Origin of the sequence: Planosporangium spinosum (assembly GCF_049999945.1) — a bacterium.
Classification (GTDB): Bacteria; Actinomycetota; Actinomycetes; order Mycobacteriales; family Micromonosporaceae; genus Planosporangium; species Planosporangium spinosum.
Genome location: NZ_JBLYUB010000022.1, coordinates 1 through 57058, shown reverse-complemented (window position 1 = coordinate 57058; position 57058 = coordinate 1). Strand labels below are relative to the sequence as shown.

At 71.2% G+C, this 57058-nt stretch carries 51 protein-coding genes and 2 pseudogenes (1 of these 53 cut by a window edge); 22 read left to right on the top strand and 31 right to left on the bottom strand.

What is annotated here, in order from left to right; translation table 11 throughout:
* Window positions 1–753, bottom strand: the 5' portion of a protein-coding gene (locus ACNTMW_RS25365; RefSeq protein ID WP_426636303.1) for a pectate lyase. It extends 69 nt beyond the left edge of the window; only the first 753 of its 822 coding nucleotides appear in the window; the start codon lies at window positions 751–753; its stop codon lies beyond the left edge, outside the window.
* 168 nt (window positions 754–921) lie between these two features.
* Window positions 922–2040: a glycosyltransferase family 9 protein gene (locus ACNTMW_RS25360; protein WP_426636302.1), complete on the bottom strand. Its 1119-nt coding sequence runs from the start codon at window positions 2038–2040 to the stop codon at window positions 922–924.
* Between the two features lie 119 nt (window positions 2041–2159).
* On the opposite strand from ACNTMW_RS25360, the gene ACNTMW_RS25355 reads away from it, so the two are divergent.
* On the top strand, window positions 2160–2393 hold the full coding sequence (locus tag ACNTMW_RS25355) for a hypothetical protein (RefSeq protein WP_426636301.1): 234 nt from the start codon (window positions 2160–2162) through the stop codon (window positions 2391–2393).
* A 53-nt stretch (window positions 2394–2446) separates the two neighbouring features.
* Here the strand turns inward: ACNTMW_RS25355 and ACNTMW_RS25350 are convergent, their stop codons facing one another.
* From ACNTMW_RS25350 to ACNTMW_RS25335, 4 genes are all read right to left on the bottom strand, one after another.
* Window positions 2447–3625 (bottom strand): zinc-dependent alcohol dehydrogenase, encoded by a 1179-nt coding sequence (locus ACNTMW_RS25350; protein WP_426636299.1) that lies wholly within the window; start codon window positions 3623–3625, stop codon window positions 2447–2449.
* Complete coding sequence (locus tag ACNTMW_RS25345) at window positions 3622–4314, bottom strand: SRPBCC family protein (RefSeq protein WP_426636298.1); 693 nt, start codon at window positions 4312–4314, stop codon at window positions 3622–3624. The genes ACNTMW_RS25350 and ACNTMW_RS25345 overlap by 4 nt, the downstream gene beginning before the upstream one ends.
* A gap of 155 nt (window positions 4315–4469) precedes the next feature.
* Entirely contained in the window at window positions 4470–5039 is a 570-nt protein-coding gene (locus ACNTMW_RS25340) for a hypothetical protein (RefSeq protein ID WP_426636297.1), read from the bottom strand.
* Between the two features lie 71 nt (window positions 5040–5110).
* Entirely contained in the window at window positions 5111–6451 is a 1341-nt protein-coding gene (locus tag ACNTMW_RS25335) for an amidohydrolase (protein WP_426636296.1), read from the bottom strand.
* Window positions 6452–6532: 81 nt separating this feature from the next.
* Between ACNTMW_RS25335 and ACNTMW_RS25330 the strand changes: the two genes are divergently transcribed.
* Together ACNTMW_RS25330 and ACNTMW_RS25325 are read left to right on the top strand one after the other, a co-directional pair.
* Window positions 6533–8029, top strand: a complete 1497-nt coding sequence (locus tag ACNTMW_RS25330) for a pyridoxal-dependent decarboxylase (RefSeq protein ID WP_426636295.1) — start codon at window positions 6533–6535, stop codon at window positions 8027–8029.
* A 99-nt stretch (window positions 8030–8128) separates the two neighbouring features.
* The gene (locus tag ACNTMW_RS25325; RefSeq protein ID WP_426636294.1) at window positions 8129–9733 is read left to right on the top strand and encodes a methyl-accepting chemotaxis protein; all 1605 of its coding nucleotides are present in this window, start codon (window positions 8129–8131) and stop codon (window positions 9731–9733) included.
* Between the two features lie 60 nt (window positions 9734–9793).
* On the opposite strand, the gene ACNTMW_RS25320 is transcribed toward ACNTMW_RS25325, so the two are convergent.
* The 3 genes from ACNTMW_RS25320 to ACNTMW_RS25310 are packed head-to-tail and all read right to left on the bottom strand — an operon-like array spanning window position 9794 to window position 12481.
* Window positions 9794–10657, bottom strand: coding sequence for an ABC transporter permease (locus tag ACNTMW_RS25320; protein WP_426636293.1), 864 nt, complete (start codon window positions 10655–10657; stop codon window positions 9794–9796).
* Window positions 10647–11441: an ABC transporter ATP-binding protein gene (locus ACNTMW_RS25315; protein ID WP_426636292.1), complete on the bottom strand. Its 795-nt coding sequence runs from the start codon at window positions 11439–11441 to the stop codon at window positions 10647–10649. Before ACNTMW_RS25315 ends, ACNTMW_RS25320 begins: the two co-directional genes overlap by 11 nt.
* Entirely contained in the window at window positions 11438–12481 is a 1044-nt protein-coding gene (locus ACNTMW_RS25310; RefSeq protein WP_426636356.1) for an ABC transporter substrate-binding protein, read from the bottom strand. Before ACNTMW_RS25310 ends, ACNTMW_RS25315 begins: the two co-directional genes overlap by 4 nt.
* 138 nt (window positions 12482–12619) lie before the next feature.
* Between ACNTMW_RS25310 and ACNTMW_RS25305 the strand changes: the two genes are divergently transcribed.
* Window positions 12620–13426, top strand: coding sequence for an alpha/beta fold hydrolase (locus ACNTMW_RS25305; RefSeq protein ID WP_426636290.1), 807 nt, complete (start codon window positions 12620–12622; stop codon window positions 13424–13426).
* A 147-nt stretch (window positions 13427–13573) separates the two neighbouring features.
* Here ACNTMW_RS25305 and ACNTMW_RS25300 read toward each other — a convergent pair whose 3' ends face one another.
* The 3 genes from ACNTMW_RS25300 to pyk form a co-directional block, all read right to left on the bottom strand.
* Entirely contained in the window at window positions 13574–14041 is a 468-nt protein-coding gene (locus ACNTMW_RS25300) for an RrF2 family transcriptional regulator (protein WP_426636289.1), read from the bottom strand.
* A gap of 61 nt (window positions 14042–14102) precedes the next feature.
* A complete protein-coding gene (locus ACNTMW_RS25295; RefSeq protein WP_426636288.1) occupies window positions 14103–14984 on the bottom strand; it encodes an acyl-CoA thioesterase in 882 nt (293 codons plus the stop codon).
* On the bottom strand, window positions 14981–16411 hold the full coding sequence (gene pyk, locus ACNTMW_RS25290) for a pyruvate kinase (RefSeq protein WP_426636287.1): 1431 nt from the start codon (window positions 16409–16411) through the stop codon (window positions 14981–14983). The genes ACNTMW_RS25295 and pyk overlap by 4 nt, the downstream gene beginning before the upstream one ends.
* 135 nt (window positions 16412–16546) lie before the next feature.
* On the opposite strand from pyk, the gene ACNTMW_RS25285 reads away from it, so the two are divergent.
* Window positions 16547–17473, top strand: a complete 927-nt coding sequence (locus ACNTMW_RS25285; protein ID WP_426636286.1) for a serine hydrolase — start codon at window positions 16547–16549, stop codon at window positions 17471–17473.
* 391 nt (window positions 17474–17864) lie between these two features.
* On the opposite strand, the gene ACNTMW_RS25280 is transcribed toward ACNTMW_RS25285, so the two are convergent.
* Window positions 17865–18089, bottom strand: coding sequence for a GntR family transcriptional regulator (locus ACNTMW_RS25280; RefSeq protein ID WP_426636285.1), 225 nt, complete (start codon window positions 18087–18089; stop codon window positions 17865–17867).
* A 172-nt stretch (window positions 18090–18261) separates the two neighbouring features.
* Between ACNTMW_RS25280 and ACNTMW_RS25275 the strand changes: the two genes are divergently transcribed.
* Both ACNTMW_RS25275 and ACNTMW_RS25270 read left to right on the top strand, forming a co-directional pair.
* Window positions 18262–18546: a hypothetical protein gene (locus ACNTMW_RS25275; RefSeq protein ID WP_426636284.1), complete on the top strand. Its 285-nt coding sequence runs from the start codon at window positions 18262–18264 to the stop codon at window positions 18544–18546.
* Window positions 18543–18770 carry a hypothetical protein gene (locus ACNTMW_RS25270; RefSeq protein ID WP_426636282.1) on the top strand — a complete coding sequence of 76 codons (228 nt, stop codon included), beginning with the start codon at window positions 18543–18545 and terminating at the stop codon, window positions 18768–18770. The genes ACNTMW_RS25275 and ACNTMW_RS25270 overlap by 4 nt, the downstream gene beginning before the upstream one ends.
* Before the next feature lie 177 nt (window positions 18771–18947).
* Here ACNTMW_RS25270 and ACNTMW_RS25265 read toward each other — a convergent pair whose 3' ends face one another.
* Window positions 18948–19280 (bottom strand): hypothetical protein, encoded by a 333-nt coding sequence (locus ACNTMW_RS25265; protein WP_426636281.1) that lies wholly within the window; start codon window positions 19278–19280, stop codon window positions 18948–18950.
* On the opposite strand from ACNTMW_RS25265, the gene ACNTMW_RS25260 reads away from it, so the two are divergent.
* Window positions 19279–20055, top strand: a complete 777-nt coding sequence (locus ACNTMW_RS25260) for a dioxygenase family protein (protein WP_426636280.1) — start codon at window positions 19279–19281, stop codon at window positions 20053–20055. The genes ACNTMW_RS25265 and ACNTMW_RS25260 overlap by 2 nt on opposite strands.
* A gap of 44 nt (window positions 20056–20099) precedes the next feature.
* Here the strand turns inward: ACNTMW_RS25260 and ACNTMW_RS25255 are convergent, their stop codons facing one another.
* From ACNTMW_RS25255 to gltB, 3 genes are all read right to left on the bottom strand, one after another.
* Window positions 20100–20543, bottom strand: a complete 444-nt coding sequence (locus ACNTMW_RS25255) for a GNAT family N-acetyltransferase (RefSeq protein WP_426636279.1) — start codon at window positions 20541–20543, stop codon at window positions 20100–20102.
* A 61-nt stretch (window positions 20544–20604) separates the two neighbouring features.
* The gene (locus tag ACNTMW_RS25250; RefSeq protein WP_426636278.1) at window positions 20605–22074 is read right to left on the bottom strand and encodes a glutamate synthase subunit beta; all 1470 of its coding nucleotides are present in this window, start codon (window positions 22072–22074) and stop codon (window positions 20605–20607) included.
* A complete protein-coding gene (gltB, locus tag ACNTMW_RS25245) occupies window positions 22067–26707 on the bottom strand; it encodes a glutamate synthase large subunit (protein ID WP_426636277.1) in 4641 nt (1546 codons plus the stop codon). Before gltB ends, ACNTMW_RS25250 begins: the two co-directional genes overlap by 8 nt.
* Window positions 26708–27246: 539 nt before the next feature.
* Between gltB and ACNTMW_RS25240 the strand changes: the two genes are divergently transcribed.
* Complete coding sequence (locus ACNTMW_RS25240) at window positions 27247–28788, top strand: aldehyde dehydrogenase family protein (RefSeq protein ID WP_426636276.1); 1542 nt, start codon at window positions 27247–27249, stop codon at window positions 28786–28788.
* A gap of 102 nt (window positions 28789–28890) precedes the next feature.
* Window positions 28891–29220 (top strand): PadR family transcriptional regulator, encoded by a 330-nt coding sequence (locus ACNTMW_RS25235; RefSeq protein ID WP_426636275.1) that lies wholly within the window; start codon window positions 28891–28893, stop codon window positions 29218–29220.
* Between the two features lie 55 nt (window positions 29221–29275).
* Here ACNTMW_RS25235 and ACNTMW_RS25230 read toward each other — a convergent pair whose 3' ends face one another.
* From ACNTMW_RS25230 to ACNTMW_RS25205, 6 genes are all read right to left on the bottom strand, one after another.
* Complete coding sequence (locus ACNTMW_RS25230) at window positions 29276–30007, bottom strand: permease prefix domain 1-containing protein (protein ID WP_426636274.1); 732 nt, start codon at window positions 30005–30007, stop codon at window positions 29276–29278.
* A gap of 34 nt (window positions 30008–30041) precedes the next feature.
* On the bottom strand, window positions 30042–31028 hold the full coding sequence (locus ACNTMW_RS25225) for a cytochrome d ubiquinol oxidase subunit II (RefSeq protein ID WP_426636273.1): 987 nt from the start codon (window positions 31026–31028) through the stop codon (window positions 30042–30044).
* Window positions 31028–32299, bottom strand: a complete 1272-nt coding sequence (locus ACNTMW_RS25220; protein ID WP_426636272.1) for a cytochrome ubiquinol oxidase subunit I — start codon at window positions 32297–32299, stop codon at window positions 31028–31030. Before ACNTMW_RS25220 ends, ACNTMW_RS25225 begins: the two co-directional genes overlap by 1 nt.
* 71 nt (window positions 32300–32370) lie before the next feature.
* Entirely contained in the window at window positions 32371–32904 is a 534-nt protein-coding gene (locus tag ACNTMW_RS25215; protein WP_426636271.1) for a hypothetical protein, read from the bottom strand.
* 94 nt (window positions 32905–32998) lie between these two features.
* Window positions 32999–33697, bottom strand: a complete 699-nt coding sequence (locus ACNTMW_RS25210; protein WP_426636269.1) for an ACT domain-containing protein — start codon at window positions 33695–33697, stop codon at window positions 32999–33001.
* 202 nt (window positions 33698–33899) lie between these two features.
* Window positions 33900–34445 carry a plasmid pRiA4b ORF-3 family protein gene (locus tag ACNTMW_RS25205; RefSeq protein ID WP_426636267.1) on the bottom strand — a complete coding sequence of 182 codons (546 nt, stop codon included), beginning with the start codon at window positions 34443–34445 and terminating at the stop codon, window positions 33900–33902.
* 525 nt (window positions 34446–34970) lie between these two features.
* Between ACNTMW_RS25205 and ACNTMW_RS25200 the strand changes: the two genes are divergently transcribed.
* The 5 genes from ACNTMW_RS25200 to ACNTMW_RS25180 all read left to right on the top strand — a co-directional run bounded on the left by ACNTMW_RS25200 (window position 34971) and on the right by ACNTMW_RS25180 (window position 42547).
* Window positions 34971–36707, top strand: a complete 1737-nt coding sequence (locus tag ACNTMW_RS25200) for an ATP-binding protein (RefSeq protein WP_426636266.1) — start codon at window positions 34971–34973, stop codon at window positions 36705–36707.
* A gap of 246 nt (window positions 36708–36953) precedes the next feature.
* A complete protein-coding gene (locus tag ACNTMW_RS25195; RefSeq protein WP_426636265.1) occupies window positions 36954–38114 on the top strand; it encodes an exonuclease SbcCD subunit D in 1161 nt (386 codons plus the stop codon).
* Window positions 38111–40588 carry an AAA family ATPase gene (locus tag ACNTMW_RS25190; protein ID WP_426636264.1) on the top strand — a complete coding sequence of 826 codons (2478 nt, stop codon included), beginning with the start codon at window positions 38111–38113 and terminating at the stop codon, window positions 40586–40588. Before ACNTMW_RS25195 ends, ACNTMW_RS25190 begins: the two co-directional genes overlap by 4 nt.
* A gap of 94 nt (window positions 40589–40682) precedes the next feature.
* On the top strand, window positions 40683–41639 hold the full coding sequence (locus ACNTMW_RS25185) for a hypothetical protein (RefSeq protein ID WP_426636263.1): 957 nt from the start codon (window positions 40683–40685) through the stop codon (window positions 41637–41639).
* Window positions 41636–42547, top strand: a complete 912-nt coding sequence (locus ACNTMW_RS25180; protein ID WP_426636262.1) for a DNA-3-methyladenine glycosylase family protein — start codon at window positions 41636–41638, stop codon at window positions 42545–42547. Before ACNTMW_RS25185 ends, ACNTMW_RS25180 begins: the two co-directional genes overlap by 4 nt.
* A 294-nt stretch (window positions 42548–42841) precedes the next feature.
* Here ACNTMW_RS25180 and ACNTMW_RS25175 read toward each other — a convergent pair whose 3' ends face one another.
* Together ACNTMW_RS25175 and ACNTMW_RS25170 are read right to left on the bottom strand one after the other, a co-directional pair.
* Window positions 42842–43099: a hypothetical protein gene (locus ACNTMW_RS25175; RefSeq protein ID WP_426636261.1), complete on the bottom strand. Its 258-nt coding sequence runs from the start codon at window positions 43097–43099 to the stop codon at window positions 42842–42844.
* A gap of 2 nt (window positions 43100–43101) precedes the next feature.
* Complete coding sequence (locus ACNTMW_RS25170) at window positions 43102–43350, bottom strand: hypothetical protein (RefSeq protein ID WP_426636260.1); 249 nt, start codon at window positions 43348–43350, stop codon at window positions 43102–43104.
* A gap of 184 nt (window positions 43351–43534) precedes the next feature.
* On the opposite strand from ACNTMW_RS25170, the gene ACNTMW_RS25165 reads away from it, so the two are divergent.
* Window positions 43535–43771: a winged helix-turn-helix domain-containing protein gene (locus ACNTMW_RS25165; RefSeq protein WP_426636355.1), complete on the top strand. Its 237-nt coding sequence runs from the start codon at window positions 43535–43537 to the stop codon at window positions 43769–43771.
* A 209-nt stretch (window positions 43772–43980) separates the two neighbouring features.
* On the opposite strand, the gene ACNTMW_RS25160 is transcribed toward ACNTMW_RS25165, so the two are convergent.
* From ACNTMW_RS25160 to ACNTMW_RS25145, 4 genes and pseudogenes are all read right to left on the bottom strand, one after another.
* Window positions 43981–47190 (bottom strand): NACHT domain-containing protein, encoded by a 3210-nt coding sequence (locus tag ACNTMW_RS25160; RefSeq protein WP_426636258.1) that lies wholly within the window; start codon window positions 47188–47190, stop codon window positions 43981–43983.
* A gap of 142 nt (window positions 47191–47332) precedes the next feature.
* Window positions 47333–48371: pseudogene (locus tag ACNTMW_RS25155) on the bottom strand (IS630 family transposase).
* 124 nt (window positions 48372–48495) lie between these two features.
* Window positions 48496–48963, bottom strand: a complete 468-nt coding sequence (locus ACNTMW_RS25150) for an NUDIX domain-containing protein (RefSeq protein WP_426636256.1) — start codon at window positions 48961–48963, stop codon at window positions 48496–48498.
* Between the two features lie 34 nt (window positions 48964–48997).
* Window positions 48998–50359 carry an NsdA family TPR-like regulatory protein gene (locus ACNTMW_RS25145; RefSeq protein WP_426636255.1) on the bottom strand — a complete coding sequence of 454 codons (1362 nt, stop codon included), beginning with the start codon at window positions 50357–50359 and terminating at the stop codon, window positions 48998–49000.
* A 278-nt stretch (window positions 50360–50637) separates the two neighbouring features.
* On the opposite strand from ACNTMW_RS25145, the gene ACNTMW_RS25140 reads away from it, so the two are divergent.
* The 6 genes from ACNTMW_RS25140 to ACNTMW_RS25115 all read left to right on the top strand — a co-directional run bounded on the left by ACNTMW_RS25140 (window position 50638) and on the right by ACNTMW_RS25115 (window position 55902).
* Window positions 50638–50895: a hypothetical protein gene (locus ACNTMW_RS25140; protein WP_426636254.1), complete on the top strand. Its 258-nt coding sequence runs from the start codon at window positions 50638–50640 to the stop codon at window positions 50893–50895.
* Window positions 50896–51190: 295 nt separating this feature from the next.
* Complete coding sequence (locus ACNTMW_RS25135; protein WP_426636253.1) at window positions 51191–52345, top strand: FAD-dependent oxidoreductase; 1155 nt, start codon at window positions 51191–51193, stop codon at window positions 52343–52345.
* Between the two features lie 13 nt (window positions 52346–52358).
* Window positions 52359–53798 (top strand): SDR family NAD(P)-dependent oxidoreductase, encoded by a 1440-nt coding sequence (locus ACNTMW_RS25130; protein WP_426636252.1) that lies wholly within the window; start codon window positions 52359–52361, stop codon window positions 53796–53798.
* Between the two features lie 153 nt (window positions 53799–53951).
* Entirely contained in the window at window positions 53952–54488 is a 537-nt protein-coding gene (locus tag ACNTMW_RS25125; RefSeq protein WP_426636251.1) for a GNAT family N-acetyltransferase, read from the top strand.
* Window positions 54485–54808, top strand: coding sequence for a divalent-cation tolerance protein CutA (gene cutA / locus ACNTMW_RS25120; protein ID WP_426636250.1), 324 nt, complete (start codon window positions 54485–54487; stop codon window positions 54806–54808). The genes ACNTMW_RS25125 and cutA overlap by 4 nt, the downstream gene beginning before the upstream one ends.
* Window positions 54809–55197: 389 nt before the next feature.
* On the top strand, window positions 55198–55902 hold the full coding sequence (locus tag ACNTMW_RS25115; RefSeq protein WP_426636249.1) for an ALF repeat-containing protein: 705 nt from the start codon (window positions 55198–55200) through the stop codon (window positions 55900–55902).
* Between the two features lie 93 nt (window positions 55903–55995).
* Here the strand turns inward: ACNTMW_RS25115 and ACNTMW_RS25110 are convergent.
* Window positions 55996–56235 (bottom strand): annotated as a pseudogene (locus ACNTMW_RS25110) (contact-dependent growth inhibition system immunity protein); the annotation flags it as partial.
* 113 nt (window positions 56236–56348) lie between these two features.
* Window positions 56349–56633, bottom strand: a complete 285-nt coding sequence (locus ACNTMW_RS25105) for a hypothetical protein (RefSeq protein ID WP_426636247.1) — start codon at window positions 56631–56633, stop codon at window positions 56349–56351.
* Window positions 56634–57058: the final 425 nt, after the last annotated feature.

The following is a 57058-nucleotide window of genomic DNA, read 5'->3' as shown; positions in this document are numbered from 1 at the left end:
CGGTTCGGCGCCGGTGTTGTTGCCGGTGTACTTCTGGCAGATCACCAGCTTGTGGTTCGGGTCGCCGTAGATCGTCACCTTCGACAGCCGCGCGGTGTCGCCGTAGTTGCTGTTGACACCCACGAGCGCGCTCTTGCCGGCCTGCGCGATGACGTTCTGCACCACCACGTCACGCCGGCCCTGGTAGTTGCTCTTGCAGTTGCCGCAGGACCGGTACAGCTTGCCGAAGTCGTCGACGAAGAAGTTCCGGATGACGTAGGTACCGGGACCGTTGTGCTGGAAGACCTTGTCGGCGGCCTTGCGCGCGCCACCCCCGTCGATCGTCATGACCGACCCCGCCGGGGCGCTGCCCTCCAGGGTGGCGGCATCCTCCCCGACGTCCTCCCACCAGACGTTCTGCAGCGTGCAGGTGCCCTTGCAGTGCACGCCGTCGGCGCCGGGGGCACCGATGATCACGTTCTTCAACGTGGCGCCGTTGTTGAGGGTGAACACCGGCTTCTGACTCTCGCTCGACGTCCCGTCGCCGAGGCCGACCGGGACGTACCGCTTCAGCCCGCCGTCGAACGTGCCGGAGACGGTACGGGTGGCGGTGACGTTCTCCTGGCCGGTGGCGGCCGGGAAGGTGACCGGGGCGGTCGCCAGGACGGTCGGGGCCGGGGCGGTCGCCGCCGAGGCGGTGCCGGCCACCGTGCCGGCCAGCGCTCCGGCTGCCGCCACGGCGACGACGAGCACCCTTGTCGCCGGTCGTCTCATCAGCATGCTCCTCTCCGCTAGGAAAACGCTTTCCTGGCCAGCGAGAGAAACATACCGCAGAATTGATAACCTTGGATATATTTTCACATGATCGTGAAGACTTTTCGGGGCCAGGGCCACGGCGTCAGGGCCACGCAGAGCCTTCACGGTCACGGAGAGCCGGCGGGCTCAGCGGCCCGGCAGGGAGACCGGCACCCGATCCCGGCGGTACGCCGCGAGCAGGTCCAGCGCCTCCGCCGCCACCTCGGCGACGGGGATGTCCGCGACGAACGACGGCGAGTGCCGGCAGCCTGTACCACCGGCGCGCTCGGGGTAGAGGTCCCGGGTACAGTCCAGGCCGCACTCGGGGCAGTGGATCGTCCACGAGATCAGCGGCCGGTGCCGCCGGCGCTCCGGCGACGCCGCGTTGATCATGTTCCCCACCCAGAACAACCCGACGGTACGGGTACCGACCGCCGCCGCCAGGTGCAGCGGCCCGGTGTCGTTGGCGATGACGAGCGCACAGTCGGCCAGCAGCCCGGCGAGGCCGGGAACGGTCAGCTCGTCGACGACCGCGCGGGCGGGCTGCCGCATCCGGCCACACACCTCGGCGACGATCGCGCGCTCGGGACCGGTACCCGTCACGACGACCTCGACGCCCGCCGCGGCGAGCGTGTCGCCGACGGCGGCGAACCGCTCCGCCGGCCAGCGCCGCCGGCGGTCGCTCGCGCCCGGGTGCAGCACGACCCGGGGCCGCTCCGGCAACCCCAGCAACGACCGGGCCTGCGCGCGGTCGTCGTCGGTCAGCTCGAACACCGGGGTGTGGGTCACCGGCGGGGCGCCGACCAGGCCCACCACCTCCAGATACCGGAACACCTCCGGCTGGTAGTACACGTACGGGATCCACCGGTCCAGCGGCGGCGCGTCCACCTCCCGAAGCCCGGCGGTCACCCGGGCGCCGAGCGCCCGCACGATCGGGTTGCTGTTCCGGCCCCCGCCGTGCAGTTGCAGCGCGATGTCGAACTCCTCCCCCATCGCCCAGCGGTAGAAGGCGTCCAGCTCGCCCGGCGGACTGTCGCCGCCGCGCACGCCGGGTACGGCCGGCACGACCGCCACATAGTCGATCGGCCCGGGGCGCCCGGACAGGACGCGGGCATGCCACGGCGCGCCCAACAGGGTGACCTCGGCCCCGGGATAGGCCGCCTTCAAGGCGTACAGGGCCGGCAGGCTGAAGATGTAGTCGCCCAGGGCGTTCGCCCGCAGGACGGCGATCTTCCGGACCGCGCGGACGGGATTGAAACCGGTCATGGCTGGCACGGCGCGTGCGCTACCCCGGCTTCGGCCCGATTAACCCGCAACCGGCGGGTTCTTGTGATCTTGCGGAGGGCCGGTCGTTTCGCGCTCTCCCGACCGGGTAGCCCGTCATCATGAGCTTGGACGCGTTTCTCGACGACGTGTATCAGTACCACGGGCAGGAACGCCTGTCGCGCGACGAGATCCATCGCGCGGCGGTCGCCGCCGAACTGCCGGCCGACCAACTCGCGATCGTCGACGGCCTCCCCGAGGGGGAGTACGCGCAGGACGAGGCGTCCGAGGCGCTACGCCAGGTACCCGACCTGCTCGGCGAGGGCGAACCCGGCGACCGGGCGGGCAGCGGCTGAGCCGGTGACGCCCCCACCCGGGCGGTTCACGCCTGCGGCCGGAAGGCCGCGGTTCACGCCTGCGGCTGGAAGACCACGCGCAGGCAGCCGTCGGCCCTGCGCCGGAACAGGTCGTAGCCGCGCCCCCCGTCGGACAGCGGTATCCGGTGCGTGGTCAGGTACCCGGCCGAGAGGTCGCCGCGGGCCATCCGGTCCAGTACCACCGGCAGGTACCGCTGCGCGGGCTGCTGCCCCGAGCGCAGCGTGAGCCCCTTGTGCATGAGCGCACCCAGCGGGAACCCGTCCGCGGTACCGGTGAAGGCGCCGACCATCGCGACCGTACCGCCCTTGCGGCACGCCTGGACCGCCGCACGTACCGCGCTGGGCCGCTCGGTGGGCCGCGCCCCCACCACCCGCCTGGCCCGGTCGTACGCGCCGGCCAAGCCGTCGCCGTCGGCCTCCATGCCGACCGCCTCGATGCAGGCGTCGGGCCCGCGGCCGGCCGTCAGCTCGCGCAGCGCCTCCTGCACGTCGGTGCTCCGGTAGTCCAGAGTGTCCGCTCCGATGGCGTCCCGGGCGGCGGCGAGCCGGTCGGGGCACCGGTCGATCACGACCACCCGCACCGCGCCGAGCACCAGGGCCGCCTGGGCGGCCAACTGTCCCACGGCGCCGGCCCCCCACACCGCCACCACGTCACCGTCGTGGACATCGCACAGTTCAGCGGCCATCCAACCGGTCGGCGCGGCGTCCGAGGCGTACACCGCGGTCTCGTCGGGCACGTCCAGCGGTATCCGGTAGATCCCGTAATCGGCGAACGGCACCCGCACGTACTCGGCGTGGCTGCCGGCGTACCCGCCGGTCAGCATCGACGACCCGAACACGGCTCCCGGCGAGTGTCCCCACAGCCCCTCGGCAACGTCGGCGTGCGGGTTGGTGTTGTCGCACAGCGCCCACTGGTCGGTATCGCAGTACCAGCAGCCGCCGCAGCCGATGGTCGCCCCGACCACGACCCGCTCCCCGACCGCCACGGTACGCACGTCCGGACCGGTCTCCACGATCTCGCCCACGAACTCGTGGCCGAGGATGTCGCCCGCACGCATCGCCGGTACGTACCCGTCGATCAGGTGCAGGTCCGAGCCGCAGACGCTGCTCGCCATCACCCGCACGAGCGCGTCCCGGGAGTCCTCGATCCGGGGGTCGGGCACGGTCTCGACGCCGACCCGGTTCACCCCCTCCCAGCAGAGCGCCTTCACGCCGGACCTCCCGACGGCCGGACCGGCGCGGCGGCCGGTGACCGCGGCGTCGCAGGTTGCCGCGCGGTGGGCTGCTGCGGCGCGGTGGACTGCTGCGGCGCGGTGGCCGGTTCGGGCGGCGCGGCCCGACCGCTGGGCCCCTCGACCGTGATGACCTCGCCGGTCTCAATGATCTGCTTGGCCCTGCGGAGGACGCCGGTCAGCGCCCGGTCGACCTGGCGGGCGGTCACCGGGCCGATCGCCGGGTCGACCGGCCGCGCGTACTCCAGGAAGAGCCGCACCTCCGTACCGCGCCGGCCGGGCGCCTCGCGGAACTCGACCCGCCCCTCGTGCGGGACAGGTGCGTCCTCGGCCCGCCAGACCAGCAGCCGCTGCGCCTCGTCGACCAGGAGTTCGACCACGAATTCCCGCGACGTACCGCCCGGCTCCGCCACGACCCACCGGGAGCGCCGGTCGTCGACCTCGTCGACCCGTACCACGTTCCCCACCGCCCGGGCGATGGTGGGCAGGTCGCGCCAGAACGCGTACACCTCGGCCGGTGACCGGTAGATGGTGGTGGCCCGCAGGTACGCGCGGCGGTCATCGCCGTGGTCCGGCCGGGCGGCCCGGCGTACGAACCGCACCCCCAGGATGCCCACCGCACCGGCGGCCGCGCCGAGCGCCAGCCGCCGCCAGAGTCGAGTGTTCACGCCGTCGCCCACCTCCGGTCGCGGATCGCGTCCGGAGGGCCTACCCACCCCCGGCCCGGCTAACCGGGGGCACCCGGGACCCGACCGCGCGGGGCGGGGCGCCCGTCGGGGTGGCGGCGCCCGTCGAGGCTCGGCGTCCGTCGGGGTGGCGGCGCTCAGCCACCGACCCAGACGCACGCCACCAGCAGCGCGACGCCCACGAGTCCCGCCGCCGCCTGGAGCAGCAGACCGGGCCCCAGATGGGTCCACACCGTCGGCCGGCGAGGGACGACGATCCGGCCGATCGTCAGGTTCTCGATGCGGTGCGCCCGCATCGGCAGGTGCGGCCGGTTCTGACGGTGGGCGGTCACCCGGACCCGGTCGCGCCGCCGCAGGGCCCGGCCCGAGAGGTAGCCGTGTACCTCCAACTCGACGAACATGCCGTCGGTGTCCCGGATCCAGATCGGCGTGACCCGGAACTCGGGCCCCTGGCGCAGAGCCTTCCAGCCGCGCCCGTCCCCGGCGCCGGCCCGGGTCCGCAGCACCGCCGCAAGGAGCGCGGTGAACAGCCGGGTCACGGTGGCGCCGCACAGCACGGCGGCGATCAGGCCCGGTCCGACGGCGACCGCTCGCGGGTACGCCTCCTCGATCTTGACAATCTCACCGCTGACCACGGCACGCCTGGGAAGGTTGGCCGGTGGCGGCAGACCGACACCGAGGTCGTCGAGGTCGTCCCGGTCACCCATGCCCCACCACCCGAATGTGACGTTCTCGTCACTAAGGGTAGAATTGACATGTTTGATTGAGCGAGTTTCACTCACGCGCCGACCGGCCCCGCACGGTCACCCTCGCCGTGGTCGGCACGGGCCCGTTCGCCCACCGGTCGACCCTCGCCGTGGTCGGTACCGACCCGTTCGCCCACCGTCCCACGCGCTTGTGGCCCGTCCCCGACCTCCAGCCACGCCAGCGCGGCCGTGACCAGCGTCTCCACCCCGGTGGACAGCGTCGGATCCAGCACCGGCGCGAAGTACGGGGAATGGTTGGACGGGATGTCGCGATCCACCCGGCCCAACTGCTCCGCCCGCGCGTACGCGTCCGGATCGGTGCCGCCCACGAACCAGAACACCGACGGGAAGCCGCCCCGGGTGGAGTACTCGCCGAAGTCTTCACCACCGGTCAGCAACGGCGCCGGCACCACGCGGTCGGCGCCGAAGTGCGCGATGAACGCGTCACTGACCCGTGCCGTGGCCGCCTCGTCGTTGACCACCGGGGCGAACGCCCGCTCCAGCTCGATCTCGGGCGGCTTCGGCGCACCCGCAGCGGCCGCCTCCCCGCGGACGATCCGCTCGATGCCGGCCAGGACCAGTTCCCGGATCCGGGGGTCGAAACTGCGCACGCTCAGCTTCAGCTCGGCATCGTCGGGGATGATGTTCTCCTTCGTACCCGAGTGCAGGGCGCCGACCGTGACCACCGCCGCCTCGGTCGCGGGCACCTCACGGGAGACGACGGTCTGCAGCCGGAGCACGGTCGACGCGGCCATCACCACCGGATCCACCGTGGACTCCGGCCGGGCGCCGTGCCCGCCGCGGCCGAACAGGCGCACCCGCAGCGAGTCGCTGGCCGCCATCATGAGGCCCGGCCGGGACAGCACCCGGCCCGCCGGGGCCGGTCCGACATGCTGGCCGAGCGCCACGTCCGGCCGGCCGAACCGGTCGAACAACCCGTCGTCGACCATCGCCTCGGCCCCGCCGCCGACCTCCTCCGCCGGCTGGAACACCACCAGGACGGTGCCCGCCCACCGGTCACCGCTGTGCGCCAGCAGCGCCGCCGCGCCCACCAACCAGGCGCAATGCAGGTCATGGCCGCAGGCGTGCATCACGCCGGCCCGGGTCGACGCGTACGGCAGGCCGGTACGTTCGGTGACCGGCAGCGCGTCCATGTCGGCCCGCAGCATCACGGTGGGGCCCGCGCCGTTCCGCAGCACGCCGACCACGCCGGTACGCCCGACGCCGACGGCCACCTCGTACCCGAGCTCGCGCAGGTGATGGCCCAGCTCGACCGCGGTGCGGGTCTCCGCGAAGGACAACTCGGGATGCCGGTGCAGATCCTGGTAGAGATCGGCCAGATCCGGCAGCAGCCCCGCGAGCGGCGAGAACATTAACCCTGCGTACCACATGTACGCGGGGGCCGCAGGGCCGCCCGGCCGGGACTCGACAGGGCCGGGACTATGGTCGCTGGCGTGGCAGCACACATGACACCCGAGGAGTTCCGCCGGTACGGGCACGAGGTGGTCGACTGGATCGCCCGGTACTGGACGGAGCTGGAACACCTGCCCGTCGCCCCGGACGTACGCCCCGGCGAGATCGCCGCGCGGCTGCCCGACCGCGCGCCGGAGAACGGCGAGGACTTCGCCGCCGTCCTCGCCGACCTCGACCGGGTGATCGTCCCCGGCCTGACCCACTGGCAGCACCCGGCGTTCTTCGGCTACTTCCCGGCCAACACCTCCGGCCCGTCGGTCCTGGGTGACCTGGTCTCCGCCGCCCTCGGCGTCCAGGGCATGCTCTGGTCGACCAGCCCGGCCGCCACCGAGGTGGAGACCGTCGTGCTGGACTGGCTGGCCGACCTGCTCGACCTGCCGGCGGCGTTCCGGTCGACGGCGGGCGGCGGCGGGGTGATCCAGGACTCGGCCTCCTCGGCCGCGCTCGTCGCGACGCTCGCCGCGCTGCACCGCGCCAGCGGTGGCGCCTGGCGGCGGTCCGGAATCCGGGAACGCTACACCGTCTACGCCTCCACCCAGGGCCACTCGTCCATCGAGAAGGCCGCCCGGCTCGCCGGCGTCGGCGACGAGAACGTCCGCGCGGTCGAGGTGGACGACCGGTACGCGATGCGCCCGGACGCCCTGCGCGCCGCCCTCGACGCCGACCTGGCCGAAGGCAGAGTTCCGGCCCTGGTCGTCGCCACGATCGGCACCACCTCGACCACGGCGGTCGACCCGCTGGGCGAGATCGGGGCGATCTGCCAGGAGTACGGCGTCTGGCTGCACGTCGACGCCGCGTACGCCGGGGCGGCCGCGGTCTGCCCCGAGCTGCGCTGGTCCCACGCCGGCCTGGAACACGCCGATTCGTACTGTTTCGACCCGCACAAGTGGCTGCTGACCGGCTTCGACTGTGACGCGTTCTGGGTCGCCGAACGCGCCGAGCTGGTGCGGGCGCTGACGGTACTGCCGGAGTACCTGCGCAACGCCGCCAGCGAGTCCGGCGAGGTGATCGACTACCGCGACTGGCAGGTGCCGCTGGGGCGGCGGTTCCGGGCCCTGAAACTGTGGTTCGTGCTGCGCTGGTACGGCGCCGAGGGGCTGCGCGCGCACATCCGGTCCGGGGTGGCGACCGCGCAGCGCTTCGCGGAGCTGGTACGCGCCGACGAGCGCTTCGAGATCGTGGCGCCGCACCCGTTCTCGCTGGTCTGCTTCCGCCTGCGCGGCGACGGCTCCACCGGCAACGACTCCCCCGGCGACGACTCCCGCGGCGACGGCTCCACCGGCGCCGGTTCGGCGGGTGACGCCGTCAACGAGGAGCTGCTGCGCCGGGTGAACGCGACCGGCCAGGCGTACCTGACCCACACCCGGGTCGGCGGCCGGTACGTGCTCCGGTTCGCCGTCGGGGCACCGGCCACCCGGGACCGGCACGCCGAGGCCGCCTGGAAACTGCTCCAGGCCGCCGTCGACGAGATGGGCTGAACGCCCCATCCACTCAGGTTCAGCCCGGTTCTGCCGAATGGTCATGTCGGGGTCTCTGCGACGTGGGGCCCGTCATGCACGAAGGAGCACATGATGGGTTTGAACCGACTGAAAATCGGCGTGCGTCTCGGGACGGCATTCGCAGTGGTGACGGCGTTGCTGGTCGCCAACGCCCTGCTCGCGGCGGTCGCGCTGGGACGGCAGGAGAAGGCCGTCCAGCAGGTTGAGCAGCTACGGGTGCTCACCAGTGACCTCGAACAGATCAAGTTCTACGACGGCAGCGTGAGCGCCTGGCAGAACGGCTACCTCATCGAGGCCTACCGGTTCAGCCCGAGCCAGGCCATCGCCAACGACGGGCTCAACCGCGCCGGCTTCCTGGCCGAGTCCGAGGGCCTACGCAAGGCGCTGGCCGCCGTGCACTCCCAGTACATGACGAACGGAGAGCAGGCCCAACTGGCCAAGCTGCGGGACGCGTGGACGGAGTACTTCCGCATCGACGAACACATGGTCGGCCTGCTGCGGGCGGACACGAAGGCGGGTGCCGACGCCGCCGTCGACTACGTCAACACGGTCCAGCTCGACACGTACAACGCCATCATCGACAGCACCCTGGCGCTGATCAAGTCGGTCACGGCGCGGAGCGCGAAGGCCGTCGCCGAGGCGGCGTCCCAGGCGAACGAGTCGCGGCTGCTGATGTTCACCGCCGCCGGCCTCGGGGTGCTGCTGGCCACGCTGCTCGCCTGGCTGGTAACCCGCAGCGTCGTCACGCCGCTGCGGCGCTGCCTGGCCGCGCTGCGCCGGGTGGCCGAGGGAGACCTGGACGTCCGGGTCGACGTCGACGGCCGGGACGAGGTCGCCGCGATGGGCCGGGCGCTCGACGAGGCCGTGGGCGCCGTCCGGGGCACGGTGCTGGCCGTGGCCGACACCGCCCGCCAGCTCGGCGACGCCTCGCAGCACGTACAGGCCAACTCGGCGGCCGCGGAGGCCTCGGCCGCCGAGGCAAGCGCCCGGGCCGGCCTGGTCGCCGGCGCCGCGGAGCAGGTGTCGCACCACGTCCAGACGGTCGCGACGGGCTCCGCGGAGATGGGTACGTCGATCCAGGAGATCACCCACAGCGCCAACGAGGCCGCCGGCGTGGTCACCCAGGCGGTGGCCGTGGCCAACGAGACCAACCACACCGTCGCCAAGCTGGGCGAGTCGTCGGCCGAGATCGGCAACGTGGTCAAGGTCATCACCTCGATCGCCGAGCAGACCAACCTGCTCGCCCTCAACGCGACCATCGAGGCCGCCCGCGCCGGTGACGCCGGCAAGGGGTTCGCCGTGGTGGCCAACGAGGTCAAGGAACTCGCCCAGGAGACCGCGCGGGCCACCGAGGACATCGCCCGCCGGGTCGAGACGATCCAGGCGGACACTTCCAGCGCGGTGGAGGCGATCGGTCAGATCAGCGAGATCATCTCGCGGATCAACGAGCATCAACTGGCCATCGCCGCCGCGGTGGAGGAGCAGACCGCGACGACCACCGAGATGAACCGCAGTATCGGCGACGCCGCCGGTGGATCGGCGGACATCGCCAGCACCGTCGCCGGGGTCGCCACCGCGACGGAGCAGACCACCGAGCGCGTCGCCGAGTTCCGGCGCTCCGCCACGAGCCTGGCGCAGATGTCGCAGGAACTGCAGACCCTGGTCGGTCGCTTTCGGATGTAGAACCGGCGACGGGTGCCGGCCCCACTGCCCGACAGGGTCCGCGGGGCCCAGCACCCGTCGCTACGCCTGGTCGAGCCCCCAGGACCGGCGCAGCCGCCGGTCGGCGTAGGAGAAGACGGCATCGGCGACGACTCCGAGCACGAAGATGACGATCATCGTGCTGAGGACGCCGACCGCGTCGTTCTGTTCCCGCAGACCCTGCAGCCGTACGCCGAGCGCCGGGCGGTGCGCGATGATCACGAGCAGTTCACCGGCGAGCAGCGAACGCCACGCGAACGCCCAGCCCTGCTTCAGGCCGGACACGATCGCGGGCAGCGAGGCCGGCGCCACGACGTGGCGGTACAGGCTCAGGCCCCGGGCGCCGAAGTTGCGCCCGGCCCGCAGCAGCAGCGGCGGGACGTAGTCCACCCCGGAGATCACCCCGTTGGCGATCGACGGGGCGGCGCCCAGTACCACCACGAACAGGATGGCGTTCTCGCTGATCTGGAACAGCAGGATGGCCAGTGGGAACCAGGCGATCGACGGCATGGTCTGCAATGCCGTGATGGCCGATCCGAGGGCGGCGCGCAGCGGCCGTACCCGCGCCACCGCCACGCCCAGGACGAGGCCGATCGCGGCGGCCAGGGCGAAGCCGACAAGTCCACGGCGCAGCGTCGTCGCGATCGCGTGCCAGAAGCTGGCGGTGGTCGCGGCCCGGCCGAGGTCGGCGAAGACCTCGCTCGGCGCGGGCAGCACCCAGGGCTCCCGCCATCCCGACCAGTACACGACCTGCCAGAGCGCCAGCACGAACGCCAACGCCAGCAGCTTGGGCCAGGTCGAGGCCCAGATCCGGGCGAGCCTGGACTCGGGCCGGCCCGGATCGCCGAGGTCGAGCGCGTCCAGACCGCTGATCGTCCGCTCCGCGGTGCCCAGGTCAGTGGCCATGGCGGCGTACCTCCTGACGCAGTCGGTCGGTCACCTCGGCCGCTACGGCGGCCACCTCGGGCGAGTCGATGCGCCGGGGCCGCGGTACGTCGACCCGCCAGTCGGCCACGACCCGGCCCGGCCGGCTGGACAGCAGCACGATCCGGTCACCGAGCCGCGCGGCCTCGCGGACGTTGTGGGTGACGAACAGGATGGTCAGCGCGCGCTCCTGCCAGATCCGCTCGATCTCGTCGTGCAGGATGTCGCGGGTCATCGCGTCCAGCGCCCCGAACGGCTCGTCCATGAGCAGTACCGACGTGTCGAGCGCAAGGGTACGGGCCATCGCGACGCGCTGCCGCATGCCGCCGGAGAGCTGGTGCGGGCGGCGCCGGCCGAACTCCCCGAGGTGGACGGTGTGCAACAGTTCGGCCACCCGGGTGGCCCGCTCCGCGCGCGGTACCCCCCGCAGGCGCAGCGGCAGGCCGACGTTGCCGGCCACCGTCAGCCACGGGAACAGCGCCGGTTCCTGGAACATCAGGCCCGGACGGGCCCCGCCGGCCACCTCGATGCTGCCGGCCGTCGGCTGGTCGAGGTCGGCGACCAGCGACAACAGTGTGCTCTTGCCGCAGCCGGAGGCACCGACCAGGCAGACGAACTCACCGGCGGCGACGTCGAGCGACACCCGGTCCAGCGCGTGCACCGCGGCGGTACCACGCCCGAACACCTTGGACACCTCCGACAGCGTGACCGCCGGACGGTCCACCGCCCGCCCGGCGGTGGCCCCGTCAGGCAGTACCGATGTCATGACGTGACCTCCGGTGCGCCGCTCGCCTTGAGTACCTCGTTGAGCAGCGTCAGGTCGTAGATTCCCTTGAGGTCGACCGGCTCGAGCAGGCCGACCTCCTCGGCGTGCTTGGCACCGTTACGCAGCGATGAGGCGATCGGGTCGTTGAGGAACGTCAGCGTCTTCCACGCGTCGGCGGTCTGCTTCGGGTCCGGCGCCTTACCGGACAGCTCGCCGAGCGCGCTGTTGACCACCTGCTGGGCCTCGGTGGGGTTGGCGTTGATGAAGTCGTTGGCCGCCACCTGGCCGGCGATCAGGTTCTTGACCACGTCCGGGTGCGCCTTGAGGAACTTGGTGCTCACCAGCAGGTTGGTGACGACGAACTTGCCGCCCGGCCACAGGTCGCGCTCGTCCACCAGTACCTTGCCGCCGGCCTTCACCAGGCGGGAGGCGAACGGCTCGGGGACCCAGGCGCCGTCGATGGCACCGGCGCCGAACGCCGTCACCGTGTCCGCATTGGCCTGCGGCAGGATGGTGACGTCGCCGCCGCCCTCCTTGGTCGTGTTCAGCCCGTGCTGCTTGAGCCAGTACCGCAGCGCCACGTCCTGGGTGTTGCCGAGCTGCGGCGACGCGATCTTCTTGCCCTTGAGCTGGTCGGGGCCGGTGATGTCGGGCTTCACCACGAACGCGGCACCGCCGGACGCGGCACCGGCCACCACCTTGACGGCCTTGCCCTTGGACTTCTGCCAGGCGTTCACCGTCGGGTTGGGACCGATGTAGGTGGCGTCGACCGCGCCGGAGAAGAGCGCCTCCACCGCTTCCGGGCCGGCGTTGAAGGTCTTCGTGTCGAGCGTGACCTTCCCGCCGAGCTTCTCGGCGAAGAAGTTCTTCTTGAGCCCCACGATCGGGGTGGCGTGGGTCAGGTTCGGGAAGTACCCGAGGCGCAGCGTCACCGGAGCGCTCGACGCCTTGCCCTTCGACCCTCCACAGGCGACGAGGCCGGTGAGGGCGGTGGCGACAGCGACCACACCGGCCAGCGTCCGCATCATCGATCTCGTCATGGTCATCCCCACAATCCCCAGATAGTTGCTAGGGATACTGGGTCACTTGAGCGCGACGTGTCAACGACGATCCAGACAGTGGGATTCCCGTCACCCGTGACCTTCGGCGCCCAATGGCGCTGAAACGTCGCCGGCAGATTGCCCCAATCGCGCCGGTTCGTCGCCGCCACCGATAGATGTCGCGCGATCGATAGTGGTCGGCAGGTCATCCGGTTCGATCACCGCGACACCGGGCGGTCCGACTGCGTCGATTTCACCACCCATCCGTACGCCCTCGCCGACATGGCCGCCGACACCCTGGCGGTCCTTGACGGACACGGCGTCACGGCGGCCCACGTCGTCGGGGCGTCGCTCGGCGGCACGATCGGCCAGTGGCTGGCGGTACACCGCCCGGCGCGGGTGCTGACGCTGACCGCGATGGCAACGTCCCCGATGGGCAACCAACCCGGTCCGGCCTGGGCGCGAGCCATGGCCGGGCAGCCGCCGGTCCCGGGCGAGCTTCCCCCGCCGTCGCAGCGGTTCCTGCAACACCTGATGGCGTCCGCGCGGATGCCGAGGAGCACGCGGCACGAGCGCGTCGAGGCCGACGTGCAGACGTGGCGCGTACTCAACGGCGAGGTGCTGCCCTTCGACGAGGCCGCCGCCCGACGGTTCGTCGAACGCTGCCACGAGCGGGCACGCAACCACGCCGCCGCCGTCCAGCACGACCTCGCCGGGCGACGCTTCGGTGACGACCGACTCGCTCCCCTGGCCTCGATCACCGCCCCCACCCTGGTGGTCCACGGCAGCGAGGATCCGATCTTCCCGCTTGCCCACGGCGAGGCGCTGGCGGCGCAGATACCCGGCTCCCGGCTGTACGTGGTGCCAGGCATGGGTCACCACGGGTTCTTCTCGCCCGGACTGTCCCACCGGATCGCCGACCTGGTCATCGCGCACACCGCTTGACCCACCTCCGGCGGCCCGCCGGGCGCCCCAGCACGGCGGACGGTCACCGTGATCGTGAAGGATCCTCCGTGTCAGGGCACGGAGAACCTTTCACGATCATGGTGAGGAGGGCGGGGAATCATCCGGAGGAGGGTGGGGAAACGGGCGTCACACCCAGGCGCGGGGGTCCGCCGCAAGTTCCCGGATCCGCTCCGGCAACTTGCCGGTCGCGACGTCCGCGATCGTGACCAGTTCGAGGATCTCGCGCTCGCTCGCGCGCAGCGCGATCCACACGTCCTGCAGGGACTCGGCGGCACCCGGGTAGTCGACGTGCTCCGGCCGCTGGCCACGCACGTTGGCGAGCGGCCCGTCGATGACCCGGATGATCTCGGCGAGCGAGATGTCGTCGGCCGGACGTGCCAGCCGATACCCGCCCTCCGGGCCCCGCTGCGCGGTCACCACACCACCACGGCGCAACTGGAGCAGGATGCTCTCCAGGAACTTGGGCGGGATCTGCTGGGCCTGCGCCAGCCGCTCGGCGGTCACCGGACGATGGGCCCCGTCCGACCCACTCGCCGCCGCCGCTAGCTCCGCCGCCGCACGCAGCGCGTAATCAACCCGGGCCGACAGTCGCATGGTCAAATTATGGCTGGTCAGTGACCGGGCGATCGCAGCAACCCCTCGGTACGCCCGCCGGTCAGTGACCGATCGGCCGCAGCAGCCCCTCCTGTACGACGCTCGCCACCTGTCGCCCGTCCTCAGTGAACATCCGTCCGGCGGCGAGCCCACGGCCCCCGGAGGCCGACGGGCTCCAGCAGTCGTAGAGGAACCACTCGTCGGCCCGGAACGGCCGGTGCAGCCACAGCGCGTGGTCGAGGCTCGCGCCATCGAACCCGCCCGGCCCCCACACCGCGCCGTGCCGGGACAGCACGGCGTCCAGCAGGGTCAGGTCGGACGCGTACGTGAGCGCGCAGGCGTGCAGCAGCGGATCGTCGGGCAGCTTGCCGTCGAAGCGCATCCACACCCGCTGGTGTGGCTCCGACGGGCGGTCACCCGGCCGCACCCACCCCGGCTCCCCCACGTACCGCACGTCGATCGGGCGCGGGATGAGCTGCCACACGCCCAGGCGCTCGGGGTACCGGGCGAGCCGGTCGTCCATGGTCGGCACCTCGTCCGGGCCCGGCACGTCCGGCGGGGCGTCCCCCTGGTGGTCGAGCCCCTCCTCGTCGACCTGGAAGGACGCCGACATGAAGAAGATCGGCTTGTCGTGCTGGAGGGCCACCGACCGACGCACCGAGAACGAGCGCCCGTCGCGGATGTTCTCCACCGTGTACACGATGGGCACGCTCGGGTCGCCCGGGCGCACGAAGTACCCGTGCAGCGAGTGCACATGCCGCTCCGGGTCGACGGTACGGCCGGCGGCGACGAGCGCCTGACCGGCGACCTGGCCGCCGAACACCCGCTGCAACCCGATCTTCGGACTCTCACCCTGGAACGTGGAGTCCGACAGCCGGCGCAGGTCCAGCAGTTCGAGCAGCTCGTCGACCGCCCGCTGGCCGGTGGCTACGTCACCGGTCACTCGGCGTCCGCCAGGTCGCCCAGGCGGTGTACCCGCAGGGTGTTCGTCGAACCCGGCGTCCCGGGCGGGCTGCCCGCGACGATCACCACGTAGTCACCCTTCGCGGCGAAGTCCATGCCGAGCAGGGCCTGGTCGACCTGCCGGAACATGTCGTCGGTGTGCTCCACGAACGGCGACAGGAACGTCTGTACGCCCCAGGACAGCGCGAGCTGGTTGCGCACCGTCGGCTCCGGCGTGAACGCCAGCAGTGGCAGGTAGCAGTGGATCCGCGCCAACCGGCGGACGGTGTCGCCGGTGACCGTGAACGCCACCATCGCCTTGCCGCCGATGGAGGACGCGATCCTGGCGGCCGCCGCGGTCAGCGCGCCACCGGTGGTACGGGGGTCGTGCTGCAGCCGCGGCACGTCGATCGAGCCGGCCTCGGTGGTGGCGATGATGCGGGCCATCGTGGACACCGTCAGCACCGGGTAACGCCCGACGCTGGTCTCGCCGGAGAGCATGAGCGCGTCGGCGCCGTCGAGGACCGCGTTGGCGACGTCGGAGGCCTCCGCGCGGGTCGGCCGCGAGTTCTCGATCATCGAGTCGAGCATCTGGGTCGCGACGATGACCGGCTTGGCGTTCTCCCGGCACAGCTGCACGGCGCGCTTCTGGACCAGGGGCACCTCCTCCAGCGGCAGCTCCACTCCCAGGTCACCGCGCGCCACCATGATGCCGTCGAACGCGTCGACGATCGACTCGAGCTGCGCGACCCCCTCCGGCTTCTCGATCTTGGCGAGGACCGGGCGCCGGACGCCGACCTCGTCCATGATTTCGTGTACGAGCTTGATGTCGTCGGGCGAGCGCACGAACGACAGTGCGATCAGGTCGACTCCGAGCCGGAGCGCGAAGCGCAGGTCCTCGGTGTCCTTGTCGGACAGCGCGGGTACGCTCACCGCGACGTTGGGCAGCGACACACCCTTGTTGTTGGAGACCTGGCCACCCTCGATGACCAGGACCCGGATGTCGGTACCCTCGACGGCGATGACCTCGACGGCGACCTTGCCGTCGTCGATCAGCAGCCGGTCACCGATCTTCACCTCGGCGGGCAGCTTGCGGTAGGTGCACGAGACCCGGTCGTGGGTGCCCTCGACGTCCTCGGAGGTGATCACGACAGTCTCGCCGGTGCGCCACTCCACCGGCCCGTCCTTGAATCGACCAAGGCGGATCTTCGGCCCCTGGAGGTCGGCGAGGATACCGACCGCCCGGCCGCTGGCCTCGGCCGCGTCGCGGACGAGGTGGAAGACCTTTTGGTGGTCAGCGTGGCTTCCGTGGCTGAAATTGAGCCGGGCCACGTCCATGCCGGCGTCCACGAGCCCACGTAGGCGCTCCGGGCTGGCGGTGGCGGGGCCGATCGTGCAGACGATCTTCGCGCGACGTGTCACACACATGAGGCTAACCGCTGTCCGGCGGACAGGAGGCATTGGCCCGGGAGTTGGACCGGATGTCCGATCCATGCCCGCCTGGGAGATGACACCCCCGGGATCCGAAAGGGTGCAGAACGGTATTCACTGCCGGGTCCTGCGATGATCGCAGATCCGCTGCGGTTGGGAGGCATCATCGTGACCACCGGAGAGACGCCGGCCGTTGACCTGCCGGCCATTGACCTGCCGGCCGTGAGCGGCCAGGCCGCCGACAGGTTGACCGAGGCGCGTCGGCGCGTCCGGCGGGCCTACCGGCGCGAGGTCACCAGGACCGGCGGAACCTGGCACTCGCTGGTGACCGTCGCCGGCCCCACCGGCTCGTACGTCCCCGTGATCGAGGACGGGGCCGACGAGGTGGTGACCGCCGCGAGCGTCAACAAGCTGGCCGTCGCCTGCGCCGTACTCGACAAGATCGACCGGGGCGTGCTGCGCCTGGACCAGCGGGTCGAACTGACCCCGGACGACGTCCTGCCCGGCGACGGCATCTACCACCTCCAGACGGTGTGGGGTGACCACCTCACGCTCGCCAACGTGCTGGCCGCGATGCTCGTACTGTCCGACAACACCGCTGTCCGCCTGTGCGGCCGCGTCTGCACCGGGATCGAGGTCAACGACTACCTCGCCGGCAGGGGCTTCACGCACACCCGGGTGGAGCCGCTGCCCGACGACCCCCGCCGGATGTTCCTGGGCACCACCACCGCCCGGGAGAGTCACACCCTGCTCGCCCGCCTCGTCGCCGGCGACCTGCTCTCGCCGGTGGCCACCCGGCTCACCCTCAGCCTCCTGCACGGCTTCACCGACGGCGTGCGGCGCACCATGTCGTCGGACGAGCGACTGCGCACGGCGACGAAGTACGGCGCGCTCGACGACAGCCGGCACGAGATCGGCGTGGTGTTCGGCGTCGGGGGCGCCCACCGGGTGATCTTCTCGTTCTTCGGCAACCTTCCTGGGCACGGCCACAACTACGGCGCCACGCACCCCCTCGTCACGGCGCACGCCCGGCTGGGGCGCCACCTGCTCGACCTCTGACCACCCTCGACCAGCCACCGTCGACCGACGATGATTCCGGCCGCCGGTGGCGGGCCGCCCGGGCGACGCCGGACGGCCCGCCACCGGTCACCGCCGACCGTGCAGCGTCGGCCCGGCCCAGCGCCCGAGAGACGGGCGGCGGTCACCGGCCAGGCCCCGGGTCCAGGTGGCGTCATCGGCGGGGCAAACGGCGGGGAGCAGCCACGATGGCATCGTCGAACGCATGTACTAATTCTATGGATCACCCCCGACACTTTTCGGCCGCGCCCGGGCGATGCATCCGCGACGTGGACCGCACCCCGTCGGCCGGCGCGAGTTCCGGCGGCCGAACCGATGGACGGCAGCCCCGCACTTCCCCGCGTCGTCACCGCTCAGGTGAACCGACGGGCACCTACCGCACGAAGTTGCCCCGACCCGGCACGGTGACGACCAAGCCCTCATCCCGCAGGATCGCAATGGCGTGGCGCACCGTGCCTCGGGCGACGCCGAACTCGGCAGCCAGGTACGGCTCGCTGGGCAACGGCCGATCGGACTGAAGCTCCCCCGACTCGATGCGCTTTCTCAAAATCGCAACGAGTTGCAGGTAGATCGGAGTGGCACTCAGCTTGTCGATCACAGTTCGCAAGGTAAAAGGCTATACCCGTCACCGTAGGTCGCGGGCTGTCACATCCTGTCTATAGACAGGTATGTACAGCGAGGCTAGCGTCGGGGTAAACCAACAAGGCGGCCCCTGGCCAGCGATGCAGACGCTGACCAGGGGCCTTGATCGGACGTAGGAGGTCCGACCCGTGACCAGTATGAGGGCACGCCACTACGCACCCCTGACTCCACTGGAGACCGAGCCCGTCGGCCCGTACACCGCCCCCGGGCAGCGCGAGGAGGCGCTGTGGGACGCCCTGCGGGGCGTGGAGCTGGGCCGGCACGACGAGCGCACGATGATCTGGGCGGTGCGGTCGCTCGACAACTCGACGTTGCGCGTGATCGTGAGCTGGCTCGAGCGCGTCCGGCTGGCCGGCCCGACCGATGGCCCGGACGTGATTCGGGTCCGCCGGGCGAGGAGGTCGGCCCGATGAGCGCGCACCAGCCGATCCGGCCCAACTGGGTCTGCGTGGGGTGCGGGTACCCGTGGCCGTGCCGCAGTCGCAAGCGCCAGTTCTGCGCGGAGTACATCGGACACCCGGCGGCGCTGGCCCTGGTGCTGAGCGCCGCCATGGTGGAAGCCAGCGCCGACCTGCGAACCATCCCGGCCGGCGACCTGCACGACCGCTTCGTGGGATGGCTGCCGCATCCGGTGTGACCACCGGAGGGCCAGAGGGCGTGAACACCCCGCAGTGTCCACGCCCTCTGGCGTACTCACGCTGCGGCGCCTCGGCCGCCGTCCGGCCCGCTCCGCGCCCCGCCTGCGCCTGATGCCTCCGACGCGAGCCCACCGACGTGCTCCAGGCATCTCCGGTACGCCTCGGCAAGAGCGTCGTCAGCCGAGGCGGAACGGCTCAGCACCGCACTGGCCGACCTGGTCAACGGCGCCGAGGAGGCTGACGAGGACGAGCCGCGGTACGGCGTCCTGGTCGCGCTCTACCGCCACGCGCACCAGGAACCCACCGATCGCGCGCCGGGAGACCACTGATCGCGCACCGGGAGACCACTGATCGAACGCATCAGAAAATCCACCGATCGCGCGCCACGAACCCACGATCGAACCGGCGTCACACCTGATTGAACCGCCGTCACACCCGCGATCGCTTGAGCTTTCGACCAGGTGGGGTACGCTCGTAGTTGAGCGTTCAACAAAATTGGAGAAGGCCATGAACCGGATGCCAGCCCTCTACCTCGGGCACGGTGCTCCCCCACTGGTGGACGACCCGACCTGGACCGCCGAACTGCGCGCGTGGTCCGGTCGGCTACCCCGGCCGACCGCGATCCTCGTGGTCTCCGCCCACTGGGAGTCGGCACCGCTGACGCTCGGCGCCACCGCGACCGGCGTTCCCCTCGTCTACGACTTCGGTGGCTTCCCGGAGCGGTACTACCGCGTGCAGTACCGCTCCCCCGGTGCGCCGGCCCTCGCCGCCACGGTGAAGGCGCTGATGGCCGACACCGAAGAGGTCGCCGAGCAGCCCTCCCGGGGTCTGGACCACGGCGCGTACGTACCGCTCACGGTGATGTACCCGGACGCCGACATCCCGGTACTCCAGATGTCCCTGCCGACGCTGGACCCCCAGCGGTTGCTGGACCTCGGGCGCCGGCTCAGGCCGCTGCGCGACGAGGGCGTACTGATCATGGGCAGTGGTTTCCTCACCCACGGCCTGCCGTTCCTGCGCGAGTTCCGGGTCGACGCCCGCCCACCGGGTTGGTCGGTGGAGTTCGACGCCTGGGCCGGCGAGGCGCTGGCCCGCGGCGCGGTCGACGAGCTGGTCGACTTCCGCAACCGGGCGCCCGGCATGCCGTACGCGCACCCCACGATCGAGCACTTCGCGCCGCTGTTCGTCACGCTCGGCGCCGCCGACGACCCGGAGACCGCCCCGGACCAGCAGATCGACGGCTTCTGGATGGGCCTGGCGAAGCGTTCGTTCCAGATCGCCTGACCGGCGCCGCTCCGGTTCAGTCACCTGACCGGCGCTGCTCCGGTTCAGAGGACGAGCTTCATGCCCTCGTGGCTGGCGACGAAGCCGAGCCTGGCGTAGAAGCGGTGCGCGTCGACCCGGGACTTGTCCGTGGTGAGCTGCACCAGCCCGCAACCACGCGCCTTGGCCTGCTCGATCGCCCAGGTGACGAACTGGCGCCCCAGGCCGTGGCCGCGCCGGTCCGAGCGGACGCGTACCGCCTCGATGAGGCACCGCTCGGCACCGTGCCGGCCCAGCCCGGGGATGTACGTGATCTGCAGGCACGCCACCACCTCGCCGCCGTCGTCGGCGACGACGAGGAAATTGCGCGGATCGGCGTCGATGTCGGCGAAGGCCCGCTCGTACGCCTCGTCGACCACCGCGAAGTCGCGGGCCTTGCCGAGCACGTCGTCGGCCAGCAGCGCGACGACGGCGGGCAGGTCGGCGCGGACGGCCTCGCGGAAAATCACCCGCCGAGCATAGATCTTGGACACGTGGACCGGCCATGACCGGCCCACGTGCCCAAGATCGTTAAGACACCCCGATCGGAGCCGACGCCGGGGTCACCGGTGCGGGCAGGTGGCCCTCGCCACCGAGGTACTCGTGGATCGCGGCCGCCGCCGACCGCCCCTCGGCGATCGCCCACACGATGAGCGACGCGCCCTTGTGCATGTCGCCGGCGACGAAGATGCCCGGGGCGGACGTCTGCCAGTCCGGTCCGGCGTCGATGGCGCCGCGCGCGTTGCGAGCCAGCCCGGCCTGCTCCAGCAGCGGACCCTCCTCGGTGCCCTCGAACCCGATGGCCAGCAGTACCAGGTCGGCCGGGAGGTCCCGCTCGGTACCCGGCACCTCGGTCACGATCCGGCGACCGTCCACCTTGGTCACCGTGACCTCGCTGATCCGGATCGCCTCGACCCGGTCGGTGCCGACGAACTCGTGCACGGCGACCGCGAACAGCCGCTCGCCGCCCTCCTCGTGGGCCGGGTAGTTGCGCAGGACCCACGGCCAGGTCGGCCAGGGGTCGCGCTCCGGGTCCCGCGAGCCCGGCGGCTCCGGGTAGATGTCGAGCTGGGTCACACTCGCCGCGCCCTGCCGGTGCGCCACGCCCAGGCAGTCGGCCGCGGTGTCGCCGCCGCCGATGATGATGACGTGCTTGCCGGCCGCGTCGACCGCGGGCGCCTCGATCAACCCAGCCACCTGCCGGTTCGACTCGACCAGGTGCTCCATCGCCAGGTGTACGCCCGGCAGCGCCCGCCCCGGCGTTTCCGGGGTGTCACGGCCCTGAAGCGCGCCGCAGGCCAGCAGGACCGCGTCGTGCCGGTCGCGCAACTCGGTCACGGTCACGTCGACGCCGACGTGCACACTGGTCCGGAACTGCACGCCCTCAGCCGACAGCTGCTCCAGCCGCCGGTCGATGTGCTCCTTCTCCAGCTTGAAGTCCGGGATCCCGTACCGCATCAGGCCACCGATGCGGTCGTCCCGCTCGTACACGGTGACCGCGTGCCCGGCGCGGGCCAGCTGCTGCGCCGCGGCGAGCCCGGCCGGACCGGAGCCGACCACGGCCACGCTGCGGCCGGTCGGTACCGGCGCCGGCCGCGGCGTCACGTACCCGCGGTCGAACGCCCGGTTGGCGATCTCGACCTCGACCTGCTTGATGGTGACCGGGTCGTCGGCGATGCCCAGGACGCAGGCGGCCTCGCAGGGCGCCGGGCACAGCCGGCCGGTGAACTCCGGGAAGTTGTTGGTGGCGTGCAGCGACTCGCTGGCGAACTGCCAGGAGTCGGTGCGGACGAGGTCGTTCCAGTCCGGGATCCGGTTACCCAGCGGGCAGCCCTCGTGACAGAACGGGATGCCGCAGTCCATGCACCGAGTGGCCTGCTCGCGGATCAGGCGATCGGACGCGGACGGGTACACCTCCCGCCAGTCCATGATTCGGACCGGTACCGGCCGGCGGGCCGGCAGCTTGCGCCCGTGGCGCAGGAAGCCGCTCGGGTCAGGCACGGGACACCTCCGCCTTGTCGTCGGGCGCGGACGCCGGTCGGGTCGCGACCGACATGACCGCCTCGTCAACATCACGGCCGGCGGCTTCGGCGGCCTTGATCGCTTCCATCACCCGCTTGTAGTCGCGGGGTACCACGGCGGTGAACTCGGCTACCGCCTCGTCCCACCGCTCCAGCAGCCGGTTCGCCACCGCCGAGTCGGTCTCGGCGGCGTGCCGGGAGACGAGTGACCGCAGCAGTTCCGGGTCACCCACCGGCTCCAGGTCGACCAGCTCCCCGTTGACCAGGGACGGGTCGAGGTTCCACACGTACGCGACGCCACCGGACATGCCGGCCGCGAAGTTGCGCCCGACTGCGCCGAGCACGACGACCGTACCGCCGGTCATGTACTCGCAACCGTGGTCACCGATGCCCTCGACGACCGCGACCGCGCCGGAGTTGCGCACCGCGAACCGCTCGCCGACCAGGCCGCGCAGGAAGACCTCACCGGCGGTCGCCCCGTACAGGATCGTGTTGCCGCCGATGATGTGGTCCTCGGCGCCGCCGACGACCGGCCGGTTGGCCTCGGACACGAACGGCGCCGACTCGTCCGGCCGCACGGCCAGCCGACCGCCGGACAGGCCCTTGCCGATGTAGTCGTTGGCGTCGCCGAACAGCCGCAGCGTCACCCCGCGCGGCACGAACGCGCCGAACGACTGCCCGGCGGTGCCGCGCAGGGTCACGTCGATGGTGTCGTCGGGCAGGCCGGCGCCGCCGAACCGGCGGGTCACCTCGCCGCCCAGCATCGCGCCGACGCTGCGGTGGCGGTTGCTCACCGACATCTCGATCTTCACCGCGCCGCCATCCGTCAGCGCCGGCGAGGCGGCGGCGATCAGCTTGTTGTCGAGCGCCTCTTCGAGCTTGTGGTCCTGCTTGACGCTCTGCCGGCGGGACGCGTCCGCCGGCAGGTCGGGCAGGTACAGCACCGGCGAAAGGTCGAGGTCGTACGCCTTCCAGTGCTCCACGGCCGGGCGCGTGTCGAGCAGTTCGACGTGCCCGATCGCCTCGTCGAGGGTACGGAAACCGAGCTGGGCCAGGTACTCGCGGACCTCCTCGGCCAGGAACAGGAAGAAGTTCTCCACGAACTCCGGCTTGCCGGTGTACCGCTTGCGCAGCTCGGGGTTCTGCGTGGCGATGCCGACCGGGCAGGTGTCGAGGTGGCAGACGCGCATCATCACGCAGCCGGAGACGATCAGCGGAGCGGTGGCGAAGCCGAACTCCTCCGCGCCCAGCAGCGCCGCGACGACCACGTCCCGGCCGGTCTTGAGCTGCCCGTCGACCTGCACGGTGACCCGGTCGCGCAGGCCCTGGATCAGCAGCGTCTGCTGGGTCTCGGCCAGGCCCAGCTCCCAGGGCGTACCGGCGTGCTTGAGCGAGTTCAGCGGCGAGGCGCCGGTACCGCCGTCGTGACCGGAGATGAGGATGACGTCGGCCTTGGTCTTCGCCACACCGGAGGCGACCGTGCCCACGCCGACCTCGGAGACGAGCTTGACGTGGATGCGCGCGCCCGGGTTGACGTTCTTGAGGTCGTAGACGAGCTGCGCCAGGTCCTCGATCGAGTAGATGTCGTGGTGCGGCGGCGGTGAGATCAGCCCGACGCCCGGGGTGGCGTGCCGGGTCTTGGCGATCCACGGCCACACCTTGTTACCCGGCAGCTGACCGCCCTCGCCGGGCTTCGCGCCCTGCGCCATCTTGATCTGGAGATCGTCGGCGTTGACCAGGTACTCGCTGGTCACCCCGAACCGGCCGCTGGCGACCTGCTTGACCGCCGAGCGCCGGGCCGGGTCGTGCAGCCGGTCGACGTCCTCGCCGCCCTCGCCGGTGTTGGACTTGCCGCCGAGGCGGTTCATCGCGATCGCGAGGTCGGTGTGCGCCTCCGCCGAGATCGAGCCGTAGCTCATCGCGCCGGTGGCGAACCGCTTGACGATCTCGCTGGCCGGCTCGACCTCGTCGATTCCGATCGCCGGGCGCTCGCCGAACTTGAACTCGAACAGCCCGCGCAGCGACGCCGCCTGCGCCGCGAGCCCGTCGACCTTCGACGTGTACTTCTTGAACACCTCGAACTGGCGCGACCGGGTGGCGTGCTGGAGCAGGAACACCGTCTCCGGGTTGAACAGGTGCAGTTCACCCTCGCGGCGCCACTGGTACTCCCCACCGACGTCCAGGCGGCGGTGGGTGCGCTCGGCCGGGTTCGCCGGGTACGCCCGGGAGTGCCGCGCGGCGATCTCGGCGGCGATCTCCTCCAGACCGATCCCACCGATTTTGCTGCTGGTACCGGTGAAGTACCGCTCGACCACGTCCGGAGCGAGCCCGACCGCCTCGAAGACCTGGGCACCGCAGTACGACGAGACCGTCGAGATGCCCATCTTCGACATGATCTTCAGGACGCCCTTGTTGAGCGCCTTGACGTAGTTCTTGACAGCCTTGCCGGGCGTGATGTCCGGCAGCGCGCCGGTGGCGATCAGGTCGTCGACGCTCTCGAACGCCAGGTACGGGTTGACCGCCGCCGCGCCGTAGCCGATCAGGACGGCGACGTGGTGCACCTCGCGGCAGTCACCGGACTCGACGACCAGCGCGACCTGGGTGCGGGTCTGCTCGCGGACCAGGTGCTGGTGGACCGCGGCGGTGAGCAGCAGCGACGGGATCGGCGCCAGGTCGGCGTTGGAGTCGCGGTCACTCAGGACCAGGACGCGTACGCCGTCCTCGATCGCCTCGGAGACCCCGCGCATGATCTCGACCAGGCGGGCCTTGAGGCCGGCCGCGCCGTCGCGCACCGGGTACAGCCCGGAGACGCTGACGGCCTTGAAGCCCGGCATGTCGCCGTCTTCGTCGATCGACAGGATCTTGGCCAGCTCGTCGTTGTCGATCACCGGGCCGGGCAGCACGATCTGCCGGCAGCTCGCCGGATTGGGGTCGAGCAGATTGCCCTCGGGGCCGATGGTCTGGTTGAGGCTGGTGACCAGCTCCTCCCGGATCGCGTCCAGCGGCGGGTTGGTGACCTGCGCGAAGAGCTGGGTGAAGTAGTCGTAGAGCAGCCGCGGGCGGGTCGACAGCGGCGCGACCGGGGTGTCGGTACCCATCGAGCCCAGCGGCTCGGCACCGGCGCGGGCCATCGGCCCGATGAGGATCTTCAGCTCCTCCTCGGTGTACCCGAAGGTCTGCTGGCGGCGCTGGACCGAGTCATGGGTGTAGACGATGTGCTCGCGCTCGGGCAGCGACTCCAGCTCGATCAGGCCGGCGTGCAGCCAGTCGCCGTACGGCTCCTGGGCGGCCAGTTCGGCCTTGATCTCGTCGTCTCCGATGATCCGGCCGGCCGCCGTGTCGACCAGGAACATCCGGCCCGGCTGGAGGCGACCCTTCGCAACCACCGTGGCCGGGTCGAGGTCGAGCACGCCCGCCTCGCTGGCGAGGACGACCAGGCCGTCGGAGGTGTGCCACCACCGCCCGGGCCGCAGGCCGTTGCGGTCGAGAACGGCGCCGATGACCGTACCGTCGGTGAACGCGACCGCGGCCGGACCGTCCCAGGGCTCCATCAGGCTCGCGTGGAACCGGTAGAACGCGCGCCGGGCCGGATCCATCCCGGGGTCGTTCTCCCACGCCTCCGGGATCATCATCAGGACGGCGTGCGGCAGGCTGCGCCCGGCGAGGTGCAGCAGTTCGAGGACCTCGTCGAAGTTGGCCGAGTCGGAGCCGCCCGGGGTGCAGATCGGGAACAGCCGGCGCAGGTTGCCGGGGATGTCCGGGCTGCTCAAGAGCGCCTCGCGGGCGGCCATCCAGTTGCGGTTGCCCCGGATCGTGTTGATCTCGCCGTTGTGGGCGATGTACCGGTACGGGTGGGCCAGCGGCCACGACGGGAACGTGTTGGTGGAGAAGCGGCTGTGCACCAGCGCGATGGCGCTTTCGATGCGCGGGTCGGTCAGGTCCGGGTACACTCGGGGCAACTGGTCGGGGGCGAGCATGCCCTTCCAGGTCATGGTGCGGCTCGACAGCGACGGGAAGTACAGGTCGATGCCGCGCTCGCGGGTCTCGCGCTCGGCCTGCTTGCGGACGCAGAACGCGACCCGGTCGAGGTCGAGGCCGCGCAACGGCTCGCCGGCCGGGCCCGCCGGAGAATCGGTGAGCCGGTCGGCCGCGATGAACACCTGCGCGACGCGGGGCATCGCGTCGGCGGCGGAGGCGCCCAGGTCGCTGGCGTCGACGGGCACGTCCCGCCAGGCGAGCACCCGTACCCCTTCGACCAGGGCGTACTTGTCGAAGACCGCCTTGGCGCGCTCGGCGTCTCCCGCGTGGGTGGGTAGGAACGCCAGCCCGGTGGCGTACCCGCCGGCCGGGGGCAGCTCCACGCCGGCCACCGCGCGGCAGAACGCGTCCGGGACTCCGATCATGATGCCGGCGCCGTCGCCGGTGTTCTGCTCGGCACCCCGCGCGCCGCGGTGGTCCATCCGGAGCAACGCCTCCAGGCCCAGCTGGACGACCTCGTGGGAGCGTCGACCGGCCACATTCGCCACGAACGCCACCCCGCACGCATCGTGTTCGTACGCGGGGTCGTAAAGGCCTTGGGCCTGCGGCGCGGTGGGGGTCTGCGGCGATGCCATAGGGCCTCCTCACGTCGTCGGGGAAAACACAGAAGGGACGACGTCGGCCCAGGTAGTCGCGTTGAGTGTACGCGAGCCCAACCCTCTGACGAGAAGGTCGGACTGATCACAATCTTGCTGACCGTGACCGGAAGCCACGCGTCCCGCGAACGCGCCCGCCCCGACGTGGACAAACACCATTGTGACGCGCAGTCGCGGAACCCTCACATCCGACAAAGACGTGTGACGCCTCACATTCGGCGCTTTTCCCACTACTTCACGTGGCTCGTCCTCCCGCACTGCGGCACTGAAACGCGGGAACGGGCCGGTTTGGAACGCTCGCCAACAGGTAGCCGTTGGCGTACGCCCGAACGACGAAGTATCTGTTCCCAGCATGCGGTCGTCAATCTCAATACGTGAGTTGACGATCGTGCTGACCTTGCAAGTTACCTCACAGTAACTCATCCGCGGCGCCGACGCAGCCGCCACACCGACCGCTCCCTGTGCCCTACCGGGCGCCACCCGCCCCACCCGCGTGGGCGACCGAAGGAGGCACCCTCTTGACCTTGCGTATCGTGAACGGCACCGCCTGGGCCGACGTGCTGGACCGGGCCGTGGCCGCGACCCCGGAGGCCTTCACCGAGGGTAGGTTGCGCAACCTGCTCTCCGGTGCCTGGACCGACACCGGCACCCCGGCGCCGCTGACCACCCCCGTCGACGGCACGGCGCTCACCCGCCTCGGCCGGGTCGACGCCGAGACGGCGCTGACCGCGGTACGCCGCGCCGCCGCCGAACACGCCGGCTGGGCCGGCACGCCGATCGCCGAACGCAAGGCCCGGGTCGTCGCCGCCCTGGACGCCCTGACCGCGCACCGGGACCTGCTCGCCCTGCTGCTGGTCTGGGAGATCGGCAAGCCGTGGCGGCTGGCCTGCGCCGACGTCGACCGGGCGCTGGACGGCGTGCGCTGGTACGTCGACCAGATCGACCGCCAGGTCGCCGGGCGCGAACCGCTCACCGGCCCGGTCTCCAACATCGCCTCCTGGAACTACCCGATGAGCGTGCTGGTCCACGCCGAGCTGGTCCAACTGCTCGCGGGCAACGCGGTCATCGCCAAGACCCCCACCCAGGGCGGCGCGATCTGCCTGACCGTCGCGCACGCCCTGATGCACCGGGCCGGTCTGCCCGTCACGCTGTTGTCGGGCGGCGGCGAGGAGTTGTCGGAGGTACTGGTCCGGGCGCCCGAGATCGACGCGGTCGCCTTCGTCGGCGGCCGGGCAGGCGGCGGCAAGGTCGCCGCCGCGCTGTTGGACACGGACAAACGGCACATGATCGAGCAGGAGGGCCTCAACGCCTGGGGCATCTGGGAGTTCTCCCAGTGGGACCTGCTCGCCGGCCACCTCAAGAAGGGCTTCGAGTACGCCAAGCAGCGCTGCACCGCGTACCCGCGCTTCGTCGTCCAGCGCGACCTCGTCGACAGGTTCCTCGACATGTACCTGCCGGTGGTCCGCTCGGTGCGCTTCGGCCACCCGCTGGCCGTCTCCGACGCCGACGGTCCCCTGCCCGAGCTGGACTTCGGGCCGCTGATCAGCGCGGTCAAGGCCGAGGAGCTGCGGCGCAAGGTCGACGAGACGATCCGCCACGGCGCCGTGCCGCTATACCGGGGCACGCTCGACGGCGCGCGGTTCCTTCCCGGCCAGGACACGTCCGCGTACGTGGCCCCGACCGTGCTGCTCGCCCCGCCCGGCCGGTCCCGACTGATGCACGCCGAGCCGTTCGGCCCGGTGGACACGGTCACCGTGGTCGACACCACCGACGAACTGCTGTCGGCGATGAACGCCTCGAACGGCGCCCTCGTCGCGAGCCTCGCCTGCGACGACGAGGAGCTGGCCGGCAAGCTCGCGGTCGACCTACAGGCGTTCAAGGTCGGCATCAACTCCCCCCGCTCGCGCGGCGACCGCGAGGAGCCGTTCGGCGGACGCGGCGCGTCATGGAAGGGCTGCTTCGTCGGCGGCGACCTGCTGGTCCAGGCGGTCACGCGGGGCGAACCGGACGAGCGGCTCTACGGCAACTTCCCCGACTACTCCAGCTACCCGCCGACCTGACCGACGATGGCCCATGATCGTCACAACTTCCCGGAAGTTGTCGCACGGTGGAGCGGCAACCTGCCTGGTCAGGCCGCCCACCTACCCGTAGACTCGCTACACGTGAAGGCCGATGCGCTGCGCGGGCACCTGGACGCGCTCCTCCTCGCCGTCCTCGACGACGGGCCGCGCCACGGGTACGCCATCATCGAGGCGCTCCAGGTCCGCAGCGGCGGTGCCCTGTCCCTGCCGACCGGCACGGTCTATCCCGCGCTGCGCCGGCTGGAGCGCGCGGGGTACGTCGAGAGCACGTGGAGCACCGTGTCCGGCCGCGAGCGGCGCACCTACCAGCTCACCGCCGCCGGCCGGAAGACCCTGGCCACCGAGCGGTCGAGCTGGCGGGAGTTCACCGCGACGATCGGGGCGTTCCTGTCACCCCAGCCGGGGCACTGATCCTGTCACCCCGGTCAGGCACCGACCCTGTCACCCCGGTCAGGCACCGACCCTGTCATCCCAGCCGGGGCAGCGACCCTGGCGCGCTCGTCCGCAGGCAGCGCAGTCCGGAGCGGGCCACGCCGATGAAGACCAGCGGCACCAGGACCGCACCGGCCATCATCGGTGGCCAGTCGGCCGCTACCGGCCACATCCGCACGCTCCACGCATAGATCACGAATCCGGTCACGGCCTCGACCGCGACGAAGACCAGCACGCCCACGCCCATGAGCCGGGTCAGCAGCACCGGGGCGGGCACCCGCTCCGCCGGCAGGAACCGGCTCCCCCAGCCGTACCCGAGCAGGGTCAACAGGGCCATGATCGCTGCCGTCAGCTGGAGGATGTCGAGGGTGGAGGCGACCAGGAGGTACCCGGAGACCGGCCGCGGGCCCGACTCCGTCCACGGGCTGCCGGTCCACATCAGCCGGGACATCAGCAGCATCGCCGGCATCACCACCGCCACCAGCAGCGCCGTCCGCCGGCCCTGGGCCGCGGCCAACTCCGCCTGGTAGTCGGCGACCACCTGCCGGTAGCCGCCGAAGTCGGACAGCGCGCGGGCGGTCGCCTCCGGCGCGGGCAGGCCGGCGTCGGCGTACGCCTCCGCGGCGTCGACCAGGCCGTCCCTGGCCTCGGCGAGCAGATCCGCCTTGACCCGTCGTGGCCCGGTCAGCCGGCGGGACAGGCCGGCCAGATACTCATCGATGAGATGCCCGTCGACCGCGGGCAGCCGAGAAGCTGTTGCGGACACGGATCAAGGGTCGCACAGATCGCCATCCAATGGTTCACCAACACCGCCGTGCGGTCCGGCCGCGGAACAACCACCAGGTCGCGGCCTGCAAGGCGAACAGCAGCGGCACCACCGGCGCGGCGAGCCATGCCAGCAGGCGCAGCGTCGCGGGACCGGCCGCGCCGTCGGCCACGGTCCGGCTCGCGGCCGGGTCCAGCGTCGACACCAGTACGTTCGGCAAGAGCGCGACCCCGACGAGCAGTACCGGCAGCGCCATCGCGACCGCCGTCGCCGCCACCGCCGGCCGGGGTCGGTCGGCGCGCAGTGCGAGCCACGCGACCAGGGCCGCGACCACCACGCCCCCCGCCGCGACGAGCGCCGCCACCGGGTGGGCGACAGCCGCCCGTACCCGGGCGTCGGTGGCGCCGACGGCGACCGCCGCGGTGACCAGAGCGGCGGCCGACGGCGCGGCGACGGTACCGATCCGTCGGGCGGCCGGACTGTCGGTCCGCCACGCGAGGTACGCGCTGCCGTGCATGGCCGCGAGGGCGGCGCCGGCCAGCGCGACCACCGTGGGGAAACCGCCCAGCAGGGCGCTCACCGGGGCCGGGCCACCGCCGGCCCGCAGCGGCAGGCCGGTGAGCAGGTTTCCCGCGAGCAGTCCCCAGCCGAGCGCCAGCACCAGCGCCGCGGCCGCGACCAGCGCGTCGAAGCGGCGCCGGGCGCCGGCACCGGCCGGGCGGCTGCGGAGCTGCACCCCGGCGTTGAGCGCGGCCAGGGCCGCCAGCAGCGCGGCGGCCAGCGGATACGCGGTCGCCAGCAGGTCACCCTCGACGTGCGGGAACGCCGCGAACAGCACGCCGCCCGCCGCCACGATCCACACCTCGTTGCCGAGGAAGAACGGGCCGAGCGCGTTGAGCGCGGCGCGCCGCTGGTGAGCGGGGAGCAGCGGCAGCACCAGGCCGACGCCGACGTCCATGCCGCCGAGCACGAAGTACCCGACCAGGAGCAGGCCGAGCAGCGCGTACCAGAACTCCGCCATCACGCCTCCACCGTCGCGAGGATCCTGTCGTCCGCCCCCGGCGCGTCGACGGGCAGGAACTCGTCGCCCGGACCGCGCCGGGCGAGGCGCGCCAGCAGCCACCAGTCGACGCCGGCCAGGCCGACCACCAGCAGCCCGAACGCCACCAGCGACGCGGCCAGCGCCCCGCCACTGAGCGGGGAGACGGCGTCGGAGGTGCGCAGGACCCCGTACACGACCCAGGGTTGGCGGCCGACCTCCCGGAACAGCCAGCCGCATCCGGCGGCGGCGAACGGCAGCGGAATCGACCAGACCACTGCCCGGAGCAGCACCCGGGCGGTGCGTCCGGTCAGCGGCATCTGTCTCGGCAGCAGGAACAGTGTCAGGACCATCAGGACGAACAGCACGCCCCAGAGCGCCATCATGGTGATCTTGGCGTCGTGGATCCACGCCGGCGGCGCGTAGTCGCCGGGGCCGTACCGCGCCGCCAGGTCGGCCTGTACCCGCGCCAGTTCCGCTCCCTCGGCGAGCTTCGCCGGCTGGGTCGAGGAGATCACCTCGAACTGCGGCCCACCGAACATCACCACGAGAAACGCACCGCTGAAGCCGGCCAGCACCCCGTACCGCAGGGACCGGCGGAACAGCGGGTCGTCGCCCCGGCGCAGGTGCCAGGCGCTGACCCCGGCGACGAAGACGCCGCCGGTCAGCAGGGCGGCCGTGACGACATGGCCGAGCGCCAGGCCGAGCGCCGGGTTACCGAGCAGCGCGGTGAACGAGGTGAGCCGTGCCCGGCCGTCGGGGCCCAGCGCGTACCCAACGGGGTGTTGCAGGAACGCGTTGGAGACCATGACCCAGAACGCCGACAGGTACGCCGTCGCGGCGACGCCCCAGATCAGCGCGGTGTGCAGGCGGCGGCCGAGGTGGCCCCAGCCGAAGATCCACATGCCGAGCAGGGTGGACTCGACCACGAACGCGGTCACGGTCTCCATGGCCAGCGGTGCGCCGAACACGTCGCCGGCGACCTCGCCCAGACCCTCCCAGTTGAGGCCGAACTGGAACTCCATCACCAGGCCGGTGGCGATGCCGACGGCGTAGTTGACCACGTACAGCAGACCCCAGAACCGGGTCATGCGACCCAACTCGGGGTCACCGCTGCGGGCGTACCGGGTCTGCATGACCGCGACGATGGTCACCAGACCGAGCGTGAGCAGCACGAACAGGAAGTGCGTCGCGGCGGTTACGGCGAACTCCAGCCGGGCCGGATCGGCGCTTGATAGGTACCGTGGCAACATGTCGTTAGGCTACATGTAGCGGCACGAGAGAGGGGACCCCTGACAGCAGGAGTCCCCTTTCCGACAGCGCGCTACCAGGCGACCGTCCGGCCCCGGTCGCCGCTCGCCACCGCGACCTGCACCAGCGCGTGGGCGCGGGCGTACTCGGCCGGCGTGAACGCCGGCTCGTCCCGGCGGGCGACCAGCGTCCCGCCGGCCGGGTCGGCCAGCACCATGACGGTCGGGGTCAGCCCCGGCCGGCTGTCCGGACCGCCGCGCGTGACCTCGCAGCCGAGCAGCGTCCCCAGCGTCGGCCCGAGCCGCCTCGGGTCGGCCACCACCGTCGCGGCGAGTCCCAGTGCCCGGGTCGGCTCGTCCACCAGCCCGCGGGCGTCGGCGCGGCGCACCCACGGGTCCCGGCCCCGGCCGCGCTGGATCGCCTCGACCAGCTCCCCGGCGGTCAGCCGCTGCGGCGCGTCGACGAGGAACTCGTCGACCGCTCCCGCCTCGGTCGCGTGCACCTGTACCGACAGGATGTTGACCGACCTCAGGGCCAGGCTCGCGGCGAGCACCGCGAGGTAGCCCGGCCGGTCGTCCACGGTCGCCCGGACCCACCACAGCGTCATCGTTCCTCCACACCCGTTCCTGTCGTACGGCGTCGCGGCCCGGCCCGTCGCACCCTCGACGGCCCGGCCACGGCACCCTCGGTCCACCGCACGGTCACGCCATCGCACCGCGCAGGTTGGTCAGCCGGTCGCCGAGCACCACGGCGACCGACTCGACCAACTGCGCCAACCGGTCCACCTCGCCCCGGTGGAACGGCGGCGGGTACAGGCCGGACTCGCCACCGTCGGCCCCGGCCCGGGCCACGGCGAGGACCAGGCCACCCCGCTGGAACGGCGCCACCGCCAGATGGGCGCCGTCCGGGGTGCTCAGCGCGCGCGGGCGCAGCGGTGCGACATCCGGTATCCGGGGCGCGACCGGAGCCCGCATGCTCGCGCAGACCACACTCGGCGCGAGCCCGCTGCCACCCGCCCAGTCCCGGGGCACGGACAGCACCGCCGCCCAGTCCGCAGCGCACACCCCAGGCGCCGCGTCCACGAGCGTGGCGAGTCCGTACCCCGGATTGGCGGCGATCTGTCCGACGATCGCGACCTCGCGAGCGGACGGGTCCGGCAGCTCGGTAGCCCGCCATGCGCCGTCGATGCGCACACCGGGAATCGCCACCAGACCGGCCAGCACCCGATCGACGGGTGCGGCCGCCGGCCAGACCACCGTGAAGTCGTCCACCGCACGGCCGGCGACCCGCTCGAGCACCACGACCTGGACGATGTCGGCGCCGACGATGCCCAACGTCCGCGCCACCTGTCCCAGCGAGCCGGGCCGGTCCGGCAGGCTCACCCGCAGTCGAAGCAACACTCATCCTCCGTCCGTCGTATGACGACTGGCTCAAGGGTGCTGGTCGCGCGTTTCCGTCCTGTTGCGCGGCGGTGTCGACACCGGGAAACCCACCAGCTGTGACGATCGCAACTTCCCCGGCGGCGCGGGTTCAGACCTAGGGCGAGGTCACGATTTCGGAGGGTACGGCGCCCGGCGTTCCGGTCAGGCGGAGCCGGTGGCGTCAGGTGAGCCTCCGCAGCAGCGTGGTGGCCCGGTCGGGGTCGAAGTCCTCCGGGTCGTAGACGCGCCCGATCCACTCCCCCATCGCGGCGTGCCGGGGATGGCGGGTGTCGCCGAGGGCGGCGACGAACTCCGCGTACCCCTCCGGGCCGCCCACGTCCTCCGGCGGGCAGCCCCGCTCCCCGGTCACGCACACCGGGTAGCGCACCCGCGGGTCCGCGGCGAGGACGTCCTCGACCACGACCTCGTGCTCCCACCAGTCGCCGAAGTCGTACACGTAGCCGAACCGGCAACCCGGCCCGGTGACGTCGTCGAGGCGGTACTCCATCTCGTCGTGCATCGGCAGTTCCCCGCCGGGATCCGGTTCGCCGTACTGCTCTCCGTCGATCTCGAAGGAGTGCAGGTGGCAGTCCTGCCAGCCCATCGCGAACTGGATCACCCGATGTACCCGGTCGAGGGTGTAGGCGGCGGGCACGAGTACCTGCCGCCACACCGGAGGTGCCACGTCCTCGAGCGTCACGCGCAGTTGGAAGACTCGGCGGGTCATCGTGCCGCCATTGTTGACCGTGCCCGGGGGCGGGCGCACGCTGGGGGTGTGATCTGTCAGGCCTGCCGGGAACAGCACCACGAGGACTGCCCAGGGCGGTCGTGGTGCGACTGCCAGCACCGGACCACCGAACCGACCCCTCCGGTCACCGGCCCGGCCGGCGAGTGACCGACGACTCCGGCCACCGGCCCGGCCCGGGAGCGGTCCCACGCTGACGAATCCCCCCGAACCGACCCTCGTACCGCCCCGGACGGGTGACGCCCGTGGCGAGCGATCGGCAACGCCCGAGTACCTTGGACAGCCGTCCCCGTTGGGGTAACCGCGTACTTTGACCCGATTCGATGTCGTGACGAGTCGCGGACACGGGCGTGGTGTACGAACATGCGTGCCATCCGTGGGGCAGGATGCCCAGAAGGTACGGCAGGGAGGGGGCGGCGTGACGCGACGCACGCGGCTGGACAGGTCGATGCGACGGCGGGAACCGGGCGGGCGGCCGGGTCCGGGTCTCCGAGTGGAGAGCACCCGATGAGCGACCCGGTGGGCCGGGTGCTCGGCACCGCCGACGCCACGCCCCTGACGTTCTGGGTCGCCGTGGCACCGGAGGCCTACCTGCAACTCGACGACGTCGTCGTGACCAACCGCGAGCTTCCCGACGGCACGACGGTGACGATCGCCGGGGTGGTGACCGCGGTACGGGCCCGCCACGAGGGCGCCCAGTTCGACTCCGACGTGTTCGCCATCGCCGACGGCACCCTGCCGGCGCAGGTCCAGGAGGCCGCCGAGATCACCACCACCCGGGTACAGCCCGAGGTGTACGTGCCGCCGGCGCCCGGCGCGATCGTGCACCGGGCCGAGGGCGACGCCCGGGCCAGCGCGCTGTACTTCGACAACATGCAACGCAAGGTGCCGATGGGCTTCGGCCGCGACGGCGCACCGGTCTACCTCAACGCCGACTTCCTCGACGGCAGCCGCGGCGCGCACGTGTCGATCTCCGGCATCTCCGGCGTGGCGACCAAGACCAGCTTCGCGACGTTCCTGCTGTACTCGGTGTTCCGCTGCGGCGCGCTCGGCGGTGGCGGCGAGTCGGCCAACTCCCGGGCCCTGATCTTCAACGTCAAGGGCGAGGACCTGCTCTTCCTCGACCACCCCAACACCCGGCTCGACGAGACGACCATCGACGCCTACAACAAGCTCGGTCTGACCGCCGGGCCGTTCCCGGACGTGCGGGTGTACGCCCCACCACGGGCCGGCGACTCGTCCGGCACGCCCGACGTCAGCAGCCGGATGACCGGCGTCGACAGCTTCTACTGGACCCTCGCCGAGTTCTGCGAGAACCGGCTGCTGCCGTTCGTGTTCGCCGACGCCGACGACGAGCGCCAGCAGTACACGATGGTGGTCCACGCGGTGACCGCCCACCTGGCCCGGGTCGCGGTGCCCGCCGACGGCGGGGTCACGGTCGACGGCGTCCGGATCGGCGGCTACGCCGAACTCGTCGACCACATCGTCAACCAGCTCAACGACGACGCCACCCGCGGGCTGTGGGCCGGCAGCGCGGTCGGCCTCGGTACGGTCAACGCGTTCGCCCGCCGGCTCATCGGCAGCAAGAAGGACCTGGCCCGGCTGATCCGTGGTGACCTGGCGGTGCGCCGCCCGCACTCGATCAACACCGCCGAGAGCGCCCAGGTGACCGTGGTCGACCTGCACAACCTGCCCGACCGGGCGCAGCGCTTCGTGGTCGGCGTGACGCTCAAGAGCGAGTTCGAGCGCAAGGAGAAGGCCGGCACGGCGAAGCCCCTGCTCTTCGTGGTGCTCGACGAGCTGAACAAGTACGCGCCACGCGAGGGGTCCAGCCCGATCAAGGAGGTGCTGCTCGACATCGCCGAGCGGGGCCGCTCGCTGGGCGTGGTCCTCATCGGCGCGCAGCAGACCGCGAGCGAGGTGGAGCGGCGGATCGTCTCCAACTCCGCCATCCGGGTGGTCGGCCGACTCGACCCGGCCGAGGCGTCCCGGCCGGAGTACGGGTTCCTGCCGCCCGCGCAGCGCCAGCGCGCACTGCTGGCCAAGCCGGGCACGATGTTCGTGGCGCAGCCGGAGATCCCGGTACCGCTCTGCGTGGAGTTCCCGTTCCCGTCCTGGGCGACCCGCCCGTCGGAGGCGGGCTCCCCGCCGAACGCCACGCTGCGCTCGATCGTCCAGGCGAGCGACCCGTTCGCGGTCGTCGGCGCGTCGGTCAACGGTATGGACGACGACATCCCGTTCTAGACGACGACATCCCGTTCTAGAGGAGGACCCCTTGACCACCCTCTTGACCACCCCCCTGATCGCCCCCTTGACCGCCCCCCTGACCGCCCCCTTGACCGCCACCCTGACCGCCCCCTTGACCGCCCCCTTGATCGACACAACTTCCGGGAAGTTGTGGTCTCCGGGGGCCGCCATGACCACGACTTCCGGCAAGTTGCGTCGATCAAGGGGCCGGTCGCCGGAGGGACGGTCGCCGGAGGGACGGTCGTGAAGATCCTGCACACCTCCGACTGGCACGTCGGGAAGGTACTCAAGGGACAGTCCAGGGTGGACGATCAGGTGAAGGCGCTCGCCGGCGTCGTGGAGGTCGCCAAGGCCGAGCGGCCCGACCTGGTACTCGTGGCCGGCGACCTGTACGACACCGCGACCCCGACGGCCGAGGCCACCCGGATCGTCATCCGGGCGCTGTCCGCGCTGCGGGCCACTGGCGCCGACGTGGTGGCCATCGGCGGCAACCACGACAACGGGCCGGCCCTGGACGCGCTGCGCGCCTGGGCCGAGGCCGCCGGCATCACGCTGCGCGGCTCGGTCCGGGGACCCGCCGACCACCTGATCACCGGGCGTACCCGCGACGGCGAGGAGTGGCGGCTGGTCGCGCTGCCGTTCCTGTCCCAGCGGTACGCGGTCCGCGCGGGCGAACTGTTCGACCTGACCGCCGCCGAGGCGACCCAGACCTACGCCGACCATGTCGCCCGGCTGATCGCCCGGCTCGCCGAAGGGTTCGGCGTCGACACCGTCAACCTGGTCACCACCCACCTCACCGTGGTCGGCGCGACGATGGGCGGCGGCGAACGCGAGGCCCACACGATCATGGGGTACGCGGTGCCCGCGACGGTCTTCCCCGGCTCCGCGCACTACGTGGCCCTCGGCCACCTGCACCGCGCCCAGCAGGTACCCGGCCCGGCACCGGTGCGCTACTGCGGCAGTCCACTGGCGGTCGACTTCGGCGAGGAGGAGAACCTCTCCTCGGTGTCGGTCGTCGACGTCACCGTGACGACCACCGCGAAGGTCCGCGAGGTGCCGATCACCGGCCCGACCGCGCTGCGCACCGTACGCGGCTCGCTCGACCAACTGGCCGCGCTCGCCGAGGCGTCGGGCGACGTCGCCGACGCCTGGCTGCGGGTGTACGTCGCCGAGGCGCCCCGCGCCGGCCTGCGCGAGGAGGTGCAGGCGCTGCTGCCCCGGGCGCTGGAGGTCCGCATCGACCCGCGGATGCTCCCGGAGGCCGGCGCGGACCGTACCCGGGTCCAGCGCACCGGCCGCTCCCCCGGCGAACTGTTCGCCGACTACCTGTCCCAGAAGGGGCACGTCGACCCGGCGACCGTCGACCTGTTCAACCAGTTGCACGGGGAGGTGTCGCACTCATGAGGCCGCTGCGGCTGGACCTCGCCGGGTTCACGGTCTTCCGCGAGCCGACCTGCGTCGACTTCACCGACGCCGACTTCTTCGCGCTGGTCGGGCCGACCGGTTCGGGCAAGTCGACCATCCTCGACGCGATCTGCTTCGCGCTGTACGGCACCGTGCCCCGCTGGGGTGACCGGCGCGCCATCGCCAACGCGCTCGCGCCCTCGTGCACCGAGGCGCGGGTACGGCTGGTCTTCGAGTCGGCCGGGGCGCGGTACGTGCTCACCCGGGTGGTCCGCCGTGACGGCAAGGGCAGCGTCGCGACCAAGGCGGCCGCGATGGAGCTGCTGCCGGCCGGCTTCGACCTGACCCGCTTCGACACCGGCCTGTCCGCGCAGGACCTCGGTGAGGTCGTGGCCGGTACGCCGTCCGAGGTGGACGACGCGGTACAGGAGATCATCGGACTGCCGTACGAGCAGTTCACCAAGTGCGTCATCCTGCCGCAGGGCGACTTCGCCGCGTTCCTGCACGCCAAGCCGGCCGAGCGGCAGAAAATCCTGGTCAACCTGCTCGGCCTGGACGTGTACGGGCAGATCCGGGAGCGGGCGAACGGCCTGGTGACCGCGGCCGAGGCGCAGATGAAGGCCTGCGACGGGCTGCTGGCCGGGCTCACCGACGCCGACGACGCCGCGCTGGCCGCCGCCCATTCCCGGGTCGACGTGCTGCGCACCCTCGCCGCGGACGTCGACGCCGTGGTACCCGAACTGGACCGGGCCCACCGCGACGCCCTCGCCGCGCGGGAGACCCTCGCCGGGCTGGACACCGAGATCGCCAGGCTGGCCGCCGTGCGCATGCCGGCGGGCGTCGCCGGGGTCGCCGACGACGCGGCGGCCGCCCGCGCCGCGGTGGCCGGCGCGGCGGTCGCGGTGACCACGGCCGAGGAGCGCGAGGAGAAACTGCGCGGGGAACTGGCCGCCGCCGGGGACGAGGCGGCGCTGCGCCGCCTGCTGGACGCCCACGCCGAGCGGGCCCGGCTGGCCGGCGACGCCGCCCGGCTCGCCGACACGGTCGCGGACGCCGAGGCCGAACACGCGCGGGCGGTGGCCGCCCTGGACAAGGCACAGGCCGCCGCCGCGAAGGCGAACGCCACGCTGCAGGAGGCGTTCGAGGCGTACGAAGCGGCGCAGACGGCGGACGCCGCCGCCGCGCTCCGCCCGCACCTGCGCGTCGGCGACGCCTGCCCGGTCTGCGAGCAGAGTGTCGCGAAGCTGCCGAAAGCCGTCCGCGGCTCGGCGGCCGAGGCCGCGAAGGCCGCCGGACAGCAGGCACGCAAGGCCGCCAACGACGCCGACGAGGTGGTCAAGCAGCGCGACAGCGCGGTACGCGACCTCGACCGTACCCTCGCCGCGGCCCGGGCCCGGGCCGAGCAGGTGACCGCCCGCCTGGCCGAGCTGGACGGCCGGCTCGCCGACGCCCCGGACCCGGCCACGATCGAGCGGGAACTGGCCGCGATCGCCGCGCTGGCCCGGCGCCTGGACGAGGCCGCCGCCGCGGTCCGCGCCGCCCGCGAGGAGCACCGGGGCACCACCGCCGCCGCCACCCGCGCCGAAGAGAAGGTACGCACGGCGTGGCGCGAGTTCGACCGGGTACGCGACGACCTGGCCCGGCTCGGCCCGCCCCCGGCCGACCGCGAGGACCTGGCCGGCGCGTGGACCGCCCTCGCCGACTGGACCGCCGCGGAGTTGCTGCGGCGGCGCGAGGCCCGGGAGGCGGCCGCCGCCTCCGTGGCCGACGCCGAGCGGGCCACCGCGTCGGTCCGCAGCCGCATCGGGGCGCTGTTCACCGCCGCCGGCCTGGCCGCGTCGACCGACGACCCGGCCAGGGCCGCCGCGGTGGCCGTCGAGCGGGCGGAGGCGGCGCTGCGCCGGGTCGAGGAGCGCCGCGCCGACGCCGCCCGGCTGCGTGAGCAGCGCGCCGCGCACGAGCGCGAGTCACAGGTGGCCCGCGCCCTGTCCACCCACCTGCGGGCCAACAACTTCGAGCGCTGGCTGCTCGAGGAGGCCCTCGACTCGCTGGTCGACGGGGCCTCGGAGATCCTGCGGGAGCTGTCGGGCGGGCAGTACGACCTCGGCCACGACAAGGGCGAGTTCTTCGTCGTCGACCACCACGACGCCGGCCTGCGCCGGGCGGTCCGGACCTTGAGCGGCGGCGAGACGTTCCAGGCCTCGCTGGCGCTGGCGCTGTCGTTGTCCGAGCAGCTCGCCGGGCTGTCCACGACGGCGGCCAGCCTGGAGTCGATCGTGCTCGACGAGGGCTTCGGCACCCTGGACGCCGCCACGCTGGACACCGTCACCGCGACGCTGGAGAACCTGGCCGCGCGCGGCGACCGTATGGTCGGGGTGGTCACCCACGTGACCGCGCTCGCCGAACGGATCCCGGTGCGGTTCGAGGTCCGCAAGGACGCCCGTACCGCGCACGTCGAGAGGGTCGGCCTGTGAACCCCATGATCGTCACAACGTCCCGGAAGTCGTGGTCACGCCACCCCGCTGAGGCAACAACGTCCCGGAAATTGTGCCGATCATGGAGGCGGTCATGAAGCTGGACGTCGACGGATGGGACCCCGGCTACGGCGCGTCCTTCGACGCCGGGGACGGCGGGCCGGCCTCCCCCAGTTCCGCCCAGGTCGACGCGGATGTCGAGGTACCGGCGGCGGACTGGCGGCCGGTACCGGCCCAGGCCGGCCTGCGCAGCCCGTCGACCGTCCTGCTCGTCGACGGAGTACGCCGCATCGACGCCGGCGTCTGGGTTACCGGTGACGACGGCGTACCGCACCGCGGGCTGGCCGCCTCGTACGCGGCCGGCGTGGTGCGCTGCGACCTCGACCGGGGCGCCGCCGAGGTGGCCGGCGCCCAGGTCCGGCGGGGACTGTTCACCTCCAGCCCGTCGGCGACCGACGTCGCGGCCGGTACGGTCCGGTACACCGCGCACCAGATGGGCCGCGACGACCAGGCCACCCTGGCCGGGGGTGTGCAGGCCCAGCTCGCCGCGTTGGAGGCCGCCGTGTCCGGCGAGAGCCGCAGCGACGACGACCTGCTGGTGGTCGACGGCCCGCTGCGCGGTCGCCAGCACCTGCCCCGCGCGCTCGGGTACGTCAAGACCCACCGGGTGGAGTACCTGCCGGCCACGCTGACCGCCGTGGTCACGGCGCTGCGGCCGGAGGACCGCACGCCGGTGTTCCACCTCGGGACGACCTGGCACCGCTACGCCTGGTACCTGCGGCTGCCGACGCCGTCGCGGGCGCCGTGGGCGGGGATCGTCCGGATCGAGTGCGCCGCCGAACTGTCCGAGGCCGAGGCCGTGGCCCTGGCCGACCGGTCCGTGGTGACGCTGCCCCGGTTCGCCTCCACCCCGTACAAGGACCCCCGGGCGCCGCAGAACCTGGTCCCGATCGCCGGTCTGGAACGGCGGCTGCGCTCGATGCTGGGCGACGCCCGGCTGCTCAACCGGGCCCTGACCATGGCGTCCCGCCGGATCGCCGCGGTGCCGTGACCGCCGCCACCGCGGTCCGCCGGCTCGACGTCGACGAACACTACGACCTGGCCGGGACGCTCAGCGGCCTCGCGGTGATCCGTAACGACCCGACCGTACGGGCCGGCAGCCGCGAGGCGTGGTGGGTGACCCGTACCCCCGACGGGCCGGGGACGCTGCACCTGACCCGCGACGGGAACACGCTGACCGCGCAGGCCTTCGGCGCCGGGGCCGCCTGGCTGCTCGAACGCGCCGACGCGATCACGGGCCTGCGCGACGACCTCGACGGCTTCGCCGCCGTGTCCGGACGCCACGAGCTGGTCCGCCGGCTGGCCCGGGTGCACCGGGGCCGCCGCCTGCCGGCCAGCGGCCGGATCTTCCACCACCTGATCCCGGCGATCCTCGGCCAGAAGGTCACCTACCAGGAGGCGTTCCGGTCGTACCGGGCGCTGCTGCGCCACTTCGGCGAGCCGGCCCCGGGCGCGCCGGACATGACCGTCCCGCCGTCAGCCGGCGCGATCGCCGCGACCCCGTACTACGTGTTCCATCCGTTCGGGATCGAGCAGCGCCGGGCGGACACGCTGCGCCGGGCCGCCGACCGGGCCGCCGCGCTGGAACGGGCCACGGACGTCGCCGACGCCGTGCGGCGGCTGGTGTCGCTGCCGGGCATCGGCCCGTGGACGGCCGCCGAGGTGGTACGCGCCTCGCACGGCGACCCGGACGCGGTCAGCGTCGGCGACTACCACCTGCCGAACTTCGTCGCCTGGGCGCTCGCGGGCGAGCCACGCGCCGACGACCGGCGGATGCTGGAACTGCTGGAGCCGTTCCGGGGGCATCGGGGACGGGTGTGCAAGCTGATCGTGGCGGCCGGCATCGCCGCCCCGAAGTACGGGCCACGCGCGCCGATCCGGTCCTTCGCCCGGTTCTGAGCACGCTGGGTACAGCTGGTCCACATGCGGTGCGCTTGACCGCTGCTGGAGCTGAGGGGATTTGAACCCCTGACCCCCTCGATGCGAACTACCGGCGTAGCGGTCGGATGCGGCGTCGTCCGAGGTCACGGGGCTTGTCGGGGTACGTCGCGGCCGGATGGGGCCGGCACGGTTGCTGTACTCCGCTGCTGTACGCCTGGTGCCTCGGCTCCTCACCCGACGGTCGATAGCCCTGGACCCACCGGCTTCCGATCATGGCCTGAGGCCATTCAACTCGGCCCTGGCTAGCGATCCTCATGGGTGCGGCCGGCGTTGTTCGTCAGAGGTGACATACGGACGGACCAACTGAGCTTCCTGGACAAGATCGTCCAGGCAGGTCAGGTAGTGGGACCTCATTTGCTGCCAGTGGCGGCGCGCGTCACACGGGTGGACTCGCCCGCACCGGCACAGTCCGCAGCCGTCGAGTACGTGGTCGGCGAGCATCGCCTCGGCGTAGGCGACCTGAGCCCTGGCGTACTCGGCGAAAGCCTGCGACAGGTAGACGCTGGCCACGGTCACTCCCCCACCGCACGTGGGGCGCACGACGGCAGACACGCGGTCCGCATGCCGTCCTGGGCGAGTTGAGCCGGCCGGCACGGATGCAGGTAGTGCCCGCGCTGGCAGGCTCCGACGAGGCAGAACCGGTCCGCGCTGGCCTCATGCGCCTCCCACAGCGCTCGCGCGAGCCGCCACATCAGTTCGTGTCGGCACTCGGCGGGCGGGTCGAGCGGTGGATCAGTCGGGTCGTACGGCAGTCCCGTCATGCGATCCCCTCGTTCGATTACCGCAGCTGGTAGAGGCGTGGATGCCCGAACGCGAGGACCCGTCCGGACATCCACGCCGACGAGTGCGACCCGACAGCGCCAACCGAAGGGATCGACCTCGTAAGGCAACCTCCCATGGGTAGCGTTGGGTAGTCAAGGGCTCGGCGTAGGTGGTCTACTCGTGATGCCAACCGAGGGGAACACCGTGCCGCCGCGTTACCGCTACGAACAGATCGCTGACGACCTTGCTGCGCGCATCTCGTCCGGAGAGTTTCCGCCCGGCTCCAAGCTGCCCAGCCGGCGCGAACTGATCGAGCACTACGGCGTTACCGAACCGGTGATCGACCGTGCCATGCAAGTACTACGGATCAAGGGGATGACGGAGACGCTGCCCGGCGTGGGAGTGTTCGTCGCCGAGTAGGCAGATCGCCCGACGGACTCTTTGACCCCCAGGCAACCATCACGGTCGCTTGACCTGCGGCTTTCAGGGGATTGAGCTGCCGGAACAGTCCACTAACGTCCGTGGCCGTTCGCCGATGTTCGTCCCCGTCGTCACTCAGCTAGTCACCCAACCCACCGCCATTGGACGTCCCCCTTCACTGACTGCTGATCGGCAAGCCGGCCCGGTGTCTAATCCCGCGCCTGACCGAGTTGCCGCCTGAGTTGGGACTGAAGGCCCGTGGTGGCGTTCAACAACGGCTGAAGTTGTTTCCGTGCGACGTCATCATGACCGTCAGACTCGGCCGCTATCGCCAACATTGTGGTACTGGCGATCAGCCGGGAAAGGCCACCTAGCACATCGAGTCGTTCGGAAGGTGTGAAGATTTTGAAGATCCACGCGCGTCTCCCCCCTCCCTCCAACATTGCCCGGAGCAGCAGGATTTCCTTGAAGTGAGGGGGCAGCTGAGATTGCATCATTGTAATCAAATTCTCTGTCCGGGCGATATCCGACGACTCCTGCCCCAGAAGCAGATGCTGGAGAAATGTGGCGTCCGTCAGGCCGACGTACTCGTCCGCCCAGCTCACGTCGCCCGCCTCGCGCACATACGGCGCGAGCGCGTAGAGGTACTCCCGGGCGTCAATCGACGTCTGCACGAATGCCGATCGCCGCAATACACGGCCGAACCGCGTGTCGTGCGGCACCACAAGATCGAAGTTCTGCTGACGAGCCGATGTCACATGGGAGATTGGGTCGTCGGGCGGCCATGGCAGGGAACGGTGCAGCGAGACGTCCGAACCGTCCTCCAAGGCAACCTGGAGGAGGTCGCCTGTCTCGTCACTCCAGGAGACCCGGAAGGTCTGCCAGATTCTCTGCCGATCCTCGGGCTCAAGCTGGCTGTGCCACAGCAGGGCCTGTTGCCGCCATGCCGCCGCAGCCGGCTCACCGACCAACTCACCCGCGTTGACGGGGCCGTTGGAGAGCGCAACCGCAAACCACACCAGGGTAGCCGTGAACGTTGCCTGCCGTGCCGCGAACGGTCTCCGGTGCGGCTGATACTCCTGATGCGACCACGTGGTCTGAGGAAAGGCAGCCTTGGGCAGCAGGTCTAGGACGAGGTCGCGGCATCGGTTGCGCTCATCGGCCGGTAGCCGGGCAAGCAACCCCTGGCAGAAGTCCTGGACTGGGGTGCGCCGCATGACGGTGACGAACGAGGCGATGGCGTAGAAGTAGCCCGCGTCATAGCTGAGCTGGTCGCGCCTGAGCTGATGCTCACGCTCGGCCGCCAGGTCGACCAACGCGTCGACGAACGCCTGCGCAGCCAGAAACTCGCCGAACGTCGCGTGGAGGAACTCGAAGCTCTTCTCGGGGTCGCCAGTGTCCCGGACCGCCCGGGACTCGTGGATGAAGAAGAAGCGTCCGACGAGGAGCTGCCCAGCGGTCAACGCCCGACTCGGACCGCCGGACGAGGCGACTGTGAAGTCGCCTGGTCGGAGCAGGTGCGGCAGGTCGAGGTCCAGTTCCGCCTCGGTGATCACGTCGCCAGCGCGGTTGAGCATCGCTACTGCGGCGGCACTGAGCCGGCGCAGCTCCGCGTCCATGGCGGCGCGGCGCTGCTGCACGGATTGCCATAGTGCGTGCTTGTCGACTTCGCGACCAGCGAAGTCGTCGAACAGCCGCTCGTACAACTCGACCCGCCCGAGGCCAGTGCCGGCGCACTGCAAGGCGTTGTCGCCGGCGTCATAGAGCGCGAGCAGCAGCAGGAGCAATGGCTGCGTGGCGATCTCCCGATGACGAAGAACGGTCACGGCGTCCAACGGCCGCAGCCCTCGCGCGGCCAGACCGGCCTCATTGGCGCGGTTCCAAACGCCCAACCAGGTATGCACCTGCCGCTCGTCGAACGGCTCCAGCCGTACGACAGCCGTCCCATGCGGAAATCGGGCGCGATCGGCGACCACCGTGCGGCTCGTCAAGACCACGGCCACTTGTCGGCCGAGTTCGGCCTCCCGCAGTTGGAAAGCCTGTACCTGCTCAAGGTAGTCGGCCCGGTTCATCCCGGTGGCCTGCAACAGCTCGTCGAAGCCGTCGAGGAAGATCACCGGTAGTGCGTCGCCGGCATGCCGGACGAGCTCGGGCCAGCTGATCCGCTCCCCGACCTCCTGATAGAGCGCCTCTTCGACCTGCACCTGGACCGGAGCGTCCGCTGGGACGTTGCGCAACTCCACGCGTACCGCAAGGAAGTCGGCAGTGGGCAGGCGCGCGCTGAGGATGCGGGTGAGCAGAGATTTGCCCGAGCCGGGCTGGCCGAGCACGATCAGTGGAGTGGTTACCGCTTCGGCGCTGGTCAACCACCCGACGATGAACTGTTGGAGGTCATCGAAGAGTGGCTTGTCCCGCCACCACGTCTCCGTGGCGGGCAGGTCGGCCCGCTCGGCCGTCGCGATCCGGCCGCGCGGATTGACATAGCCATCCTCGAGCGTCGGCAGGTTGACGTGGGTCGGCGACCCGGACGTCGCCAGGATCTGCCGGTCGAGGTGGGCGCGGTAGCGAGCGGCGAGTCCGGCGCGGGTGGCCTTGACCGGGGTGTCGTTGGCCAACCGGGCGAGCAGTGCGTCGATGCCACGCATGCCGGTGTCCAGCATCGCCAATCGGTCGAGGACATCCGCGATCGAGGTGCGCACGATGTCCCGCGTGGCGCCGTGATCGATGCCCACCGCCCACATGGCGAACTCGGGCACCTGCGCCATCAACGCGCGGTATCCGTCGACGTAGCGCCGGACAGCTGCTGGCGGGACGTCCTCGTGGATCGCCGAAGGGAGGCCGGGCGACCAACGTGCGACGGGCCGCAGGTCGTCGTCGACGGGCTGCAGCTCATTGACGAACGCCACGGTCCGGTGGAGCAGGTTTGCATAGTCGGTCTGAAGCTCGGCACACACCGTCTCGAAGGGTCGGTACGAGGTCGGCATGGGTAGTTCGCTGTCCACCAGGGCGGCCACCATTTTGGTGTAGGACTCCCCCGGCCATTCTCCGGCTGTGATGGCCACCTGTTCTGTCTGGTTCAGGTTGAGCATTCGCAGCACGTTGGGCGATCTCCGTTCGAGGTACTCGTCGAAGGTCTCGAAGAACGACGTGACCACAAGAACGGCATGGGCGGCGGTGAGCCGCTCGGTCCGGTCGAATCGGCGGAGACCGCGGATCCGATCACCAAGGTCGGCACCGACGTGGCGGCCCCACTTCACGAACTCGTCACGAGAGGCGAAGAAGTCGAGCGCGCCGGCCGTGACGAGGGTGCCGCCGGTTGCCACGGCTGCAGCGACTCGGCCGATCATCGTGGCGATGGGACTCTGCTTGCTGTCGAGAATCTGCACGGCGTCCGCGTACGTCAACCGGCGAGTGCGCATCGCCACACGGTAATGGAACAGGCGCCCGCCGACGTAGGCGTGCCCGCCAATCGGCTGTCGCCGTGACGGATAGCCGTCAAGTCTGTTGCACATTCGACTTTTTGCACGATCATTTGGCGTCCCGAAGGCCGGGTCCTCCTAGCTAAGCGGCTGGCCGGAAGTCTTGTCCGTAACCGTCGGGCAGCCAGGGTGAGCTCCAGGGCGCGGCGGTGATCAGCATCTGATCGGGGGTGCGGTGCGGAAGTAGGCGTGGCCTGGCGGATGCGGTCGGCCATGGTGGCTGGGGCGGTGTTGGCGATCCAGGTCTTGAGCGCGGCCCAGATGCGCTCGACGGGGTTGTCCTGTGGGCTGTAGCGGGCGCCTTGGAGTAGCAGCAGGCGGGGGTGGGCGGCCAGCCACCGTTGCGTGATGCCGCTGTGGTGGATGGTGGCGTTGCCGCAGATCACGGCGATGATCGGCGCGTCGGGGTAGGCGGCCAGCAGCGTGGACAGGAACTGGCAGAACACCGCGGAGACGGCCTTGCGGGAGATCAGGTAGTGGAAGCGGCCGGTGGTCAGGTTGATCGCGCCGAACAGGCTGCGCCGGCGGTTGCTGCCCGGGGTGGGCACCTGATGCCGGCGTCCGCGCAGGGTCCAGCAGGCGCGGATGCGAGCGAGCAGGTCGAGGTGGGTTTCGTCTTCGGCGAGCACGACCGACCCGGCCGGTAGCGCGGTGATCTGGGTGCGGATCGCGGCGCAGATGGTGTCGTGGTCGGGGTCGCCCTTGGCGATCAGCCTCGGCCGTCGCCAGGCCGCTTGTTCGCGGATGCGGCGGTAGCAGGTACGCAGGCTGATTGCCGGGTATCCGAGGGCGCGCCAGATCCGTGGCGTGGTCCACGCCTTGGGCTAGGCCAGCAGTCGACGGATGCGCTCGCCGATGCGCGGGCTGCCCAGGCGCGGTCGGCCGCTGCGGGGTCGGTCGGCCAGCCCGGCCAGGCCCTCGGCGTGGTGGCGGGTGATCCAGCGGCGCACGGTGGCCGGGTCGTAGTGCAGCAGCGCGCCGATCTCGGTGGCGGTCATGCCGGTCGCTGACAGCAGCACCATCACCGCCCGGGTGGCGGTGCGCCACTGGTGGTGCAGCGCGTGCAGGAGTTGGTCGTAGTCGTCGTCGGACAGGTTGGCGTACACGTGCGCCGGGCGCATACTGGCCGTGGCCTCGTCGGGATGCAGTTGGTGTGTGGTAACCCAATGCAAACCCCGGCGAGGTCTTCACGTTGGTAGCCGCCTCAACCTGGGCGAGTTACGGACATAACTTCCGGCAAGCTGCTTAGTCCACGTGTGGTGCCCGGTTGGTCAGGTAGTCGTCGATCTGCCGGCGCATGGTCGGGTGGATATCCAACTTCCCCAGGTGGTCCGGGTGGACCCAGGCCGCCTCGCTGGCCTCGTCGTTGGCTGCTGGGGTGCCGCTGACCGGGCGGGCCAGCAGCGTGACCTCGTACTCCTGGCGGACCTCGCCGTCGGTGTAGGCGACGATGTGGCCGGGGTCGGAGTAGATGCCGACCAGGCCGGTGATCTCAACCAGGACGCCGGTCTCCTCAAGCGTCTCCCGGATCGCGCACTGACTTGGCGTCTCACCCAATTCCTGCTTACCCATCGGCAGCGCCCACTGGCCGGTGTCGCGCCGGCGTTGCAGCAGGATCTCGCCGCGCTCATTGACGGCCAGGGTGCCGCAGGCGGGGACGAGGGTGTTGGGTTTCGGGGCGTTCGGGTCGTTGAGGTACTCGGTGCGTCCCATGGTCGGCGCTCCGTCGCAAATGGGCGCGGCTGGGCTAAGCCGCCAATCCGAGCAGTTCTCCGGCGCGGGCGTTGAACCGCTGTACCTCTTCCACATCGGCGTAGGGACGGAGCCGCCGCTGGAGGTCGCGGACCGTTTCTATGCACCGGGACGAGTTCACCGAGGCCGCCAGTTCAACGACCTCCAGGCTCCTGGTTGCGGCCCCCTCCACGTTCCGGCGCTCCAGGTCCCCGATCGCAAGCGCGGCATGGCTGAGCGCACCCCGCCGTGCGCGCCCCTGCTTGCGGGCACCCTCAGTGGACTCGCCCGCGAACCGCTCGATCTGCGATGCATCACCCAGATCCCGGAAGCAGTGCGCCGCTTCGCCGAACAGGTACGAAACATCGATGAACCGCGCCCAGACCGGCTCGTTCTCGTGATCGACGCGGGCGAAGACCCGCTCGGCCTCGGCAACCGCTACGGCTGCGGCCCTCGCCTCGCCGAGTGCGGCGAGCGCGCGACCTTCGAGGATGTGAAGGTCGGCCAGGCAGGCCGGTGAGTCAGTCTCGGCGATGCCACGTCGTCCAGCACGAGCGAGCATGAGCGCCTCGTGCGGGTGGCCCAACAGGTTCGCCTGGTCGGACATGCCGGCCAGGACGTGGGCGCCGAGGGCCGCGTTGTCGGACGCCTGGGCCAGGCGCAGAGACTGGATCAAGTACCGCTGCGCGAGGCCGTGTTCACCGTCGTCGTAGGCCATCCAACCGACCAGGTACGCCTGTTCCGCCGCCGCTTCATAGAGGGCGCGCTGGACACGCTCCTCGTGATCGCGCTTCAGCAACGGGAAGACGTAGCTGTTCATGTATTCGACGAGAGCGGTTCGCGCGTGTCCGCCGCCCCGCATCACGTCCATCTCCTGGAAGAGCGCGAACATGTCCCGGATGCCGGCCACCTGCCTCATGCCCACCTGCCGGGGTCCACGCTCGGTCGTGGTCCCGTCCAGTGTGGCGAGCAGCCAGTCGCGACTCGGTGTGCCAAGCGCCGCGAGCACGAACGGCGCTTTGATGATGCTTCGACGCTTCATGTCAGCTCTCCCGAGGTCGATGATCGTGTCGATCGTCGTTCGTGGGCTCTCCGGGTACTCCAATCCGCGTGCTGCGAGAGTTTCTTCCTCTGTCATACCGAAGTCTGAGGGGCTGATGCGGCGTCCGAGCTTCTCCGACAGGGCTCTGGCGATCAGCGTGGGTACCGGGGACCGTGGTCGTTCCCCTCGCTTCACCCAGCGGTGGACGGACGTGTAGTCGTACCTGAACGCAAACCCGTCGTTGGCACCGAGGTGGTTCACGCGCCGCGCGAGCCCGGCCCACGAGAAGCCGGCTTGGAGAATCAGAACAGCGAGGGCGTCGTTCGGCTCGTTCACTTCCGCCTCCTCCCCTACCAGGGCGTTATCGACGTTACCGGCGGCCCCACGCGCCCGGGTACCTCGCGGGCGCTTTCACATGGGGTTTCACATGGTCCTGAGTTCGCTGTTGGTGAGGTCTCCTGAGAGCACGGTGTCCCCGGTGCCGTTCTGATCGACAGGCGGTAGCGGGTGACGTGGGGCGGCGGGCTGGAGATCAGCACCAGCCCACCCACCGCGATCTACGGCGATGACAGCTCGCCGCCCCCTCCAACGGCATGACCACAGAAGGGACGACCATGCGAGTGGAGTTCGACCGGGAGAACCCGCCGGCTCAACCCCCTCGGGGTGCCGACCCGCTGCTGTGGCGCCTGAGCTATCAGGTCTGGACCGATCATCGCCCCGCCGTGGACCGGTTCTGCCAGGCGGGCGCCTGCCGGGACGTCTTCCGCCCGTGGCCGTGTCCTCCCCGCCGGCTCGCTATGGTCGGCCTGCTCGCCGCCGCCGGCAGCCGCGCCCCCTGGGCGAGCCTCAACCGCGCCGGCCACTTCCAGTGACAGTGCAGCCGGCGACGACGCAGCCGATGCCGACGCTGGTGACGATGCGGCGCAGTCGGCAGGCGGCTCCCGGAAGCCGGGTGCCGCTGCCCCTACCGCGCGATACGGCGCTCTGCCTGGCCTGCGCCTGGGCGGCCGTGGGCGACGACGTCCGCGCCGACGCCCGGACCCATACCAGCCAGACCCGCCACCCCACGATTGCCACGATCCCCCGGCCCCTTGAACACAGTTCACGGGCGATCGAGCGAGTGGAACGGGCACCTCCGACCAGCCTCCGATGTAGATAATGACCGAGGTGAGTACCCGTAGCGCGATCATCGTGGGCGGCGGCATCGGTGGCCTCAGCGCGGCGCTGGCCCTCCATCGCACCGGCTGGCGGGTCACGGTACTGGAACGCGCCCCCGAACTCCGGGAGGTCGGCGCCGGCCTCACCCTGATGGCCAACGCGCTGCGGGGACTGGACGCGCTGGGCCTGGCCGACGCGGTACAGGCCCGGGGGCGCGCGGAGGCGCCGGGGGGCATCCGTACCTCGACCGGCCGCTGGCTGTCCCGGGTTGACGGGGCCGCGATGACCCGCCTGCTGGGGACCACCGCGCTCGGCATCCACCGGGCGACCCTGCACGGGATTCTGCACGACGCCCTGCCGCCGTCGGCGCTGCTCACCGGTGCCGAGGTGGTGGACGTCGGCCCGGATCCGGTCGTGCATTACCTGCATCGCGGTGAACGCAGCACCGCGCGGGCAGACCTGGTGGTCGGCGCCGACGGGCTGAACAGCGTGGTGCGGTCCACGTTGTGGCCCGACGCGCCACCGCCGGTGTACAGCGGCTCGACGGCGTGGCGCGCGGTCACCCGGTGGGATGGTCCGCTGCCCACGGCGATCAGCTGGGGTCCGGGCGCGGAGTTCGGGATGGTGCCGATCGGCGATCACGACGTGTACTGGTTCGGCGCGGTCAACGCGCCACCCGGCGAGCGTGCCTCCGACGAGTTGGCGGAGGTCCGTAGCCGGTTCGGGACCTGGCACGAGCCGATCCCGGCGCTGTTGGCCGCCACCCCGGCGGGCGCCGTGCTGCGCAACGACATCTACCACCTCGGTACGCCCCTGCCCACGTACGTGAAGGGCCGGGTCGTGCTGCTGGGCGACGCCGCACACGCGATGACCCCGAACCTGGGCCAGGGCGCGTGCCAGGCGATCGAGGACGCGGTGGTCCTGGGCTCGGCCTGCGCCGGCGACCCGGACCTGGACGCCGCGTTGAGCAGCTACGACCGGCAGCGCCGGCCGCGCACACAACAGATCGCCCGGGCGTCGCTCCGGATCGGCCGGTCCGGGCAGCAACTGCGCAACCCGCTCGGGGTCGCGCTGCGCAACGCGGTGATGCGCCTCACCCCGCCACGGGCGGCGCTGCGCTCGATGGCGCGCTACGCGGACTGGCACCCGCCCGCTGGTCGTTGAGTACAGTTCCCCGGTGACATCGCACGACGGTATCGACCCGGCGAGGCTGGACATCTGCCTCGCCGTCCTCGCTGAGCTGGACGACCTGCCGACCGACCACCCCGACGTCGACCGGGTGCGGCGCGCGACGGCGCGCCTGTACAAGGGCGTCAAGCAGCGCAAACGCCGGGAGCGGCGGGCCGCGATCACCGCGCATGACGAGGCGGTGACCAACGCCACGGCGACCGGCGCGCCCGGCCGCATCGACGACGAGACCCAGGGCATCCCGCTCAAGGTCACCACGACCGCCGCGACGGTCGGTACGCTGCGCCGGGCCCGCTCCTGCTACATCTGCAAGGCGCGTTACACCGAGGTGGACGCGTTCTACCACCAGCTCTGCCCGCCGTGCGCGGCGCTCAACCGCAGTCGCCGGGACGCGCGGACCGACCTGACCGGCCGCCGCGCGCTGCTCACCGGCGGACGGGCCAAGATCGGCATGTATATCGCGCTGCGGCTGCTGCGCGACGGCGCGCACACGACGATCACCACCCGGTTCCCGAACGACGCGGTGCGCCGGTTCACCGCCATGCCGGACAGCGGCGACTGGCTGCACCGGCTGAAGATCGTCGGACTCGACCTGCGCGACCCGGCCCAGGTGGTCGCGCTCGCCGACGCGGTCGCCGCCGACGGCCCGCTGGACATCCTGATCAACAACGCCGCCCAGACGGTACGGCGCAGCCCCGGCGCGTACTCCCACCTGGTCTCCGCCGAGTCCGCGCCGCTGCCGGCCGGCCCGCTGCCGGAACTGGTCACCTTCGGTCACGCCGGGGTCGACACCCCGGTGGCGGCGCTGACCGGCCCGGCGCCGGACGCGCCCGCCATCACCCCGCACGCGCTGACCGCCCTCGCCCTGACCAGCCGGTCGGCCACCCCCGACCGGATCGCCGCCAACACCGCGATCGACGCTGGCGGCCTGGTGCCGGACCTCACGCCGGAGAACAGCTGGAGCCAGCGGGTGCACGAGATTGACCCGATCGAGCTGCTCGAAGTGCAGCTGTGCAACTCGACCGCCCCGTTCATCCTGATCAGCCGGCTGCGCCCGGTGATGGCCGCGGCGGCGGCCCGGCGCAGGTACATCGTGAACGTGTCCGCGATGGAGGGCGTGTTCAGCCGCGGGTACAAGGGCGCCGGCCACCCGCACACCAACATGGCGAAGGCGGCGCTGAACATGCTGACCCGGACCAGCGCGCAGGACATGTACGCCGACGGCATCCTGATGACCAGCGTGGACACCGGGTGGATCACCGACGAGCGGCCGCACCCGACGAAGATGCGGCTGGCCGACGCGGGCTTCCACGCGCCGCTGGACCTCGTCGACGGCGCCGCCCGGGTGTACGACCCGATCGTGCGCGGCGAGGCCGGCGAGGACCTGTACGGCTGCTTCCTGAAGGACTACGCCCGCGCCGCCTGGTGACGCCCGCCGCGGACGGCGCTCTCCGGCACCGGCCGAGCCGGTACGCGCCGTCCCGCGTCCGCGGCAAATGCCCGCGCGGCGGCGCCGCGCCGACCGTTAGGCTCGCCGGCATGGACGTCCGGATCGACCGTGCCCGGATACCCGGAGAAGCTCATGCCTGAGCTGGTCGCCCCCACCACCGCCGTACGCCGGTCCTTCCTTGCCGCCCTGGCGGAGTTCCGGGCCGAGGGCCGGCTCGGCGCCGCCGACCGCACGATGCTCGCCTGGAACGCACCCGGCACCGACGAGCCGGACGAGTTCGCCCGCTACGTCGCCGCGCTCCGCGCGCTCGCGCTACCGGACGGGCCGCGCCCCGACGGCTGGGTACCGTGCACCGAACTCTGGTACGTCGACGGCGCCGATTGGCTGGGTCGCATCGGCATCCGGCACGCGCTCACGCCGGCGCTGGAGGAGATCGGCGGGCACATCGGGTACGACGTGCGGCCGTCGGTGCGCCGTCGCGGCCACGCGACGGCGATGCTCCGCGCGGGGCTGACCGTCGCCCGCGGCCTCGGCATCGAGTCGGCCCTGCTCACCTGCGACCGCGACAACGTCGCCTCGCGTACCGTCATCGAGCACGCCGGCGGGGTGTTGGAGGACCGGCGCGGCGACACGCTCCGCTTCCGGGTACCGACGAAGGGATCGACGTGACCGGGTACTGCCAGGTGTCGACCACGATCGACTCCGCCGAGGGGGCGGCCGAGCTGGCCCGGTCGGCGGTCGAGGCGCGGGTGGCGGCGTGCGGGCAGGTCGTCGGCCCGATCAGCAGCGTGTACCGGTGGGAGGGGAAAGTCGAGACCGCCCAGGAGTGGCTGGTGCTGTTCAAGACCACGGCCGAGCGGGTCGACGCGCTGGTCGCGCACGTCCAGGGATGCCACCCGTACGACGTACCGGAGATCATCAGTACGCCGGTCACGGCCGGGAATCCGGCGTACCTGGACTGGATCGGCGAGGAGACCCGACCGCGCTGACCCGTTCCCGTGCTGAGAGTTCCCAACAGAATGATCTAGGTGGTGGGTCTTTCATCCCTTGTGGAGGGACCTGAGCGGCGACCGCTCGTCGTACAGGCACCGGGCGGCGTCGCCGACGCCGCTCTTCACCGCCTCCGGCAGCGCCCGGCCGAAGCGGGACCGCCAGTAGGCGACGGATTCGCCACCCCTCGGCCCGGGCGGACCAGCGCACGAAAGGCGAGGCGCAACTGCGTGGTCTGCTTCCGGACGGGCGGCAGACGTCGATACAGCCGATGGCAGAAGGCGGTCCCGCTCATTGCGCAGTCCAGGACGTCATCCCCTTCTTGCTTTTCCGCCCATTGACGGTAATATATCGATGTTTTGACCTGCAGCGGGGAGGAAGAAACCACATGCGATGGGAAATTCCGGCCGGCGTCCTCATGGCGCTGGCCTTTCTGATTCCGGCGGCACCGGCGGTGGCTCAAACCGAATCGCCCGGACTGAACGAGTCCTGCCAAACGGTCGAGCGAAAAGCGTACAAGGATATCCGCGAGCTTGTCACCATCGACCTGGATACCGCCACCGATGTAGAGGTGCGGGTGTTGGCCAGCCAGATCCTGGCCGCGGCAAACGCCGACTCGTTGCCCGTTTTGCCTGGCGCCATACAGGAGCGGCTGAACGGCACCGCGGATGATCTGCGCGCATTCCTCAAGACGAGCGTGCAGAACGCCTGGTCAGTGGCCCTGCGGATCACGGTGGTCCGGACGTTGACGAGCGCCGGCGCCAACGTGAAGGCGGCCGCGCAACAGGCACTCGACGACGGGGCCATCGATGCCTACCTGGCTTACCTGAACAACGGCCTGTACGTCGCACGTGCGCTTGACTGCGCGTCTCAGCCCACACCGACACCGAGCGCCACGCCCAGCGCCACGACGACCGTTGCACCGACCCCTGATTCCTCCGCCAACCCGGGCGCCCCCGGCGGCAAGGGCGGCGGGCTGCCCGTGACCGGTACCGAAACCGCGACCGTGGCCGGCATTGGCGGTGGGCTTCTGCTCCTCGGCGGCGCGTGCTACCTGATCGGACGCCGACGCCGTACCCGTTTCTCGGCATAGCTCACTCGACGCGCCCGGCTCGATACTTCGTCGGGCCGGGCGCGCCGTGCACTTGCCGACGATCCGCACCATCCGATGCGCCCACTCCAGGTAGCCGACGCCGTACAGTGGCGGGACGTACGACGACCGCCCGTCGATTGACCACGCCTGCGTGAATGTCCCTTCCGGATCGGAGCCGCGCAGCAGCTCGTCCAACTCCTGCCGTAGTTCGGCCACCGTCCCCGGCGATTCGTGCGCGCAGAAACTGTGAAGCACCCCCTCAGGAGAGGGGGCTATCACGTGGAAATCCTGGCGATAGTACGCGTGCGCCAAATATACGACCGTCTCATACATGTCATTGAAATAAGATAATTTCCACAAATGTGGAAGCCTCGGGCATGGTCACGTCCTTGGCAAGGGTCGGATGTCCGGGAGTTGAGATCCCTCCCGGACAGGTACGCGGCGATTCATCCTGGGCCACCGACAGGTCGCACCCGGACTATGAGGGGAGACAGAAGTTCCTCCAGTTCCTCGTCCGTCATCCAGCCATGCGGTCCCAGCCCTGACCATGATTCGGCTTCGCGGATGGCAACCAGTGGGATCTCAAAGGCCAGAAACAGGCAGCGCGTGAACTGGAAGACACTTGCGTCCGGCCCTAGGACGTCCCGTAGCCAGGCAGCTATCTCGACGGCCGATTTGCCCTGCGTAGCCTGCCTTTTCAGCTCAGCAACGATCGAATCGGTGTCGCTCATCGTGTGAACATTACCGGGGCACGCGTGTACTCGCGTGCTGATGCGCCTGCGCAATGACGGAGCCCACCTGTACGCCAGCCTGTCGACGATGCCGTTCCCCTCTTCTGGCTTTTTGCGATCGACAAGTTCGGCGTCCTGCCCGCGACCTGATCCCACCACGGCATACCGAGGTTGATGCCGAAAGGTGCGGGCCCTTGTTCACGCAGGGCAGACCAGGAAACGTCGACCGCTCTCCTTGATCCGGTAGCGGTACAGCCAGTCCTGTCGGCAACACGGGCAGGCGGTTCTTCCCGTCAGAGTGAGCTGATTTCAACCTCGCTGGCGTGGTCCCCACCAGGGCAGGATGGGTGGCAGGTCGGTGAGGAGCCGGGCTGGCCGTTTGGGCTCGGGCGATTCGCCGTCGTCGCCGTCCCAGCGGCGTCCGT

Bases quoted from the DNA above. Each gene is read 5' to 3' on its own strand.
- ACNTMW_RS25260 (WP_426636280.1), top strand. From the start codon at position 19,279: ATGAACCGGATGCCAGCCCTCTACCTCGGGCACGGTGCTCCCCCACTG.
- gltB (WP_426636277.1), bottom strand. From the start codon at position 26,707: ATGGCATCGCCGCAGACCCCCACCGCGCCGCAGGCCCAAGGCCTTTAC.
- ACNTMW_RS25265 (WP_426636281.1), bottom strand. From the start codon at position 19,280: ATGGCCTTCTCCAATTTTGTTGAACGCTCAACTACGAGCGTACCCCAC.
- ACNTMW_RS25320 (WP_426636293.1), bottom strand. From the start codon at position 10,657: ATGGCCACTGACCTGGGCACCGCGGAGCGGACGATCAGCGGTCTGGAC.
- ACNTMW_RS25105 (WP_426636247.1), bottom strand. From the start codon at position 56,633: ATGAGCGACACCGATTCGATCGTTGCTGAGCTGAAAAGGCAGGCTACG.
- ACNTMW_RS25125 (WP_426636251.1), top strand. From the start codon at position 53,952: ATGCCTGAGCTGGTCGCCCCCACCACCGCCGTACGCCGGTCCTTCCTT.
- ACNTMW_RS25315 (WP_426636292.1), bottom strand. From the start codon at position 11,441: ATGACATCGGTACTGCCTGACGGGGCCACCGCCGGGCGGGCGGTGGAC.
- ACNTMW_RS25185 (WP_426636263.1), top strand. From the start codon at position 40,683: ATGAAGCTGGACGTCGACGGATGGGACCCCGGCTACGGCGCGTCCTTC.
- ACNTMW_RS25360 (WP_426636302.1), bottom strand. From the start codon at position 2,040: ATGACCGGTTTCAATCCCGTCCGCGCGGTCCGGAAGATCGCCGTCCTG.
- ACNTMW_RS25200 (WP_426636266.1), top strand. From the start codon at position 34,971: ATGAGCGACCCGGTGGGCCGGGTGCTCGGCACCGCCGACGCCACGCCC.
- ACNTMW_RS25165 (WP_426636355.1), top strand. From the start codon at position 43,535: ATGCCAACCGAGGGGAACACCGTGCCGCCGCGTTACCGCTACGAACAG.
- pyk (WP_426636287.1), bottom strand. From the start codon at position 16,411: ATGTGTGTGACACGTCGCGCGAAGATCGTCTGCACGATCGGCCCCGCC.
- ACNTMW_RS25170 (WP_426636260.1), bottom strand. From the start codon at position 43,350: ATGACGGGACTGCCGTACGACCCGACTGATCCACCGCTCGACCCGCCC.
- ACNTMW_RS25215 (WP_426636271.1), bottom strand. From the start codon at position 32,904: ATGACGCTGTGGTGGGTCCGGGCGACCGTGGACGACCGGCCGGGCTAC.
- ACNTMW_RS25355 (WP_426636301.1), top strand. From the start codon at position 2,160: ATGAGCTTGGACGCGTTTCTCGACGACGTGTATCAGTACCACGGGCAG.
- ACNTMW_RS25150 (WP_426636256.1), bottom strand. From the start codon at position 48,963: ATGGGACGCACCGAGTACCTCAACGACCCGAACGCCCCGAAACCCAAC.
- ACNTMW_RS25190 (WP_426636264.1), top strand. From the start codon at position 38,111: ATGAGGCCGCTGCGGCTGGACCTCGCCGGGTTCACGGTCTTCCGCGAG.
- ACNTMW_RS25160 (WP_426636258.1), bottom strand. From the start codon at position 47,190: ATGCGCACTCGCCGGTTGACGTACGCGGACGCCGTGCAGATTCTCGAC.
- ACNTMW_RS25225 (WP_426636273.1), bottom strand. From the start codon at position 31,028: ATGGCGGAGTTCTGGTACGCGCTGCTCGGCCTGCTCCTGGTCGGGTAC.
- ACNTMW_RS25300 (WP_426636289.1), bottom strand. From the start codon at position 14,041: ATGCGACTGTCGGCCCGGGTTGATTACGCGCTGCGTGCGGCGGCGGAG.
- ACNTMW_RS25285 (WP_426636286.1), top strand. From the start codon at position 16,547: ATGATCGCAGATCCGCTGCGGTTGGGAGGCATCATCGTGACCACCGGA.
- ACNTMW_RS25270 (WP_426636282.1), top strand. From the start codon at position 18,543: ATGAGCGCGCACCAGCCGATCCGGCCCAACTGGGTCTGCGTGGGGTGC.
- ACNTMW_RS25310 (WP_426636356.1), bottom strand. From the start codon at position 12,481: ATGACGAGATCGATGATGCGGACGCTGGCCGGTGTGGTCGCTGTCGCC.
- ACNTMW_RS25205 (WP_426636267.1), bottom strand. From the start codon at position 34,445: ATGACCCGCCGAGTCTTCCAACTGCGCGTGACGCTCGAGGACGTGGCA.
- ACNTMW_RS25335 (WP_426636296.1), bottom strand. From the start codon at position 6,451: ATGTTCTCGCCGCTCGCGGGGCTGCTGCCGGATCTGGCCGATCTCTAC.
- ACNTMW_RS25115 (WP_426636249.1), top strand. From the start codon at position 55,198: ATGCGATGGGAAATTCCGGCCGGCGTCCTCATGGCGCTGGCCTTTCTG.
- ACNTMW_RS25340 (WP_426636297.1), bottom strand. From the start codon at position 5,039: ATGGGTGACCGGGACGACCTCGACGACCTCGGTGTCGGTCTGCCGCCA.
- ACNTMW_RS25220 (WP_426636272.1), bottom strand. From the start codon at position 32,299: ATGTTGCCACGGTACCTATCAAGCGCCGATCCGGCCCGGCTGGAGTTC.
- ACNTMW_RS25140 (WP_426636254.1), top strand. From the start codon at position 50,638: ATGCGAGTGGAGTTCGACCGGGAGAACCCGCCGGCTCAACCCCCTCGG.